The 56,742-nt window shown below is 68.4% G+C and carries 50 protein-coding genes and 4 pseudogenes (1 of these 54 only partly in view); 27 read left to right on the top strand and 27 right to left on the bottom strand.

Features of this window, described 5'->3' with window-relative positions:
• From ACGFX9_RS32740 to ACGFX9_RS32725, 4 genes are all read right to left on the bottom strand, one after another.
• Nucleotides 1-963 carry the 5' end (the start) of a glycoside hydrolase family 48 protein gene (locus ACGFX9_RS32740; protein ID WP_393481920.1) on the bottom strand. Its footprint begins 1,788 nt before the window's first position, so 963 of the gene's 2,751 nt are visible here — the first part of the coding sequence; it begins with the start codon at nt 961-963; its stop codon lies beyond the left edge, outside the window.
• A 201-nt stretch (nt 964-1,164) separates the two neighbouring features.
• On the bottom strand, nt 1,165-2,703 hold the full coding sequence (locus tag ACGFX9_RS32735) for an endo-1,4-beta-xylanase (RefSeq protein ID WP_393481490.1): 1,539 nt from the start codon (nt 2,701-2,703) through the stop codon (nt 1,165-1,167).
• A 473-nt stretch (nt 2,704-3,176) separates the two neighbouring features.
• Nucleotides 3,177-3,500, bottom strand: a complete 324-nt coding sequence (locus tag ACGFX9_RS32730; RefSeq protein ID WP_393481487.1) for a hypothetical protein — start codon at nt 3,498-3,500, stop codon at nt 3,177-3,179.
• Between the two features lie 154 nt (nt 3,501-3,654).
• Nucleotides 3,655-4,899: an alpha/beta fold hydrolase gene (locus ACGFX9_RS32725; protein WP_393481484.1), complete on the bottom strand. Its 1,245-nt coding sequence runs from the start codon at nt 4,897-4,899 to the stop codon at nt 3,655-3,657.
• Nucleotides 4,900-4,970: 71 nt separating this feature from the next.
• On the opposite strand from ACGFX9_RS32725, the gene ACGFX9_RS32720 reads away from it, so the two are divergent.
• The 4 genes from ACGFX9_RS32720 to ACGFX9_RS32705 all read left to right on the top strand — a co-directional run bounded on the left by ACGFX9_RS32720 (nt 4,971) and on the right by ACGFX9_RS32705 (nt 8,632).
• Entirely contained in the window at nt 4,971-5,414 is a 444-nt protein-coding gene (locus ACGFX9_RS32720) for a MarR family winged helix-turn-helix transcriptional regulator (protein WP_393481481.1), read from the top strand.
• Nucleotides 5,415-5,587: 173 nt separating this feature from the next.
• Nucleotides 5,588-5,806: a DUF397 domain-containing protein gene (locus ACGFX9_RS32715; RefSeq protein WP_393481478.1), complete on the top strand. Its 219-nt coding sequence runs from the start codon at nt 5,588-5,590 to the stop codon at nt 5,804-5,806.
• A 314-nt stretch (nt 5,807-6,120) separates the two neighbouring features.
• Nucleotides 6,121-7,104 carry a TauD/TfdA family dioxygenase gene (locus ACGFX9_RS32710; RefSeq protein WP_393481476.1) on the top strand — a complete coding sequence of 328 codons (984 nt, stop codon included), beginning with the start codon at nt 6,121-6,123 and terminating at the stop codon, nt 7,102-7,104.
• A gap of 418 nt (nt 7,105-7,522) precedes the next feature.
• Nucleotides 7,523-8,632, top strand: coding sequence for a serine hydrolase domain-containing protein (locus ACGFX9_RS32705; protein ID WP_393481917.1), 1,110 nt, complete (start codon nt 7,523-7,525; stop codon nt 8,630-8,632).
• Nucleotides 8,633-8,861: 229 nt separating this feature from the next.
• Here ACGFX9_RS32705 and ACGFX9_RS32700 read toward each other — a convergent pair whose 3' ends face one another.
• Nucleotides 8,862-10,328: an integrin-like protein gene (locus ACGFX9_RS32700; protein ID WP_393481473.1), complete on the bottom strand. Its 1,467-nt coding sequence runs from the start codon at nt 10,326-10,328 to the stop codon at nt 8,862-8,864.
• 426 nt (nt 10,329-10,754) lie between these two features.
• Here ACGFX9_RS32700 and ACGFX9_RS32695 point away from each other — a divergent pair, with 426 nt between their 5' ends.
• A complete protein-coding gene (locus tag ACGFX9_RS32695; RefSeq protein WP_393481471.1) occupies nt 10,755-11,459 on the top strand; it encodes a hypothetical protein in 705 nt (234 codons plus the stop codon).
• Nucleotides 11,460-11,578: 119 nt separating this feature from the next.
• Here ACGFX9_RS32695 and ACGFX9_RS32690 read toward each other — a convergent pair whose 3' ends face one another.
• Together ACGFX9_RS32690 and ACGFX9_RS32685 are read right to left on the bottom strand one after the other, a co-directional pair.
• On the bottom strand, nt 11,579-11,749 hold the full coding sequence (locus ACGFX9_RS32690) for a hypothetical protein (RefSeq protein WP_393481468.1): 171 nt from the start codon (nt 11,747-11,749) through the stop codon (nt 11,579-11,581).
• Between the two features lie 747 nt (nt 11,750-12,496).
• Nucleotides 12,497-12,880: a winged helix-turn-helix transcriptional regulator gene (locus tag ACGFX9_RS32685; RefSeq protein ID WP_393481465.1), complete on the bottom strand. Its 384-nt coding sequence runs from the start codon at nt 12,878-12,880 to the stop codon at nt 12,497-12,499.
• A gap of 101 nt (nt 12,881-12,981) precedes the next feature.
• Here ACGFX9_RS32685 and ACGFX9_RS32680 point away from each other — a divergent pair, with 101 nt between their 5' ends.
• The 3 genes and pseudogenes from ACGFX9_RS32680 (at nt 12,982) to ACGFX9_RS32670 (ending at nt 14,386) form a co-directional block, all read left to right on the top strand.
• Nucleotides 12,982-13,383 carry a RidA family protein gene (locus ACGFX9_RS32680; protein ID WP_393481462.1) on the top strand — a complete coding sequence of 134 codons (402 nt, stop codon included), beginning with the start codon at nt 12,982-12,984 and terminating at the stop codon, nt 13,381-13,383.
• A gap of 183 nt (nt 13,384-13,566) precedes the next feature.
• Nucleotides 13,567-13,872: pseudogene (locus tag ACGFX9_RS32675) on the top strand (transposase); the annotation flags it as partial.
• Between the two features lie 61 nt (nt 13,873-13,933).
• A complete protein-coding gene (locus ACGFX9_RS32670) occupies nt 13,934-14,386 on the top strand; it encodes a DUF4259 domain-containing protein (protein ID WP_393481459.1) in 453 nt (150 codons plus the stop codon).
• A 116-nt stretch (nt 14,387-14,502) separates the two neighbouring features.
• On the opposite strand, the gene ACGFX9_RS32665 is transcribed toward ACGFX9_RS32670, so the two are convergent.
• Entirely contained in the window at nt 14,503-15,879 is a 1,377-nt protein-coding gene (locus tag ACGFX9_RS32665; protein WP_393481915.1) for an NF041680 family putative transposase, read from the bottom strand.
• 236 nt (nt 15,880-16,115) lie between these two features.
• Here ACGFX9_RS32665 and ACGFX9_RS32660 point away from each other — a divergent pair, with 236 nt between their 5' ends.
• Complete coding sequence (locus ACGFX9_RS32660) at nt 16,116-16,931, top strand: phosphotransferase enzyme family protein (RefSeq protein ID WP_393481912.1); 816 nt, start codon at nt 16,116-16,118, stop codon at nt 16,929-16,931.
• 881 nt (nt 16,932-17,812) lie between these two features.
• Nucleotides 17,813-18,229, top strand: a complete 417-nt coding sequence (locus ACGFX9_RS32655) for a hypothetical protein (RefSeq protein ID WP_393481456.1) — start codon at nt 17,813-17,815, stop codon at nt 18,227-18,229.
• A gap of 624 nt (nt 18,230-18,853) precedes the next feature.
• On the opposite strand, the gene ACGFX9_RS32650 is transcribed toward ACGFX9_RS32655, so the two are convergent.
• From ACGFX9_RS32650 to ACGFX9_RS32640, 3 genes are read right to left on the bottom strand one after another with little or no spacing between them, the layout of a single operon-like run.
• On the bottom strand, nt 18,854-19,414 hold the full coding sequence (locus ACGFX9_RS32650; RefSeq protein ID WP_393481453.1) for a hypothetical protein: 561 nt from the start codon (nt 19,412-19,414) through the stop codon (nt 18,854-18,856).
• A gap of 2 nt (nt 19,415-19,416) precedes the next feature.
• The gene (locus ACGFX9_RS32645) at nt 19,417-21,216 is read right to left on the bottom strand and encodes a DEAD/DEAH box helicase (RefSeq protein WP_393481450.1); all 1,800 of its coding nucleotides are present in this window, start codon (nt 21,214-21,216) and stop codon (nt 19,417-19,419) included.
• 4 nt (nt 21,217-21,220) lie between these two features.
• The gene (locus ACGFX9_RS32640; protein WP_393481447.1) at nt 21,221-22,798 is read right to left on the bottom strand and encodes an MFS transporter; all 1,578 of its coding nucleotides are present in this window, start codon (nt 22,796-22,798) and stop codon (nt 21,221-21,223) included.
• A 2,255-nt stretch (nt 22,799-25,053) separates the two neighbouring features.
• Here ACGFX9_RS32640 and ACGFX9_RS32635 point away from each other — a divergent pair.
• Nucleotides 25,054-25,263, top strand: a complete 210-nt coding sequence (locus ACGFX9_RS32635; RefSeq protein ID WP_393481444.1) for a DUF6243 family protein — start codon at nt 25,054-25,056, stop codon at nt 25,261-25,263.
• Between the two features lie 187 nt (nt 25,264-25,450).
• Here ACGFX9_RS32635 and ACGFX9_RS32630 read toward each other — a convergent pair whose 3' ends face one another.
• On the bottom strand, nt 25,451-25,894 hold the full coding sequence (locus tag ACGFX9_RS32630) for a winged helix-turn-helix transcriptional regulator (protein WP_393481441.1): 444 nt from the start codon (nt 25,892-25,894) through the stop codon (nt 25,451-25,453).
• A gap of 165 nt (nt 25,895-26,059) precedes the next feature.
• Here ACGFX9_RS32630 and ACGFX9_RS32625 point away from each other — a divergent pair, with 165 nt between their 5' ends.
• A complete protein-coding gene (locus ACGFX9_RS32625) occupies nt 26,060-27,532 on the top strand; it encodes an FG-GAP and VCBS repeat-containing protein (RefSeq protein WP_393481438.1) in 1,473 nt (490 codons plus the stop codon).
• Nucleotides 27,533-27,735: 203 nt separating this feature from the next.
• On the opposite strand, the gene ACGFX9_RS32620 is transcribed toward ACGFX9_RS32625, so the two are convergent.
• The 6 genes from ACGFX9_RS32620 to ACGFX9_RS32595 form a co-directional block, all read right to left on the bottom strand.
• A complete protein-coding gene (locus ACGFX9_RS32620) occupies nt 27,736-28,137 on the bottom strand; it encodes a hypothetical protein (protein ID WP_393481435.1) in 402 nt (133 codons plus the stop codon).
• 200 nt (nt 28,138-28,337) lie between these two features.
• Nucleotides 28,338-29,339, bottom strand: coding sequence for an ArsR/SmtB family transcription factor (locus ACGFX9_RS32615; RefSeq protein ID WP_393481432.1), 1,002 nt, complete (start codon nt 29,337-29,339; stop codon nt 28,338-28,340).
• Between the two features lie 283 nt (nt 29,340-29,622).
• Complete coding sequence (locus ACGFX9_RS32610; RefSeq protein ID WP_393481429.1) at nt 29,623-30,834, bottom strand: serine hydrolase domain-containing protein; 1,212 nt, start codon at nt 30,832-30,834, stop codon at nt 29,623-29,625.
• Nucleotides 30,835-31,065: 231 nt separating this feature from the next.
• The gene (locus ACGFX9_RS32605; RefSeq protein WP_393481426.1) at nt 31,066-32,223 is read right to left on the bottom strand and encodes a M20 family metallopeptidase; all 1,158 of its coding nucleotides are present in this window, start codon (nt 32,221-32,223) and stop codon (nt 31,066-31,068) included.
• Nucleotides 32,223-33,641, bottom strand: a complete 1,419-nt coding sequence (locus ACGFX9_RS32600) for an aldehyde dehydrogenase family protein (protein WP_393481423.1) — start codon at nt 33,639-33,641, stop codon at nt 32,223-32,225. Before ACGFX9_RS32600 ends, ACGFX9_RS32605 begins: the two co-directional genes overlap by 1 nt.
• A 34-nt stretch (nt 33,642-33,675) precedes the next feature.
• Nucleotides 33,676-35,238, bottom strand: a complete 1,563-nt coding sequence (locus ACGFX9_RS32595) for a GMC family oxidoreductase (RefSeq protein WP_393481420.1) — start codon at nt 35,236-35,238, stop codon at nt 33,676-33,678.
• Between the two features lie 208 nt (nt 35,239-35,446).
• On the opposite strand from ACGFX9_RS32595, the gene ACGFX9_RS32590 reads away from it, so the two are divergent.
• The 4 genes from ACGFX9_RS32590 to ACGFX9_RS32575 all read left to right on the top strand — a co-directional run bounded on the left by ACGFX9_RS32590 (nt 35,447) and on the right by ACGFX9_RS32575 (nt 40,276).
• Nucleotides 35,447-35,932, top strand: a complete 486-nt coding sequence (locus ACGFX9_RS32590; RefSeq protein WP_393481417.1) for a GbsR/MarR family transcriptional regulator — start codon at nt 35,447-35,449, stop codon at nt 35,930-35,932.
• Between the two features lie 132 nt (nt 35,933-36,064).
• Nucleotides 36,065-36,724: a class I SAM-dependent methyltransferase gene (locus ACGFX9_RS32585; protein WP_393481414.1), complete on the top strand. Its 660-nt coding sequence runs from the start codon at nt 36,065-36,067 to the stop codon at nt 36,722-36,724.
• Nucleotides 36,725-37,302: 578 nt separating this feature from the next.
• On the top strand, nt 37,303-38,739 hold the full coding sequence (locus ACGFX9_RS32580) for an FG-GAP repeat protein (RefSeq protein ID WP_393481411.1): 1,437 nt from the start codon (nt 37,303-37,305) through the stop codon (nt 38,737-38,739).
• Nucleotides 38,740-38,800: 61 nt separating this feature from the next.
• Complete coding sequence (locus tag ACGFX9_RS32575) at nt 38,801-40,276, top strand: FG-GAP-like repeat-containing protein (protein WP_393481408.1); 1,476 nt, start codon at nt 38,801-38,803, stop codon at nt 40,274-40,276.
• A 359-nt stretch (nt 40,277-40,635) separates the two neighbouring features.
• On the opposite strand, the gene ACGFX9_RS32570 is transcribed toward ACGFX9_RS32575, so the two are convergent.
• Entirely contained in the window at nt 40,636-41,094 is a 459-nt protein-coding gene (locus ACGFX9_RS32570; protein ID WP_393481405.1) for a MarR family winged helix-turn-helix transcriptional regulator, read from the bottom strand.
• Nucleotides 41,095-41,157: 63 nt separating this feature from the next.
• On the opposite strand from ACGFX9_RS32570, the gene ACGFX9_RS32565 reads away from it, so the two are divergent.
• From ACGFX9_RS32565 to ACGFX9_RS32545, 5 genes are all read left to right on the top strand, one after another.
• Nucleotides 41,158-41,526, top strand: a complete 369-nt coding sequence (locus ACGFX9_RS32565; RefSeq protein WP_393481401.1) for a VOC family protein — start codon at nt 41,158-41,160, stop codon at nt 41,524-41,526.
• A 190-nt stretch (nt 41,527-41,716) separates the two neighbouring features.
• Nucleotides 41,717-42,235, top strand: coding sequence for a hypothetical protein (locus ACGFX9_RS32560; protein ID WP_393481398.1), 519 nt, complete (start codon nt 41,717-41,719; stop codon nt 42,233-42,235).
• 52 nt (nt 42,236-42,287) lie between these two features.
• Nucleotides 42,288-44,042 (top strand): chitinase, encoded by a 1,755-nt coding sequence (locus ACGFX9_RS32555; protein WP_393481395.1) that lies wholly within the window; start codon nt 42,288-42,290, stop codon nt 44,040-44,042.
• Nucleotides 44,043-44,900: 858 nt separating this feature from the next.
• Entirely contained in the window at nt 44,901-45,581 is a 681-nt protein-coding gene (snpA, locus tag ACGFX9_RS32550; RefSeq protein ID WP_393481392.1) for a snapalysin, read from the top strand.
• Between the two features lie 268 nt (nt 45,582-45,849).
• A complete protein-coding gene (locus ACGFX9_RS32545) occupies nt 45,850-46,059 on the top strand; it encodes a transposase (protein WP_393481389.1) in 210 nt (69 codons plus the stop codon).
• 970 nt (nt 46,060-47,029) lie between these two features.
• On the opposite strand, the gene ACGFX9_RS32540 is transcribed toward ACGFX9_RS32545, so the two are convergent.
• Nucleotides 47,030-48,040, bottom strand: coding sequence for a ketopantoate reductase family protein (locus ACGFX9_RS32540; RefSeq protein ID WP_393481386.1), 1,011 nt, complete (start codon nt 48,038-48,040; stop codon nt 47,030-47,032).
• A 68-nt stretch (nt 48,041-48,108) separates the two neighbouring features.
• Between ACGFX9_RS32540 and ACGFX9_RS32535 the strand changes: the two genes are divergently transcribed.
• On the top strand, nt 48,109-48,237 hold the full coding sequence (locus ACGFX9_RS32535) for a hypothetical protein (protein ID WP_393481383.1): 129 nt from the start codon (nt 48,109-48,111) through the stop codon (nt 48,235-48,237).
• Nucleotides 48,238-48,245: 8 nt separating this feature from the next.
• Here the strand turns inward: ACGFX9_RS32535 and ACGFX9_RS32530 are convergent, their stop codons facing one another.
• Both ACGFX9_RS32530 and ACGFX9_RS32525 read right to left on the bottom strand, forming a co-directional pair.
• Entirely contained in the window at nt 48,246-49,028 is a 783-nt protein-coding gene (locus ACGFX9_RS32530; RefSeq protein WP_393481380.1) for a phosphotransferase enzyme family protein, read from the bottom strand.
• 112 nt (nt 49,029-49,140) lie between these two features.
• Nucleotides 49,141-49,393: pseudogene (locus ACGFX9_RS32525) on the bottom strand (transposase); the annotation flags it as partial.
• Between the two features lie 427 nt (nt 49,394-49,820).
• Here ACGFX9_RS32525 and ACGFX9_RS32520 point away from each other — a divergent pair.
• Complete coding sequence (locus ACGFX9_RS32520; protein WP_393481377.1) at nt 49,821-50,477, top strand: DUF4232 domain-containing protein; 657 nt, start codon at nt 49,821-49,823, stop codon at nt 50,475-50,477.
• A 213-nt stretch (nt 50,478-50,690) separates the two neighbouring features.
• On the opposite strand, the gene ACGFX9_RS32515 is transcribed toward ACGFX9_RS32520, so the two are convergent.
• Nucleotides 50,691-50,852, bottom strand: a complete 162-nt coding sequence (locus ACGFX9_RS32515) for a hypothetical protein (protein ID WP_393481952.1) — start codon at nt 50,850-50,852, stop codon at nt 50,691-50,693.
• A gap of 265 nt (nt 50,853-51,117) precedes the next feature.
• Nucleotides 51,118-51,249 carry a hypothetical protein gene (locus ACGFX9_RS32510; protein ID WP_393481374.1) on the bottom strand — a complete coding sequence of 44 codons (132 nt, stop codon included), beginning with the start codon at nt 51,247-51,249 and terminating at the stop codon, nt 51,118-51,120.
• A gap of 209 nt (nt 51,250-51,458) precedes the next feature.
• On the opposite strand from ACGFX9_RS32510, the gene ACGFX9_RS32505 reads away from it, so the two are divergent.
• Complete coding sequence (locus tag ACGFX9_RS32505; RefSeq protein WP_393481371.1) at nt 51,459-51,626, top strand: hypothetical protein; 168 nt, start codon at nt 51,459-51,461, stop codon at nt 51,624-51,626.
• Between the two features lie 390 nt (nt 51,627-52,016).
• Here ACGFX9_RS32505 and ACGFX9_RS32500 read toward each other — a convergent pair whose 3' ends face one another.
• Nucleotides 52,017-53,243, bottom strand: coding sequence for a cytochrome P450 (locus tag ACGFX9_RS32500; RefSeq protein ID WP_393481367.1), 1,227 nt, complete (start codon nt 53,241-53,243; stop codon nt 52,017-52,019).
• Nucleotides 53,244-53,276: 33 nt separating this feature from the next.
• Nucleotides 53,277-54,002 (bottom strand): tRNA-dependent cyclodipeptide synthase, encoded by a 726-nt coding sequence (locus ACGFX9_RS32495; RefSeq protein ID WP_393481364.1) that lies wholly within the window; start codon nt 54,000-54,002, stop codon nt 53,277-53,279.
• A gap of 108 nt (nt 54,003-54,110) precedes the next feature.
• Between ACGFX9_RS32495 and ACGFX9_RS32490 the strand changes: the two genes are divergently transcribed.
• Nucleotides 54,111-54,311, top strand: coding sequence for a VOC family protein (locus ACGFX9_RS32490; protein WP_393481361.1), 201 nt, complete (start codon nt 54,111-54,113; stop codon nt 54,309-54,311).
• 74 nt (nt 54,312-54,385) lie between these two features.
• Here ACGFX9_RS32490 and ACGFX9_RS32485 read toward each other — a convergent pair.
• Nucleotides 54,386-54,624 (bottom strand): annotated as a pseudogene (locus ACGFX9_RS32485) (IS5/IS1182 family transposase); the annotation flags it as partial.
• A 389-nt stretch (nt 54,625-55,013) separates the two neighbouring features.
• Between ACGFX9_RS32485 and ACGFX9_RS32480 the strand changes: the two are divergent.
• Together ACGFX9_RS32480 and ACGFX9_RS32475 are read left to right on the top strand one after the other, a co-directional pair.
• On the top strand, nt 55,014-55,646 hold the full coding sequence (locus ACGFX9_RS32480) for an SMI1/KNR4 family protein (RefSeq protein WP_393481358.1): 633 nt from the start codon (nt 55,014-55,016) through the stop codon (nt 55,644-55,646).
• A 146-nt stretch (nt 55,647-55,792) separates the two neighbouring features.
• Nucleotides 55,793-56,636, top strand: a pseudogene (locus ACGFX9_RS32475) (transposase).
• Nucleotides 56,637-56,742: the final 106 nt, after the last annotated feature.

The raw sequence follows: 56,742 nt of genomic DNA, 5'->3' as shown, positions 1-56,742 counted from the left end.
GGAGGCGGCCGGACAGGAGGCCGGGTCGGTGCAGTCGCCGATCCGCTTGAAGTACTTGTCGAACATGGCGTAGCGGAGGAAGTCGCCCATCTTGGCGGCCTTCGCCACCGAGGCCGCGACCTCGCTCGACTTGCCCTGGGCAGAGGCCCAGCGGAAGGCCCAGTAGGCCGCCTGCACAGCGCGGGCGTCGGCGTCCGGCGCGTTGGTGTACTTCCACTGCTTGGCGTAGCTCGCGTCGCCCACGAACAGGTCGAGGTAGCCGTTGGGCCCGCCGTACTTGAAGAGGTCGGTGGTGGGCTGCGGCACGGTCTCCCACACCGACTCCTGCGCGCCGCGCTGGTAGGTGTTGATGTAGGAGGCCCCGGCGCCAGGCCCGGACTCGCCGCCGGTGCCGGGCTTGTTGCCGTAGCCGTAGACGTTGTCGAGGTCCATCAGCCAGTGCATGCCGTAGACGTCCATCGTCCCGTAGGACGCGGCGAGTTCGGTGGCGAGCGGATCCGTGCCGACCCGGACGCTGCCGTCCAGGGCGGAGGGGTAGCCGCTGGGCAGCGGGTGCTCAGGGGCATAGGTCGCGGGAGAGGAGGGATTGTAGGAGCCGGAGGTCGACTGGTCCGCGTGCTGGGGAATGATCGTCTTCTCGGCCACCGCCCAGGCCGCGTTGAAGGGGGCCCAGTCACCGGTCACCCGTCCGTACGCCGCCTCAAGCCACATCCAGAAGCTGACCGCCTCCGACGTGGTCTGGTGACCGTGGTCGGGCGCCTCCACCATCAGGGTCTCGACCGAGTGGTACGGCAGACCGTCCGGGCTGAAGTAGCCGTTGGCGGACGCCTTGATCTTGCGGTACTGAGTGAGGAAGGCCTGCGTGTAAGGGTCGTCGGCCGCGGCCGCGCGGGCGCCGGTGCCGGCCGCCGGGGGATCGGGTTGGGCGACGGCGGTGCCCTGCGCGAGGCCGACGGCGACCAGACTGCCGCCTAAGGCGCTGCTGAACGTTCTTCGTGATATCGACACAAATCCTCCATTGGGGGGTGTCGTCGGGGGAAGGAGGGGTGAGGAACGGGGGAGGGGGGACGGGGGGGGCGAGCGGGAAGGTGCGGCGGGGGAGCGGAAGGCGGTGCGGAAGGATGGGGCGGCCGGTGCGGCCGGTGCGGCCGGTGCGGCCGATGGTCAGGGCTCGATGCCCCAGACCCGCTCGCCACCCACGTAGACGACGATCTTCAGGGCGTCCGCGTACGAGGTGCCGCTGCCGTGGCTGTAGTCGTCGGACTCGTCGAAGTTCGACCAGTCCGTCTTGTTCAGCCGCAGCTGGATCTCGCCTGTTGAGGCGCCCGGGGCCAGGCTGCCGCCGCGGAAGCCGACTTCGAGGTAATGGTCGGCGCCCGCCTTCGGGATACCCGCGGTGGCCACCCGGTGGGTCACGGTGGAGCAGCCGATCGGGGACCAGTCGCACCACGTGCTGTACGAGGAAGCTCCGTTCTCCGAGGTGAACCAGTACCGGACCGTCACGTCCGAGAGGCTGACCGCCGTGCTGCCGGTGTTCACGAGTTGGACGCCGGGCTTGATCTGGTTGTCACGCGTAGCGGAGTCGCTGCTGCGGTACTGCGCCTTGAGCGCCCCCGGTCCGCCGTCCCCGCCGTCGTCCTCGCCGCCCAGAGCCGTGCGCACGGCGGAGTGGGCGGGCTTGGGCAGCAGGTTCTCGTCGTACAGATTGGCCGAGCCCTGACCGGGGAACGTGCTCGGGACCCAGGAGTACTTGTCCGTGTAGTCCCACACCGTGATACCGATGCAACGCTCGACTGCCAGGCAGGTCTCGACCACTTGCCGGTAGTACGAGGACTGCGTTGCGGTCTTGGCCGCATCGGCCGGCAGTTCCATGCGCACGTCGAGTTCCGTGACGGCCACATCGAGACCGAGGTCGGCGAACCGCTGCATGTTGGCCCGCATCTGGTTCGGGAAGCCGTACTGGACGGCCAGATGCGCCTGCATCCCGACTCCGTCGAGCGGCACGCCCTCGTCGAGCAGCTCCTTCACAAGGGTGTACATGGCGTCGCTCTTCGCGCCGAGCCCCTCGATGTTGTAGTCGTTGAGATAGAGCTCGGCGTCCGGGTCTGCGGCGTGGGCGGCGCGCAGGGCGGTGGCGATGTAGTCGCTGCCCATGGCGGTGTAGAAGGGACTTGAGCGGAAGGTCCCGTCCTCGTTGAACGGCTCGTTCACCACGTCCCACGCGGTGACCTCGCCGCGGTAGTGCGCGGCCTCCTCGGTGACGTGGCGGGTCATCGCCGCCTCGACCCGTGCCGACGGCAGAGCGCCGACCCAGCCCGGCAGTTGGCTGTGCCAGACCAGGGTGTGGCCGCGCACGGTCTGGCCGTGCTGCGCGGCGAAGTCGGTGATCACATCGCCCTTGGCGAAGTCGAACTGGCCCTGGACGGGCTCGGTGGTGTCCCACTTCATGGAGTTGCCGGGGGTGATCTGTCCGAACTCGGAGCCCAGGATGGCCGAGTAGGCGGCATCGGGCAGTTCGGGGTTGTCGGTGGCGGAGCCGAAGTACTTGCCCTGGGCGGCGGCGAGTTCATGCAACGTGTCCTGCTGGGCCGCGGTGGCCGGCCCGCCCGTCAGGGTGACGGCCAGGGCGAGCGTGAGGGCGCCGATCAGGAGGGCCGGGAGCCCTCTGGTGCGGCCGTGCCTGGAGCGCTTCGGCGAGCTCATGACAAACGCCTTCCTCTGCCGGACGGCCTGGAGCATGACGGGGAGCGCGTATGCGCCGCGTCACGTCCTTTCGTCATCCGGTGCGGGGGAGTGGAATGTGCGAGTCTTCGTTGTGGGAGCGCTCCCAAGGTGGCGCGGTGGCAGGCACGTGTCAAGGCTTAAATCGCAACTGCCTTACGAGGACGTTAAAGCGGCCATATGTTGAACGGGCGCTCTGGTGGCCGCAGTTGACGGCCGACGAAGGGGGGTGTCGCGCGCGCTGGGGCGGCGTTTCCGGAGGGTGGAGCGATGCCTGCGCGGCCACGGCGTGAGCGCCCCGCGGGGTGTGTGCGGTGTGTGCGGCCATCGGCCTCGCGCCGTTCGCGTATGCGTGTGGGGTGGCCATGCCGGGCCCTGCTCTCGGCATACGGATCGGATACGGCCGGTGACGCCGACAGGCCAGTCGTCCGGGATGCGCGCAGGCGGCGCTTGGATCAGCCGATACTGCCGAACCGGCCGCCGCTCACCGACCGCCGTTGCCTCCGCATGGCGGTGGCGGGATCCTCGGTCGATTCCTGGGACGTCGGCTGCCGCGGGCCCGCCTCCACAGGCACCTCAGCACCCACGTTGCCACGGGCACCGACACACGGAATCACTCGGATCGGTCCGGCCGCGCGTCGGGTCACCGCCGCCCACTCGGGGTCGAACGGGGAGAGGGTCGCGCCGACGACCACCTCGACGGCGCCCACCGCGAGGCCAACCGCCCACGCCCCCGCACCACCGGGGCGTACCCGCAGCGATCGCTCCGTGGTCCTCACGTCCGCCCCTCTCAAGCTCGGCGGCGGCCTTTGCCGTGTGCTGGTCTCCGTGCCTTGCGGGTCGGGCATCCCGTCTGTGGATGCGGCAGCGTCCGAGGACGGGAAATCGTGCTCCGCGAGGGCCGCCCGGTGTGGCGACACGGCCTCTCTGCGCCTATTCCTCGCGCAAGAAGTCGGCGAGGAGTGCCGAGACACGTTCTGGAGACTCCAGGGGGGCGTGGTGGGCGACGTGGTCGAGCACCTCCAGCCGACTGCGGGGAAGGAGATCGGCGATTTCCGCTGACAGTTCCAGAGGGGTCGCCGTGTCGTCCCGGCCCGCCACAACCAGCGCGGGCACATGGATGTCCGGCAGCAGGCGCCGTATGTCGGATCGCCCGAGTACCGCGGAGTCGAGCGCGTGCTGCATTGCCGGCCCGTCCTGTACCTCCATGAGCCTGCGGGCGTCCTGTGCCGCTTCGGGGTGGGCGGCGCGCCAGTCCGGGTGGGTCGCGTAGGCCTGGATCTCCTCGGCGAGTGTGGTGCGACCGGTGCCTTCGGCCTCGTAGCCCTCGCCCCTTTCACCCAGCAGGGCGCGGCGGCGCTGCCACATTTCTCTGCGGTCCGCAGGTTCGGCGCGGGCGCTCGTACCGAGCAGCGCGAGGCGGTCGACCATGCCGGGATGGCGGGCCGTGAGCCGCAGGGCGACCATGCCGCCCTGCGAGTGCCCGACGAGCGCCACCCTTCCCCATCCGCGCTCTTGGACCATGAGAGCGATGTCGTCGGCGATGTCGTCCAGCGTCCACCCGGCAATCGGCCATGTGGACTGTCCGTGCCCCGGCAGGTCCACGGAGACGCAGCGGTGGTCTTGGGCGAGTTCCCGCGCCTGGCTGCGGAAGATGGTCCGATCGAGGAACAGACCGTGCAGAAACAGCACGACCGGGCCTTCTCCGACATCTTCGTACGCGTACACCGTGTCGTTGACGCGCAGCCGCCGGGCGTCCGGATCGGGCGCCGCGACGTCGGTCTGGAAGGCCTGCGCGAGCGCGAGGGAGTCCTCGTAGATCTGGTAGTGGCTGATCCTGCCGTCGCGGACCTCGAACCGGATGGTGAAGTCGCCCTCGACGGTGCGCTGTGTGGCGCGAACTCGGTAGCGGAACCAGCCGGTCGCAAGGGCGGTGCTGCCGCAGTCGGCCATGGCCGAGATGCGGAAGCCGAGCGGCTCGAAGGACTCGGGGAAGCCTTCCATCCATTCCTTGACACGGGCGCGGCCCTGCCGCAGCCCCACGGTAGGCACTTCGGGGGCGCCGTCGACGTGCCAGACGACGTCGTCGGTGAGCAGGGCGAGTGCGGCAGCGACGTCCCCGCTGCCGAAGGCGTCCAGGTAGGCGCGGGCGATGTCAGAGGGGCGGGGGTTGTTCACTTCGGCACTCCTTTCAGGTTCCTTACTCCTAACAGGTTACCTGATAGCCATACGGGAACTAGACTTCCTGCATGGATGCGAACCTCACACCTGCGCGCCGTCTGCTCACGGCCATCAAGACGGCTGAACAAGCCACCCAGAATGCGAAAAACGCGGCCGTGCGCGCGGCGGGCATGACGATGGCGCAGTACAACGTGATGATCCTTCTCGACGAGACGCCCGGCATCACCAGCGCCGAGCTGGCCCGCCGTTGCTTCATCACGCCCCAGGCCATGAGTGAGACCGTGGCCAAATTGGAGAAGAACGGCTGGATCGAGCGCATCCCCCATCCCACCCACCGGCATGTGCGCGAGACACGTATCACCCCAGCCGGCCAAGGACTCCTCCAAAAAGCCGACCGGAAGGTCCTGACCCTCGAGCGAGCTCTGCGGACCCGTCTCTCCGCCACCGAGCAGGACCAACTGCGAGCCCTTCTCGCCGCTGCCACCGAGGTCGCACAGCAGCACCACGGGTGAGGTGCAGGAGGCGCGGCGGGCCCTCCAAGAACGCGCGACGCGAAGGGTCGGCCGCTGCACTTGGCCCGTGCGGGCATGCTAGGTGGCGGCCCCCCGCAGACCTCAGGGTGCTGATCCAAGATGCACAGGCGACTGGTGCGGAGCACGGTGGAAGGTGATGAAAGGAGACCACCATGCGCAAGCAGGATCTGTACGAGCGGGATCTGTCATCGGCCTCCTGGCACAAGAGCACCAGGAGCCAAGCCATAGATGGTTGCGTGGAGGTGGCGGAGCTCGGCGGCGGGGCGGTTGCTGTGCGGGACTCCAAGAACCCTGACCGGGGCGACCTACGCTTCACCGAGCAGGAGTGGGCCGCCTTCCGCGGCGGAGTACGCGACGGCGAATTCGACTGACACGCCCGCAGCGCAAGAGCAGGCCACACTGAGCGCTCTACTTGGCGCCTCATGCCGATAGCGCGCTCAGGCACAGCGAGTGAGACCTAGCGCTCGAGTTCGTCCCTCACCGCTGCACTCGGCCCAAGCGGGCGTTCCAGTTGGCCCGCAGGCTGTCGCCGACCTGGTGCGCCAGGCGAACTCCGCTGGCGGATCGAGCACGACTACCGCGGACTCAAACACGGCCTGGGCCTGGACCACGAAGCCCACGGCACCGCAACCCCCGGCACTTGGCCGGATGCGCGGCGGGTACATCGAGATTCCAAGGAGTGCGCATGCTGGCACATAGCGCCGTTCCCGCTGCGGCCGAGCGGTTGGAGATGGTGGCCCGTGACCTCGCCGAGGACGGCGTCACACCCGATGCGGTCCTGCAGCTGCGGCCGACTCCTCAACGCGCCGCGGTTGTCGCTGATTTGCTTCCCCTGTTGTCGCCCGTCCCCACGGCAGACGGATACCGCGTCGTGCCTGGCCTGTTCGAGCCATTCGCCCTCGACGCCGGCCCGACACCGGCGCATTGGAGCGAGGCCGGATCGGCGCGTACGGCAGCGTTCGACATCGCACTCGTGCTGGCTGCGTCGGCAGTGGGCGGGGTCTTCGGGTGGGTGAATCAGCAGGACGGGCGCCTGGTCCACAACATCGTGCCCAGTAAGGGATATGAGCGCGTACAGGTGGGAGCCAGCAGTACCGCGCCCCTGACCTGTCACACGGAGGACGCCTTTCACCCTCAGCGGGCGGACCTGCTGATGCTGGTCTGCGTACGCAACCCCGAAGCCATTGGCACCGGAGTGGCGAGCATCCGCCGGGCGGCCATTTCCGACGAGGAGGCGGCGCAGTTGGAGAAGCCGCTGGTGCAGATCATGCCGGACGACTCATACGGAGACTGGACAGCGAAGTCCGGCACTGCGCCCGGGGCAAAAACGCTCTGGAACGGGCCAGATGGTCGACAACTACGCTACGACCCGGCCTACAGCAGACTGCTCACCGATGCCCCGGCGTTCCATAATGCGTACGCGGCGCTCGGCGCGCACCTCGCCGCCTGCGAGGAAACAGTACGGCTGCACCCCGGTGACGCGGTCCTCATTGACAACGACGTCGCCGTGCACAGCCGCAGATCTTTCAAACCCCGGTATGACGGCTCGGACCGCTGGCTCAAACGCGTGCTGATCCGGATGGACCGGCCACGCCCGGCAAATGAGAACCACGAGAGCGGACACGGCCAACTACCCGTGGAGCCGCCGAATGTGGGTGCGAATGAATGACCGTTGACGGATCATCGGTGCGCACGCTCGTACTCGATCACCATGGCGGGAGCGACGGCGCGCCGTGCCGACCTCAGGCAGCCTGCAGGGCAGCGAGCGGGCGAGCAGGAGGGCGGGCCTCCGGCGGTGTGTCCGTGTCACTCGTTGAGGTCCAGTACGGCCGCGTCACGTAGGCCTTTGGGTAATGTCCTGTTTCTGTATATCCCGTTATGGGATGAATCGGGAGGGACCCTGGTGAGAAGCACGTTGGTGCTGGAAGACCTGCGGGTCCAGAAGATCGGATGCCCTGACGGCAATTGATCGTTCTGACGTCCCGCCGCGCTCACGTCTCAGGAGTCCTTCCGTGCCGGTTCCCAGCTTTTCGCAGGTCCGCCTGCCCGTCCGCCTGCCCCTTGTCGCTCTGCTGGCCGCTGCCTGTATGGCGGGTTCGGTGCAGGCCCCGGCCCGCGCCGCGGATGTCGCCGCAGACGATGACCGCTCACTGCGAGGGCAGTTGCAGGAACTGACCAACGCACCCGGCGGACCGCCCGGAGCGATCGCCGTCCTCAAGCGCGGGTCCCGCACCAAGGTGTACCGGGCCGGGGTTGCCAAGACCGGAACCGGCCGTCCGATCAAGGCCACCGACCACATGCGCATCGCCAGTACGGCCAAGGCGTACAGCGGTGCGGTCGCCCTCCAGCTCGCCGACTACGGGAAGCTGCGTCTGAACGACACCATCGGCAAGCTGCTTCCCCGGCTGCCCCGCGCATGGCATCGGGTAACGCTGCGGCAGCTCCTGAACCACACCAGCGGACTGCCGGACTTCAGCGCGAACCCGAAGTTCCTGGCCCTGGTGACCGAAAACCCGCGCCGCCACTTCGACTCCCGCCGGCTGCTGGACTTCGCGTCCGATGAACCGTTGGCGTTCCGCCCTGGGACCCGGTACGCCTACTCCAACTCCGACAACATCGCCGTGGCACTGACGGCGGAGACGGTGACAGGCCGCCGCTACGAAGATCTGCTCGCCGACCTCGTGTACCGCCCGTTGGGTCTGCGCGGCACCAGCCTGCCGCAGGGGTACCGGATGCCCAGGCCGTACATGCACGGCTACGACGTCACCCCGCCGAACCCGCCCGAGGACCTCAGCGAGGTACTGAGTGCGTCGGGCGTGTGGGCGTCGGGCGGGATCCTCTCGACGCCGAAGGACATGACAACCTTCATTCGCGCCTACGCCGGCGGAAAGTTGATTTCCGACCGGACACGCCATCAGCAGCTGAACTGGGTGAACGGCGCATCCGAACCCGCGGGTCCCGGCAAGAACAAGGCGGGTCTTGCCATCTTCCGGTACGCCACCCGCTGCGGCGTGGTGTATGGCCACACCGGCAACACCCCCGGCTACACGCAGCTGGTCGCGGCTGCCCCGGACGGCAAGCGGTCGCTGACAGTCTCCCTCACCACCCAGGTCAACAAGACGAACAAGCCCGAACTGCTGCAGCGGCTGCGGACCGTGGAGGAGAACTTCGTCTGCGCGCTGTTGCGCAAGCAGTAGGGCAGGACCCGGGCGGGAACTGCCGGGCCCGGCGCTCGCTGCCGTCTGGGGCCGGCACCCCGCGCTGTCGAACACGCTGTGAAGTACGTGACCGCCGGCCGCCGGGTGACCTCACCGACGAGCTGGGCAGCCCGGACCTGGTCATGCTCGACACGGCTCCGCCGCTACACCACCCGGAGCGAGGCGAACCCCCAGGGAGAGGGGGCGGCTGCAACATCCGCAGGGCGGCTCAGCGGTTGCTCAGCGGTTTGCCGTACTTCTGAGCCGTGGACAGGTACGGGAGGCCGAGCGTGCGGGGCGAGAAGGCCGCCGAGCCGTCGGCTGAGCCGCGGGGGAGGAGCCATACGGCGCCCAGGGAGGCGTTCTCGCCAGGAGATCCGACCGTGACATCCGGTACCCCGTCGGCGTTGAAGTCGCCCGCGGCGACCGCCGCGCCGAAGGTGTCGCCCGCCTCGGCGACGCCCGGGAGGCCGGGCGTGTCCTGGTTCCAGGAGACGGACGTGGCAGCGCCGTTGGCATCCAGCAGCCCGCGAGCGCCGCCGTGGAGCAGCCAGGCGGCGCCCGCCCCCGCTTTGCTTCCGATGGCCTCGCCGGGAGCACCCGCGGTCAGGTCGTCGCGCCCGTCGCGGTTGACGTCGGCGACGGCGAGGGCGGCGCCGAAACGGTCGCCGTCCTCGGCGACACCCGGGACGCCTGCCGTGTCCTGGTTCAGGGTCTGGGCGCGGCTGCCGAACGAGCCCGCGGGACTTCCGTAATGGATGTGGACGGCGCCCCCCTTGGCGAGTCCTTCGGGGCCGCAGGGATCGTCGATGTTCTCGTCGGCGATCTCACGGCATTCGCCGAGCGCCAGGTCGTCGTGGTTGTCGCCGTCGAAGTCACCGGCGGCCAGGGCGGTCACGCCGGCGTTGTCCGTGTTCCAGAAGTTGGCCATCGCGGACCGGTCGGCGTCCCACTTGAACAGGCGCACGTGGGACTGCGTGTTGGGGTCGCCGGCGGTCCAGTACGACACGGCCTGGTCCGCCGTGCCGTCGCTGTCGAAGTCGCCGGTGGCCAGGACGGGGGCGCGGCCGCCCATGGGGGCGGCGACGATGGTGGTGACCATGCTGTCTTCGCCCTGGGCGACACGAGCGACGACCTTGTCCGTGCCGCCGATCACGATCTCCTTGTTGCCGTCGCCGGTCAGATCGGCTGCCGCGACCGATCTTCCGTACGCAGCTGACGGCGACGGCCCGGTGAGGACCGTCGACCCCGGTCCCGGCCCGTTCTTCGAGCCCCCTATGGCGATGACCATGCCCGCGTCAGTACCGCGGTCGATGACAGCCTCGCCGGGGACACCGACGAGCAGCTCCGCGATGCCGTCCCCGTTGAGGTCCGTCAGAGCCACGGATGCGCCGAAGCGGTCGCCCGTCTCCGGGGAACCGGGAACCTCGGGAGTGGCCTGGGTGACACGGATGCTTCCGTAGGCGCCGACGCCCTTCGGGCCGCCCTGGACGACATTCACGTACCCGGCCTTGGTCTTGCCGTCGACGGTCCCGTCCGGGACGCCGACGGCGAGGTCCGCGTAGCCGTCGCCGTTGAAGTCGCTCGTGACGGTACGGGGTGCGGCAGCGGTGGAGTTGGACGGGAGCACGAACCCGGCGGTGGTAGCGGCGGCGGCTGCGATGGCGTACGTCAGGATGCGGCGGCTGTGCGGCACGGTAGCTCCCACTCGGTCGACAGGGTGCGCGATACCAGGTGTGACCGTCGAAGGGCGGAGCTGGTTGTACGGAATCCACTGGTGGTTGGTACAGGGTTCACTGTGAGCGGGCGAGGCCCTCGAAGTTGCGGGCGCGACCAGGATCGACAACCGGCGGCGCGAAATGGTGCCTTACGCGCGGTGCGGCCGGTGCCTCACTCCGGCCAGATCCATGTCATATGTGACCACAACGGACTGCCGTCCGATCAGTTCCCCTTACGGTCCAAGGCCCGCGGTCGCCTGGGCCGCGCTGCCCTGGTTCCCTCCGAACCGGACGTCGGACTGCTGCGTGGCAGCGGTGCAGTTGATTTGGTACGGCTCTCCGGCAACCAGGCACCTCCAGAAACGGGATCGTCATTGCGCACAGGGCAAGGAAAGATGTGTGCCATGGCGGAAGCAGCAGGCTCGAACACGGACAGCCCCGGAGAGTGGGCTGAGCGTCTGGGCTGGACGTACGACTTGATAGCCCCCGACGACATAGAGCGGGGTGTGGCGCTCGCGCGGCTGGATGCGGCCCGAGCAGAAGCCCACGAGGCACTCGTTCAGTACAACCAAGCCTGGGTACAGGCGTCCAGGACGGGTGCAGGGCCTTTGTTCTGCGAGCCAGTGGTCGTGGCGGCGCGCGAAGCCTATGACGCCGCTGGGAGCCGTTGTCTGCCGGAGGCGTTGCACTTCGTGCCGTATACCGATGACATCGGGATGTCCCCGCAGTTGCCTTTTGCGCTGCTCTTTCTGGAATGGGAGGCGCGATATCCACTGGAGTGGCAAAGGCACGCCAAGGCATGGGGCACGAAGCAAGGACTCATCCGGAGGCTGGCGGTGGGCGGCCGTAGCGAGGCCACCACAGAGAAGCTGATCGACCTCGTCGAACTCGTCGTGCGGCGGGCCTACCGCTGTAAGGACCGCGAGTACGTGCGGGTGGCCCGAGCCGTCGACGGCGATGAGTTGCGCACCAGGCTCAACCGCGCACGCCACTCGCACAGCCCATGGGCCCAACTCCACGCAGGCTACGTGCTTTGGCTCCTGGACCATCCGGAGATCCCCAACACAAGGCACGTCTGGCGGACCTGGCTCGCTGACCCCTCCCGCTAAAGAAGGGGGGCGAACTCACAGGTCCGAGCCCCGTGGACCGGGGCAAGCCAGGCTCCAAACTGAGCCCGCCCCGTCCTTCGCGCGGCGGGCCCGTGCGGCGGCGCTGAAGGAGCATGGGTTCAGCCGACGATGGAGAAGAAGATTGTGTCGTGTGCGTACCAGTCGACGTCCCGCATGTCCCGCCCGTTCTCGTCCTCGTAGTCCAGCTTCTCGATAAGCTCGTGGAGGTCGTACCGGAAGTCTGGGTCGATCCGGTCCATGACCGCGCGATACGCGTCCGCTGCGGGCATGGCCTTGGCGAGCGGCCGGCGGCCGATCTCTGGGGACCCGTCGACGGGGCGACGAGCAGGAATACGATCTCACTGCCTGATCACGAATCCGACATTCGCTCAGCGACTACGCGGCCTGAGTCGCATCTCCTCGCCCGTACTTTGCCGCCGCGATCACGCTCATGACCCGCCGCTCACCCGCAAGACCCCGCTGGTTGACAACCCCAGGCCGCCCTGGAAGACCGAAGCACCTCAGCCCAGAGTGCGACTGAGGATCACGCCGCGGGCCATCCGCCTCACCCCGGCCACTGTCTGAATCACCGGCGCAGGACCATCACCGCGGCGACAGCCACCGTTCCTGCCCCCCGTCATCGCGTTACGGCTGACCGGTGGCGGCGTCTCTCCCCACGCCCCAGGGGACGAAAACAGTCTCCATAGCGGCGCTTGATTCGGGGAGCATCAGGCTCCCGATGCCGAGATCGGGGTCATCGGCCATGGCGGGTGTGGTGAGTGGCTTCGTTCACTTCAAACAGCAGCGTTTGTCTGCCGGTTTGGGCAGCAGTTTGTGATCTTGAGGCTCGTGGATGTTCACGCGAAATAGCAGCAAGTCCATGGGACGGTCCGCCGCCTGTGAGATGTCTGTTTCTGAACCTGTGGCACAGGATGGCTCGGTAGCCCGATCAGGCGAAGCGCGGGCCACGTTGGTGGCCACCAACGTGAGATCGATCAAGGAATCGCGGAACGCGCGAGGGTGTCGCCGCGCGCCCGTCAGGCGTCGAAACGGCCGCGTGCACTCTCGATGTGACCGAGGTGCTGGTGGGTCCAGCCGCATATGGCGTCGACTGCGGTGCGCAGGGCCCGGCCCGGCTCGGTGAGGGTGTATTCGACTCGCGGCGGCACGGTGGGGTGCGCCTTCCGGTCGACCAGGCCATTGCGCTCCAGCATGCGCAGGTTCTGGGTGAGCATCTTGTGGCTTACGCCCTCGACCTCGTTCCGCAGCTCGCTGAAGCGCAGGGTGCGCTCGCCGAGCGCCTCGATGATCAGGAGCGCCCACTTGTTGGCGACGTCCGAGAAGATCTCCCGCGCCAGGGAGTCTGCGCGCCGCAGGTCAGCGTCCTCAGGCAGGCCCTTGAGTAGTTGCTTGGTCACCATCAGGTTCCTCAGTCACCGAAAAGTGCGTTCTTCCAGGTCAACCGTCACTCTCCTACAGTTTCCGAGTAACTACAAGAGAGCACACCGGAAGGGCGAGCACCGTGGCCACCACTGAGGTCTTCAACTACAACGTGCCGGCCGAGAGCGACTTCGGCTACTCACAGGCGATCAAGTCCGGCGAGCTGATCCACGTCTCTGGACAGCTCTCGTTCGATGAGGCAGGCGAGTTCCTCTACGCGGGGGACTTCGCCGCCCAGCTCAAGCAGACCTACGCCAACATGGACAAGGTCCTGGACCACTACGGCGCCACCCGGAACCAGGTCGTCTCGCAGACCTTGTACGTGGTGAACCTGCGGCAGAATGCCGCGGTGACGGCGGAGGGCAACCTGAGGTACTTCGGCGACCACCGCCCGGCCAGCACGGTCTTGGGCATCACTGAACTGACTTTGCCCGGCCAGGTCATCGAAATCAGCTTCGTCATTGACACGAAACTGCCCGCTTGAGGTTTCCTCCTCGTACGTCCGCTCGGTGGTCCCGCCGGATCGCTGCGCACAGCTCGACCTTCGACATCTACAGCATGACAAGGGCCTTTCACCGGGAACACCCCGATGCTGTCCTGGCAAGCTCCCACTGCCTTCAAAACTCGTGAACATCACCCGACCGTGGAAACGGGCGCCTCCCAAACCCGTTGCCCCGCACTGAACGTGCTCGCCCAACACGTACGCGCCTGCGCCCACATGCTCACCAAGCTGCAAGGCGACCAACTGCCCGCATGGATCGAAGCAGCAACCACCATCCCCGATCTGCCCAGCCTCCGCTACTTCGCCCACCACCTCGAACGTGACCTCGACGCGGTCATCGCAGGCCTCTCATTTCCCTGGAGCTCCGGTGGTGTTGAGGGACACGTCAACCGGATCAAGATGCTCAAACGCCAGATGTTCGGCCGCGCCGGATTCGACCTGCTCCGCAAGCGAGTTCTCCTCGCTCCGTGACCAATGTCAGTGGCTGCTGGGATGCTGCCGTCGCCAGCGACACCGATACCAGGAGCACAGCATGGGAACGTGGGGAACCGGTCCGTTCGACAGCGACCTGGCCGCAGACTTCGTCGATGAACTTGAGGGGCTGTCTTCCCAACAGATCATCGATGTGCTCGCGCGAGCATTTCTGCGGGTCACGAACGCCAAGACCCATGTGGATGGCGGCGATGGCATCGAGGCCGTCACTGCTGCGGCTCTCGTCGCCAGCGCCCTCCCGGGGGCCCGGATTCATATCGACCCTGATGACGGCCCCGGAGAACCGCTGCCGGAGCTTCCGGTGTCGCTCCGGGCGGCAGCCCGGCTCGCGCTCCAACGGGTACTTCAAGATGGATCAGAGATGGCAACAGGTTGGGTGGACGGCGACGACGCCGACCAGTGGCGCCACGAAGTCCAACAGGTGATTGAGGTCCTGGAAACGCCACCGATCACTTCAAGTGACCGCCTCACAGGAAGTGGACCTGAGCCGTAACTCGTGTAAAAGCCACCAGGCTGCTGAGGGTTTCCCGTTAACCAAACGATCAGCCGTCGAAGAATCGACCCACTCACAGAGGCAGAAGGTTCAGGCACAGGCTCTGAGCTTGTCGTTTAACCTCTGGGGCGGTCGCGCTCGATGATGGTCTCGGGTCGTCTGGTCGTTTTCCCGACGCCGTACCGAGTTGCGGGGCAGCGGTTCTTTGAGCCAAGTGGCTTTCCCGGACCGGGCGTTGAGGGTTTGGGAGCGCGGGCTGGACAGGCAAGGTGCGGGCGCAGGTTCCGAAACCCCCGGCGGACCCGTGCCGGGGTGAGTCGGCTGGGCTCGGCGGGCTTCTCCCAGGGGCGTCGCAAGTCGACGGCGGCCTCGCGGAGGAGACGGAGCTGGGTGTGGGCGGCGATGACGATCCATGTCCAGCGGTCGCCAGCCTCGGGGGTGCGGAGCTTCGGCCGGGTCCAGCCCAGGGTCTGTTTCATCAGCCGGAAGGTGTGCTCCAGATCGAACCTGCTCAGGAACGTCTGCCAGCGCATATCGACGTCCTCGCCGGTCAAGCCGGTGGCGGACGACCACAGCCAGAGGGGCAGCGGGTCGCCTCCGCCGGGCAGGCGGTCGACCTGGAGGCGGATCAGCGTGCCTTCGATGATGGGGAGTTCGCTGGTGTGGTCGATCCATGCGGAGCGGGTGGTCAGGCGGGGGTAGATACGGTCCCAGGCCATCGCGCGGGCGGTGCCGTACCGGTCGGTGACCTGCGTCGTGGCCGTGTCCGGCTTGCCCCAGGTCTCCGGCTTGGCGAAGCGGAACTCCTTGCCGTGCTTCGGCGGTCGCCCGCCCTGGGCGTAGGACAGGGCGTACTCCTTGAGCGTGGGTGTCGGCCGTCGCATGACGCGGTCGGAGCGCATTCGTCCCAGCACTTCGACCGGGAGGCCGTCGAGCAGGTGGGCCATGCGCGGGGCGTCGTAGCCGGCGTCGAAGACGATGAGGATGTCGCGGTCGCTGGCATGCCAGCGGCCCATCTCGATGAGGTCGATGACTACCCGGCGGAGCTGGGCGGCCGTGACCTCGGCGACGTCGTCGGCCGGGCCAAGACGGACGGCGTCCAGGTACTGGCACCAGGATGTCCGGCCTGATTCGAGGGCGGCGACGAACGAGTACGGCCAGCCGGGCACGAACTGGTCCGAGGTCCGTCCGCTGCGGCCGTAGACGTGGCAGAACAGACGGTCCGCGCTGGTCGGGGCGTCGGGACGCAGCCAGTTGCTGACGTAGACCGCGAGGACCAGGCGCCCGTCGGCGGCGCGCGGCATCGGCAGCCTGGCCAGCACCTGCCGGAGTCTGGGCACGTCCACGTTTCCGCTGTTCAGGGCGTCGTACATGGCACCATGCCCGCGTCGGTGCTCGGCCACCAGCGTAAGGTCCACCGGCGAGGTCACCGGACCGTCCGCGCACAACAACGCGTCGACCAGTTCGAACAGTTCGTCCCCGCGCGCGGTCAGGCAGTCGAGTACGTCCTTCCGGAAGCGTGACGCTTTCGCGAACGCTTCCCCAGAACATGGTCAGGCAACAAACTCATCGTCACGGCCTTCGTCGTGGTCACGTGCGTCCTTGATCGGAGCGCATGATCAGACGAAGGCCGCCTCAGCGTCTGGCGAATACCCAGGTGAGCGGCCTAGTTCGAAGCACATTTCGGGACCGTCCCACACCCGGCCGACCTGAAGGTAGCGTGATCGACATGACGGCTGACGGCGAGACGGCAGAGGGCGAACCCCTGGTCGGCGGCATGGTGAACGCGGGCGCGGTCTTCCGCCACGGTGCTCTGGTGGAACGCCCGGCGCCGCGCACCGCGCGCGCCCTCCATGCCCATCTCCTCGCGCTCAAAGAGCAGGGGTTCGACGCGGCTCCGAGGCCGATCCGTCTCACCGCCGATGGCCGCGAGCAGTTGACCTTCATCCCGGGCGACGTCGCTCTGCCGCCGTTTCCGCGCTGGGCGATGACCGAGACCGCGTTGAGATCGGTGGGCAGGCTGCTGCGGAGCCTGCACGACGCCAGCGCGGCCATCCCGGTCGACACAGGTGTCGAGTGGCCCCGGTCCCTGGCCGACCCGGCGGGAGGAACGATGCTGTGCCACAACGACGTGTGCCCGGACAACGTCGTCTTCCGCGACGGCCATGCCGCAGCCCTGATCGATTTCGACCTGGCGGCCCCCGGCCGAGCGGTGTGGGACGTTGCCATGACCGCCCGCTACTGGGTTCCCATGCTCGATCCCACGTCCGCGGCAGTTCTCCATCCCGCGGGGCTGGATGCCCCGGCACGACTGCGGATCCTCGCCGACGGCTACGGCCTCTCCCTGCAGGAGCGCGCTGAACTGCCTGGCGTCATCGAACAGGCCACCGCATCCTGCCGGGCCTTCGTCGCTGACCGAGTGGCTGACGGTGACCCCGCCTACACCCGGGCACTGTCCGAGCGCGGTGGTTGGCAGCGTTGGGCCCGCATCCAGGAGTGGCTGATGGCACACCGCGGGTTGTTCACGGCTGCCCTGTTGAAATGAGGGGCTCAGAGGTTAAAGCACAAGCTGAGCCAGGACGGAACAACCGGGCTGGTGAACAGGCGTCCGTCGGTCGTTCGGCACATGACGTGCAATGGAATGAACTGCACCTCATGCTGCAAGACTTGCGCACCCTGAGGGCGATGAGAGGTGTCCCGACACTCGCGCATGGGCGTGCAATCCGCACCATCTCCAACTTCGCTGACCGCGAGGCCGATGGCTAAGGGGCCCTAGAGGTAAAGGGCAGCGGTGACGACGGCGGAGAAGATCGCCATGCCGCGTATGAACACCGACTCGCTGCCACCGTCAGGTTCGACCATGGCCCACACCGTATCGGTGCAGAGGCGTATGACTCATAGCTTCCCGCAGCGCAAATCTTCCTTCAGAGGAACCGCCCGCCCACTTGGAGGGCCCGGAATGTGGCGGCCTTGTCCAGGGCGAGTGCCGGGTGGAGCCCCGGCTTCCTCTTGCGGAGCTTCCGGTAGGCGCTGCCGTCGCGGGCTCTGTGAGTGTCGGGCGGAGCGGATGGCTCGCGCTCTGGAGCGGACGCGAACCCCTCTTGTCACGGCGGGAGTTGACCAGCTCCGGCAGTGGGATGGCCCGTGAGCGTCCTGTGGAGGTCCGGCGCCCACCGCAGCCCCTCCGTGGCCGGCCCTGGGTAGGATGATCGAATGAGCAATCGGGGGCGCAAGATCAAGGTCACAGCGGTACTGGTGCTATCAGCGCTCGCGCTGACTGGCTTCACGACGGGGCGAGGTCACGGCGGTGGCAGTCGCCACAGCGGCGGGGGCGGCGGAAGCGGCTGCAGCAGTTCGAGCCAGAACCACGACAGTTCGTCGTCGACCAGCTCCGGGTCATCCGGGTCCTCTGGATCTTCTGGATCGATGACATCCGGTTCTGGTTACGACGACGATGACGATACGTACGGCAGCAGCGGTGGCGGGAGCAGCAACTCCAGCGGCGGCACGTACAACCGACGGCCGACCCACCGCTCCACCTCTTCCAGCTCTCCTGATGGTGGGCAATTGGAGAACGCGAAGGCCAAGTTGGTGAGCTGCGCGACCAAGGCGGCCCCGTACGCGACGGTCAAGGTCACGAACGACAATAAGAAGACGGGGCGCTTTTGGGTGTCGGTCACCTTCGTGGACGAGGGCGGCATCACCATCGTCGAGGAGAGCGAGGAGGTCAAGGTGTCCGGGAAGGGCAAGGCGACCACCCGGGTCAAGATCAGTGGCGAGGGCCTGGTCGACTCGGTCGCTCACTGCGAAGTCGACCCGCAGGCCGTTCCCGTGTCCAGCTGAGCCTACGTCTGCTCCGACGGAATCGCAGAGTGCTGGTGCAGCCCCGGCGCACAGTCCGCCGCAGATGTCCCTCCTGCCCCGTCAGTCTGCGCACGCTGACTGGCTGTGCCATCCCGCCTCGCTGCGTCGATCAGACACGTCGTCACATCCGACCGGCGCTCAGAGGGGATCGGCACGGGAAGTTCCTCGCCCCACTCGTCAGGGCGGAGCAGGCGATCGGCAGCGCCGCCACGAAGGGGTGATGCCTTCCGCGCCGGCATCGCGGATTGCCGGCGCGGCCAACCGCTCGGCCGGCGGGTCTGTTGCATGGCTCTGACGGGTCGGTGACTTGACCAGGCAGACGGTGGCAGACCGACGACACATCGAAGCTCCCTTGTGGAACGGCGACTTGGGAAGGTCACCCCCACAACGGAGCTTCGATGCGTTCGGCCGCGCATCCGACCGGCATCGTCACACCGCCGTGCCCCGCACACTCATGAGACCACCACGACTCTGAAATCCCCCCGGGCGAGAGGGGCCGTCGCGGCCAGAGGACGCGGGGGCATCAGCAGGCTCAGCGGGCGGTGAGGGTGCGTGCTGCCCGCCGGGCGTGCACGCACCGCCCCCTCCTCAGGCCGGGCCGGTTCAATCGGCCGCCGTGAAGTAGGCGGCCGGATCAAGGGAGTTGAGCGCGATCCAGCGCTGCGCCGTCGCTTCGGCGGGCGTCTGGCCGCCGCCCGCCGAGGCGCGGAAGAAGCCCTGCACGTCAAGAGCGATGCGGGGATCGTCGTCGATGCGCCGCGCCATGTCGTAGTAGACGGACAGCTCATGGACGCACCGTGGGGTGGCGGTCGGGCAGGAGCAGCCGACGCTGTCGAGGGCCGGCGCGGGCGGATGGCCCGCGTCGGCGATCGCGCGGTACAGGTCGTCGCTGAGCAGGGGCTGGGTGCCACTCAGTTGACGGGAGATCTCGGCCGTCGCCCCCGGGGACATCGGCGCGACCTCGATCGTGACCACCGAGGTGCCGCGACCTCGGTGCACGACGGCACGCACGGTCCGGTCGTCGAACGTGATCTGGACCTTCCCGTCCCGTGCCGCGCGGCGCGCGCTCGGCAGCTGGGGATCAGGACGGGTCTGGCGCAACGACTCGGCGAACCGGACCCAGTCCTTGCCCCACTTCGTGTAACCATAGTCGTGATCGGCCATGGTCAGTTGACTCGCTTCCGGCGGAGGACCTCGATGAGACGGTCGTCGTCCAGACGGGTCAGCTCGGCGACGCTCGACGTGTCGGCGATGTCCGACAGCGCGGACTTGCGGTTGTGCATGGCCGCGATGTGCTCCTCGACAGTGGTACCGGTGGTCAGGGTGGTGACGGTGACCGTGCGGGTCTGACCGATCCGGTGGACCCGGTCGGACGCCTGGGCCTCCACGGCCGGGTTCCACCACCGGTCGAAGTGGATGACGTCGGCCGCGCGCGTGAGCGTGAGCCCGGTGCCCCCTGCTTTCAGACTGAGGACGAGCACCTTCGGCCCGTCGTGGGACTGGAACCGGCGGACGATGTCGGCCCGCTGCTCCTGGTTCAGGCCACCGTGGAAGAACGGCGTACTCACCCCGAACTGTTCGGCGAAGTGCCGGACCAGCAGCTCACCGGTCTGCCGGTACTGGGTGAAGACGAGGGTCGGAGAGTCGTTCTGCAAGTTGTTGGCCACGATGTCGGTACACAGGTCGAGCTTGCCCGACCTGCCCGACAGCTCACTGAGGTCGTCCGTGATCAGGCCCGGATGGTTGCAGACCTGCTTGAGCGACGTCAGGACCGCGAGCACCTTGGTCTGCCGCTGGGCGCCGCTGCCAAAGCCGTCGTCGATGACCTGGTCGAGGAGCCGGTCGTACAGCTGCTCCTGCTCCTCGCTGAGGTCGCAGATGAGATCGGCGTGGATCTTGGGTGGGAGTGACCCTGCGACCTGGGACTTCTTCCGCATCAGTACGACCGGCTCAATGGCTCCGCGCAATCGGGCGGAAGCGGCCGGGGAGCCGTCCGCGATCGGCCGCACGAAGCGACGGCGGAACTGCGTCCGGTTCGCGAACAGGTGCGGTGCGACCAGATTGAGGAGGGCCCACAGCTCGTCGAGGTGATTCTCGACGGGCGTTCCGGTCAGGGCGATCCGCGCGTCGGCCGCGATGGCGCGCGCGGCCTTCGACACCTGCGTACGGGGGTTCTTCAGGACCTGCGCCTCGTCGAAGACCGCGGTGCTCCACTGGATCCCCGCCAGGGCCGGGCTGTGCATGCGCAGCGTGGGGTAGCCGGTGAGCACCACCGTGCCGCTGTCCACCTCGGGCAGCGGCCCGCCGCGCCAGATCGTGGTCCGCAGTCCCGGTGCGAACCGCGCGATCTCGTGCGCCCAGTTCCCCACCAACGACGTGGGGCAGACCACCAGTTGCGGCGCATTCTCGGCGCGTCCGGCGACACAACCGATGGTCTGCAAGGTCTTGCCGAGTCCCATCTCGTCGGCCAGCACCGCGCCGCCGTGCGTCTCGATGGTCTCGCGCAGCCAGCTCACCCCGCGCACCTGATAAGGCCGCAGCTTGGCGGTGAGCGCCGTGCGCATCTCGGCCCCCACCGAGGTGGCGCGGCGGAAGACGCCGCCCGCGTACTCCGCCGTCGTCACGGCGACACCTGTGGCGTCGGGGACCGCGTACGCGGCGATCGGCAGAGCCGGCTCGGCGCCCGCGATCCATGACCGCCAGACCTTCACCGACCGGCCGGGCGAGTCGAGGGGCACGGCCACGAGCCGGTCCGGCTCGATCAGCACGCAGTCGATGTCGGACACCTTGAGCCTGCCGAGGTCCGGCGTCGGCACGACCAGCGGAACGGCCTCGACGTCGCCGACCGGCGGGGCCGCCCCCACGGCTCCGTCGGCCCAGGTCCACAGGGCGAACATGTGCCGGTCGGGCAGGTAAGTGGCCTGACTGTCCGGCCGTACTTCGGGGAGTTTCTGTCTGGTTCCCATGGCGTCAGCGGCTGCCCACGTCGTCGCTCTCGCGGACGGGCCGGGCATCGGCCCCGGCCCGGGGGGCCGCCTCGTCCGTGGTCGGGCGGTCTTCCTGCGCGGGCTCCGGCTCGCGCCCGGCAGCCGCGGGCTCGCGGACCGTGCGCAGGGCGAGCAGTAGTACAGCCGCGCCGAAGAGCGTGATGAGCGTGATCCAGATCGCGCCGACGTGCATGGCGTGGACGAACGCGTCATCGGCGGCGTGCCCGAGCGCGGGCAGGTGGGAGGTGGTGGCGGCGTGCCGGGCCTGTTCGGCGGAGACTCGCGCCTGGTCCCGCGCCGGTCCGGGGACATCGTGCAGCGAGGGTTCGATCGCGCGCCGGTACACGATCGACATGATCGTGCCGCCGACGGCGATTCCGAGCACGCTGCCGGTCTGGCGCACGGTGTTGGTGACGGCCGATCCGGCGCCGGCGCGTTCCAACGGCAGGGCGCTGATCAGCGCCGCGGTCACCGGCCCGAGCACCATGCCGATGGACAGGCCCTGGACCAGCAGCAGGACCTCGATCCAGATGAGGGGAGTGCTCAGCCCGAAGAGGCCGTACGCGCCCATGGTCAGCGCCGCGACAGTGAAGGCCGGCACGGCGACGAGCCGCAGCGACCAGCGATGCACCAGGCGCGCGCCCACGGGTGCCCCCAGGATCGCGCCGAGCGCGGTCGGGAGGCCGGCCAGGCCCGCGGCGACCGGCGAGTAGCCGCGGGCGCCTTGCAGGTAGAACGCGTTGTAGAAGGTGACGGCGGAGATGGCGAACAGAAGCAGCCCGAGGGCTACGTTGCCGCCACCGAACGCGCGCTGGGCGAGAAGCCGGGGGTCGAAGCTCGGCATCTTGCTGCGCAGTTCGACGCGGACGAACACGGCCAGCAGGATCAGTCCGACGACGATCGGCGCCCAGACGTCCGTACGGCCCCAGGCCGCTACCTGCCCCGTGCGGATCAGTCCGTAGGCGAGCGCCGCGAGGCCGCTGATCGACAGCAGCATTCCGGCCGGGTCCAGCGGTCGCACGACGGGGCTGCGGAAGTTCGGGACCAGCAGGAAGACGCCGACCAGCGCGAGGACCACGACCGGGACGTTGACCAGGAAGACCGAGCCCCACCAGAAGTGGTCGAGCAGCACGCCTGCGAGCACCGGGCCCACGGCCATGCCGACTCCGGCGGAGGTCGAGGAGATGGCGATCGCGGTCGACCGCGCCGGGCCGGTGAATGTCCACATGAGGATGGCCAGGTTGCCGGGCATGATCAGCGCGCTGCCGACGCCCATCGCGGCCCGGGCGGCAATCAACTGCCCCGCGTCTCCCGCGAACGCCGCCCACACCGAGGACGCGGCGAAGACCACCAGGCCTGTTGCGAGCACGGTCCGGTGACCCAAGCGGTCGCCCAGCGCGCCCGCGGTGAACATCAAGGTGGCGAAGGCCAGCGTGTACGAGCCGGTGGCCCACTGCAGCTCCGCCGGGCTGGCGTTCAGCCCACGGACCGGGTCCGCGAGGGTCTCCAAGGTGGTACTCAGGACGGTGTTGTCCAACCAGATCAGCAATGAACACACCATGAGAACGGCAAGAATCAGATGCTGCTTTGACTTCGGCAACGTGGATGCAGTCATGAATACCTTTGCATGCGGTCCGGAAAACCTGACGAGCGGACTTTAAGCAGCCTTCAGGCGGGTGTCAATTCCCTGGAGACCGATAACAGTCGGCGATTTTTCGGCGTACCGAGGGCATGCCGCCCAGCGTCCTGTCAATTCTTGAAGATGTGACCGGGCCGACGATTTAGTAAGCCCCTGGGGCATGTCGCCAAGTGCTCTGTCAATTGCTTAACCTGATATTTGACCTCGCGGGAATTCCGTGCCGCGTCTCGCGCTCTGCCTCTGTCCCGGGCGGGCGTCCCCGCCGGTGCGTCTGCTCCCGGAGCCGGCCCTGGTGAGTGCGCTGGGGCCATCGGGAGCGGCAGAGCACCCAGACGGCTACTCCCGTGCGGGCGGCCCTTTCGGGTTTGCCGATTCAGCGGGCCGAACATCCTTCCCCGCATATCTTCCGAATGGGAGGATCGGAATTCACCCGGGCGGGCGGATCGGAAGTCCACGGGGTTTTCATGGAGGTGGAGAATTACCCTGCAGGGCCAATGGTGGAGCGAAAGCGACAGTTATGCCTCGGACATTCTCTCGGTGCGCTCATTGAATTCGGACCGTCGGTTATTCGCTGGCGTGGTCAGGTGATATCAGGTGCCCGTCCTCGAGATATTCCATGCGCTGCGTTACAACGGCGTACAGAAATGGGGTGTCGTACCCGTTGATGTGCCGTCGATCTGCCACCGTCCGCCTGGTCAAGTCGCCCACCCGTCAGCACCGTGCAACAGGCCCGGCGGCCGACTCCCCCGCAGGACGTTCTGGCCCGCCCCGGTGCCCGCACCGCAACCGCTCTGGCCGTACCTTCCCCTCGATTCTCAAGGGGCGGCGCAGCGAGCTCCAGGGAGATGTCCGGGACGACTGGCGGCAGGCCGACGCAAGTTTGGAACCGGACGGTCCTTGTCGTGTCCGGGATTCTCTACGCCGTCGGCGTGGTCGGCTGAGTACATCGCCAGTAGGCCCCAGGGTGGTTCGCTCACCGAGTCGGGGGAATCCGGCCAGGTATGACGATTCGTGATGAGCATGGTGGCTCGCGTGAGATGGGCGAGATGGAACGAGGTACTCCGCACCGCCTCGCCGCGCGCAACAGAATGTGGACGCTGGCCTGGACAGCGCTGTGTGTACTTCTCTCCGTCTGGTCGCTGGTTTGGGCCGTCGGCTGGGCCAGGGGCAGTGTCAATGCGTGGGCATACTGCTTCGCCGGTCTGGTGTTACTTGCCTGCGCGCTGTGGGCCCGCCGCTCGGCAATCCGCAACAATCCGCCACTCCACCTATGACGTAGGCGCCACGGCGGGGCGGCCCGCCCTCCCCTTTCGTACGCGGCAGATCTCTGCTTGCCGGACAGTGCGGTCGCCGAGACTGCTCGGCCTGCGGCGAGCCAGTGTGCGGGCCGTCGAGCTGCTCGACGTAGGCGGCGAAGGGGGCGGTGAGTGCCTGGGGCAGCGCACGGCGACGGTCCGGTAGGCGTACGGCGACACGGCGCGGTCGGCCTTGTTCGTGGCGGATGTGTTCGCGTCGGTGCCGCGCAAGAACGGTGTGTCCTGTCCGTCCAGCGCCCCGAGGCTTCGGATAAACGGGCTGGCCCCGGAACGAGATCACATCCCGGCGCCCGATGCCGAAGAACATGTCAGTGTCCTCGGTCCTGATCAGGTCGCGGGGCAGCGTGGCGAGGAAGGCATCGATCTCGGCGTTGACGCCTTCGGGGTTCTCGCGGGCAGTGAGGTGGGCGGTGCGCTGGGGGCACGCGGAAGGTGCTGCCCTCGATGGAGTCGGCCGTTCATGCTGGTGTTCAGCTGGCGGTGCCCGTCCTGACGGCCGCTGAGAATGATGAACGCGGCCTTGGAAGCCAGCGGCGGCATCTTCGCCGCTGGCCGCTCCGGGCGGTAGCCAGGGAACACCCTGGCGAGCTCGTCGCCCAGAGTGGTGGGGATCAGGCGGTGCTGCGATTCTTGGAAGGAAACGGCTGCCCCGGGGCGCTCGCCGTAGGCCCGGCCGACGCCGGGACGGCGAAAAACTTGGTGTGCGGGGCCGACGGAACCGGGTAACCTCTTGGTCATGTTCTTCCAGGCACTGATTTACGAGTGAGAGCGTGATGGGCCCCTGCTGATGTCCTTCGACGTCGCCGCGCCCGTCCCCACCGATGAATCCGTAGATCACTTCACATCATTCCGGGAGAACCCATGAGCAAGAACATCAACAACCCCGTAGGCATGGGCGGCGGCCAGCGCAAGAAGCTGTCACGTGCCGAACGGCAGAACAACGGCCCGCACCGCAACCTCGACCGCCAGGGCGCCGCCGACCAGAAGGCGGAGCTGGTGCGCAAGATGCGCGAGAAGACAGGCGCAGCCGAGGGCGCCGGGCAGACGGACGACGACACCGCACAGAGCTGACGCACCGCCGCCGCAGGGCGGCACCGCACGGGGCAGGGCCCGGACCGCGACGCGCGGTCCGGGCCCTGCTGCCGTACCGGAGCCCGCCGGTACGTCGGAGAGCACGATCCACAGCAGCACCGGGAGCCGGAAGCCCTGGCCCGGCCCGGCCAGAAGCAGACCAGGGACCCGGTCCACGAACCCAGGTTCAACCAGTCGCGCCGGACCGCCGGCACCAGCAGCGCGAGGCCCGTCCCCTCAACGGGCGCCGGCCGGGGTTCGAGGCCTCAACCGGCTGATGGCAACTGCTGCACGCGAGACACGGCTTGGTCGGGTTGCCGCACACCGTATGCACCACGGGATGGTGCGTGATGTCGCTGTCAGTCGCGTAAGTCTCTGCCCAGCGCGTGATGGCCGCGATGGCGGGAACGACGAGTTCGCGGGCGCTGTCGGAGAGTTGGTACTCATACCACGGTTTGTCCGAACGATAGGCCCGCTTGGTGAGCAGACCCAGCTCGGTCAGGTTGTTGAGTCGCGCGGTGAGGATGTTCGCCCAGATGCCCAGGGCTCGCTTGAGCGCACCGAACCGGCCGACGCCGAAGAGTCTGCAGGTCGGAGCTCGGTGATGAGACTGAGACCGATCAGGTGTCACGCCGGATCGGAGTGGTTTGACGGGTGAGGCGGCGCCTCACCCGTCGCCCTGCGCCCGCGCAAGTGCCGTTCTCCGCACAACCATCAGCGGTTCCCGCGTGTCTCGCAGGTGAATCACATCTGCGCGCACGCGTCTGCGACATCGCTCGCGCCTTAAGGAGGAACCGTGGGTATCTGCCGACCCGCCATATCGACCGCCGTAGCCGCTGCCTTGATCGGGTCGTTCGGCGTGCCGATCGTCGCGGGCACCGCGTCTGCGAAGGACGGCGCCGCCACCGTGCGCGAGGACTTCGACGGGGATGGCTATCAGGATGTCGCCGTCGCCGCGCCCGGCGCGAAGGTCGGCGGCCATGCTTCGGCCGGCTACCTCACGGTCAGCTACGGCTCGGCGCACGGCCTCGATCCCGCGCGCACCGCCGTCATTACCCAGGACACCCCTGGTGTGCCCGGCGTCTCAGGCGACAACCAGGTCTTCGGCTACGCGATGGTCTCCCGCGATCTGGATGGCGACGGCCTGACCGACCTGGCGGTGGTCGCCCGCGATTACCGAGCGGAGAACAACGTCAACGGATCGGTGATCGTCCTGTGGGGCCGAAAGACCGGCATCTCGGGCCAGGATGCCGTCCGCATCGACGCGCCGGCGAACGCCCAGGTCGGCGACGACATCACCGCGGGCGACTTCGACGGCGACGGGCACACGGACCTGTTCATGGGCAACGGCGAGGACTACGACTACCACGACGTGCTTCATGGCCCCTTCAGCCGCAACGGCGTCCCCGCCCGCGAGCAGCAGGTGAAGGTCTACAGCACCGACAACACCATCAACTCGACAGCCGCGGGCGACTTCAACGGCGACGGCATCGAGGATCTCGCGACCTTCTATGTCTACGAGAACCATGCCGAGGGCGGCAAGCTGTGGCTCGGTACCGAGGCCGGCCTGTCCACCGTCCCGCAGGGCCTCAACTCCGCGTCCAGCACTGCCGTCGCCGACTTCGACCACGACGGTTACGCCGACCTCGCCACCCGGATCTTCCCAGGCGGAGACACCGAGAACGAGGAGGACCCCGGGACCGTCAAGATCTACTACGGTTCGCCGTCCGGCCCCAGTCAGACCCGCACACAGACGATCACGCAGAACACGGCGGGCGTGCCCGGGGCGAACGAGAAGAGCGACCAGTTCGGCGGACGGCTGAGCGCAGGCGACGTGAACGGTGACGGATTCCCCGACCTGGCCGTCGGAGTCCCCGGCGAGGCGATCGGCTCGAAGGCGAAAGCGGGCGCTGTCGTGCTGCTCAAGGGCGGCAGGGCCGGGCTCACCGGCAAGGGCGCGCAAGCGTTCCACCAGGACACGGCGGGCGTGCCGGGAGTCGCGGAGTCCGGCGACCTGTTCGGAGGGTCGCTACGACTGCTCGACGTGACGGGTGACGCCAAGGCGGATCTGGTCGCGGGTGGGCCGGGCGAGAACCTGGGTGCCGTCGTGAACGGTGGAGCGGTGTGGCTGCTGCGCGGCGCCGCCTCCGGAGTGACGGCCTCGGAGTCGGTTGCGCAGAACCCGATGGACGTCGGGGCACCGGCGGCGCAGGCGTTGTTCGGCGCCAACCTCAGCGGCGACAACGGCCCCGGAATGGTGATCCGCTAGAGCTCGTAACACGATCACGATCATGATCGCGAGCGGGACGTGAGGGGGCTCCGTACCGCCTGCCCCGGCCAGCCGGTACGGGTTCGGGGCCCGGCGCCTTTTGTGGCCGGGGCGCTGGTGGCCGTGAGCGGGGGCGAACTCACCTGTGCCGCCTTCGCCCTGCTCCCGCTCACGGCCGCCTTCCACCCGCAGCAGCTGCGGCCTCAGGGCCGGTTGAACTTCACGCACTTGAGTGGGCTCGCGTTCGCATCGTCTATACAGACGATGAGAGACGCGGCCCCACCGGGCACATCCGCAGGGATTCCGACATTGAACGGATACGTCACGTCGCACTTGGTGCTGGTGCTCGCGGTGCCGAGCGGGGTGCCGGAGGCACTGTACGTGCCGAACCACGCCCTGCGGCAGCCAACGGCCCGGAGCGTTCCACTGAAGGCGACCGACCGGTTGTACCAGGTCACGGTGCCGCGGAGATAGCTGGCCCCGTACGGAATGTCGACAGCGGTGGTCGGGTAGGCGGCGGTCTGCGCGCTGACGGCGGGAGCGCCCAGCAAGGTGCCCGCGGTCAGCACGACGGTACCGACGGCGGCAGCGAGATGAGTCTTCATGCGACCTCCAGAATGGGATGAGCCGGTTGTGGCTTCCCATCCTGGGCGGGTCGGCCACCCGCGGCCTACCTCTTAAGTCACGGCTTAAAGGGGGCGGGACGGCAGACGCGGCGCCTGGCGCACCCCGGCACGATTGTCCGGTGACACCCGAGCAGGACGACGCCGCGCCCACTGGTCTGACGCCGCGGTGCTCTCGGGCCTCACGGTTCCGTCAGGGCGCCGGTCCGCAGCAGGGCCAGCCCGAGGGGGGTGATGAGGTGCAGCACGGATCCGCCTCGGCGGCTGGTGGTGATGAGGCCCGTGTTCCGCAGCACGGTCGCGTGCTGACTGGCCGCCGCGGCCGTGACGTTGAGGCGGCGGCCCAGTTCGCTCGTCGTGCAGCCTTCCGCTGTCACATGCAGGGCGGCAGCTCGCGTGCGGCCGAGCAGAGACTCCAGGTCCCGCATGGCGGAGCCGTCCGCCTCCGCCGGTCCGGTACCGGTCAGCGGCCGGCGGAGGGCCGGCACGGTCAGCCGGGGTGGCTGGGTGATATCGAGCGGGTCCCACAGAAAGCACACCGGACGCTTCGAGAAGACCGTGGGCGCGATGATCAGGCCCCTTCCCTGAAGACGCACCTCGACTCGGCGCGGGTAGGGAGCTTCGAGCACCGGCGGACGCCAGCGGACCAGTGGTGCGCAGATCGAACGCAGCAGCAGATCGATGCCTCCCTCCAACACCAGGTTCGCGCAGCGGGTGGACAGCGCGACCAGTTCTGACCGCCCTCGGTGCCAGTAGGGTTCCACGGTCAGCCGATGGCAGGCGCGCACGGCCTCGGCAAGCTCCCGCCGCGCGTCGCGGTCACCCTCGGACACCCGCCTGGCCCACGGCAGATGTCCGGGATGGAAACCGAGACCCTCGAACTCGCGTCGCAGCAGGGACACCGGGGCGTGCAGCAGGTTGTCCACGGCGTGGTCCAGAGAGGACACATCACCCATCAGGGCCAGCAGGTCGAGCCCGGGACCGCGCACCGGAACCAGGGACGTCAGGGGGCGCGTGTCCGCTCCCATCCGGCCCGCGACCGCTGACCGCCACGAGCGGAAGTGAGGCAGCTCCCGCTTCTCCCTCAGCAGCTCCAGGCTGTAGTAGACCTCCGCTGCGACGCCGATCGTTGCGGCCACCCGTGTCCGGGCGAGGTCTTCCGTCGTGAAGTGAATGCGTAACACCGACCCCCCTGCCACCGAAGTGGAGCGCGTGAGCGCACCCTCAGCATGCCCCAACTCGCCGTGCCCGACCCGGCATTCAGGCGTAGACCGCGCCCGCTTCCTGACCGCGCACGCGCGCCCGAAGACCGCGTGGACGCCTAGGTTCGGTGTCAAACGCCTCGGTCGGATGACAGGGCGGCTGGCTTCCCTGTCCATGGACAACCGGCGTGACGGGGTAATCGGCGGTGTTTTCCGTTGGCCGGTAACCCCGTTGCGGGGCTACGAAAACGGTAATGGGGGGCTTCTAGCGCGGGGGGACCGGGCGGTCGTAGACGTTGTTGGGGGTAACGATCTCGGTGATCGCTCGGGCGACCAGCGAGGACGGCTCCTGGCCGTCATGTGTGATGTCGGTATTGAGCAGCAGCACCAAGGTCGCCTTTTGCGAGGGAAGGTAGACCGTCACGCTCTCGTAGCCCGGGATGGAGCCGTTGTGCCCGATCCAGCCGCCACTCTTGAAGATGCCTAGGCCGTAGCTCGTACCGGGGTAGCCGGTCGGCAGCGTACGGAGTCGCTGCTTCTGGGTCTCCGGGCGGAGCAGCGTCCCGGTGGCGACGGTCTTGGCCCAGCGGCGCAAATCGTGCAGGTTCGAGATCATCGCCCCGGCCGATCCGGCCCAACTGGGGTTCCAGTCGGTGGAGTCCTCGACCTCGCCGCTCAGCGTCTGGTTGGTGTACCCGCGTGCGTGCGGCTCGGGGAATTCGGGGCCGCTGGGGAACAGCGTGTGGTCCAGGTGGGCCGGGCGGAGCACCCGCTTGTGGATGAAGTCGGCGACGCGATGGCCGCTGACCTTCTCGATCACCAGACCGAGGAGGACCAGGTTGCTGTTGGAATACTGGAACTGCTTGCCCGGCGCGAAGGTATTTTTGTGCTTGAAGCCGTACGCGAGCACCTCCCGCGGGGTGAACGAGCGGCCCGGGTCGCTCAGCAGATCGTGCTCGAAGTCCGCGTCGTCGGTGTACGGGAACAGGCCGCTACGCATCTCGGCGAGGTGGCGAAGCGTGATCCGGCGACCGTTCGGCACGCCGTGGACGTAGTGGGAGATCGGGTCGTCGAGCCGGATCCGCCGGTCGTCGACGAGCTTGAGCAGCGCGGTGACCGTGAAGGTCTTGGTCTCGCTGCCGATTCGCGTGTACAGGCCTGTGGTCATCGGCTGACCGGTGGAGGTGTCCGCGACCCCGCTCGCGCGTACGTAGCGTCCCTTGCCCGGCATCCACAGCCCGACGGCGACGCCGGGAATGCCGGCCTCTTGGCGGACTTTCTCGACGGCCTTGTCCAGCCGAGCGGTCATGTCGCGGCCGAGGCCGCCCGGCTGGCGCTCGTCCTGCTGGTCGTGCCGATCGACGCCCACGTGGCGGGCCGGAGTGCCGGCAGCAGCGGGGACCGCAGCCATCGGGGCCAGTACGGACACCACCAACATCGCAGCTGCGAACAGGCGTGGGGAGGGAGTACGTCGCATGCCGGGGCCTTCTTCCGGATCGGGGCTGACCGTGCAACGGCACCATCCGGAGTCTGGTGGGAGGCCCTTCTGCGGTAGACGTCCCTGAGAGTCCACTCGATCGGACCGACGTCCGCCCACGACAGGTGGTCGATCTAGGATCCCGAAGCGATCCAGCCGGGGTGCGACGGAGCGAAGTTCTGCTCCAGCGTCAGTCGCCTACGCCCGCAAGCTGATGCAACAGCATTGGACCTAGCGGGTCCCCGGGGCCAGGTCCGCGGCGGTCCAGGCCAGGGCGGTCGCCCCGTCGAGAACTGCCCGGTCGGCGGCGGGGGTGATGCAGGCGGCGGTGAACTCGGGCTGGTGGTTGACGGCGTCGGTGCAGCCGAGGCCGAGCATGGGGTGGATGCTCGGCACGACATGGGACACGTTGCCCATGTCGGTCGCGGCGCCGACAGCACCACCCGGCGGGAGCGGCGGGAAACTGCGGCCGAGCGCCTCGGCGTTGGCCCGGTACAGCGAGAGCAGCGCGGGATCGGGGCGCAGGTCCGCGTAGTCGGGGCCGCCGGACCGGACGGTCAGGTCGCATCCCGTGGCCAGCGCCCCCGCTTCGAAGCAGCGGCGGACGCGCGGGGTCAGCCGCTCCAGGGCCTCCCGGGTCGAGGAGCGCACGATCCACCGGCCGCCGGCGCTGTCGGGGATGACGTTGGGGGCCGTTCCGCCGTCGGTCACGATGCCGTGGATACGGTCGTCGCCGCGCGTCTGCTGGCGCAGCAGTCCGATGCCGACCTGGGCGAGCGTCATCGCGTCGAGGGCGTTGACCCCCTCCTCGGGCCAGGCCCCGGCATGGGCGGGGCGGCCGCGATAGGACACGTCGAACTGGGAGACGGCAAGGCCGGGCATGGCCGCCATCTCGGTGGCCGCAGGGTGGACCATCATCGCGGCGTCCAGGCCGTCGAAGGCTCCACGCTCCAGCATGAGGACCTTGCCGCCGCCGCCCTCCTCGGCGGGCGTGCCGAACACGGAGACGGTCAGTCCGAGGTCGTCGGCCACGCCGGCAAGGCCCACCGCGGCGCCGACGGCCGCGGCGGCGATGATGTTGTGCCCGCAGGCGTGGCCGATCCCGGGCAGGGCGTCGTACTCCGCGAAAATCCCCACGTGGACCGGGCCGCTGCCGATCGTCGCGTGCACGGCGGTGGGCAGGTCGTAGCAGCCGTGCCGGACCTCGTAACCCGCACCGTCGAGGGCCTCGGCGACCCACCGGCTGGCCAGGGTCTCCTCGAACGCGAGCTCGGGGTGGGCGTGGATGCGGTGGGACAGAGCCACCAACTCCTCGCCGCCGCGCAGGATTTCGGAGGCCACACGGTCCTTGTCCGCCGTACGGGAGACGGCCGTACGGGAGACGGCCATCAGCCGGCCTTCGCGATGTGTACGGAGACGGGACGGGTGGCGGCGTCGTAGGCGGCATGGGCCCCGGTGGCGCCCATGCCGCTGACGCCGGCCGGTTCGTACAGCCGCTCAGGTCCGCCGCCCTGCCACTGGTTCACCCACACCACACCCGCGGGCAGCCGTTCGGCTGCCGTGATGTGGTCGGCGTCCTCGGTGTAGACCGTGGCGGCGAGGCCGAATTGGGACCGGGCGGCGCGGTCGAGCCCTTCCTCGAACGAGTCGACCACGACGACCGGGGCGAGCGGGCCGAAGGTCTCCTCGCGCAGTACGGCCATCGATTCGTCCACGCCGGTCAGTACGGTGGCCGGGTAGAAGAAGCCAGGGCCTTCGGGCACGGCGCCGCCCGTGCGGACCGTGGCGCCGCGTGCCACGGCATCGACGACGTGTCCGTGCACGAGGTCACGCTGGCGCCGGTCGACCAGCGGGCCCAGCGTGGTCCGCTCGTCGCGGCCGTCGCCGAGCACCTGGCCGGCGGCCTGCGCCACGAGCGCCTCGATGAAGGGTTCCGCGAGGGCGCGGTGGACGTAGATGCGCTCCATGGACGTACAGATCTGGCCGGAGTTGACGAATGCGCCGAACGCGACCGCCGCCGCCGTCCGCACCGGGTCGACCCCGGCGTCGACCACGACCGGGTCCTTGCCGCCGAGTTCGAGCACGCTGCGGTGCAGCCGAGCACCGGCGGCGGCCCCGACGGAGCGTCCGGCCGCGACGGAGCCGGTGAAGTGCACGAGGCGTACGTCCTCGTGCTCGGCCAGCGGGATCCCGGCCCGGGCGTCGCCAAGCACCAGATTCAGCACGCCCGGTGGCGGGTCGAGCAGCTCGCACAGTCGCACCACGGACAGCGGGGCGCGCTCGGACGGCTTGACCACCACCGTGTTGCCCGCGGCCAGCAGCGGGCCGACCGCACCAAGCACCATCGGCACAGGGAAGTTCCACGGGGTGATCACGGCGGTGGCGCCGAGCGGCCGCCGCACGATCCGGGTGGTGCTCCCGCCGGGTCCCGGGACGCTCTGCTCGAACGCGTACGACCGGGCCTGGTCGGCGGCGGCGCGCAGTCCGAGGGCCGCGCCTTCGATGAACGTCCGGCCGAGACCGACCGGCTTGCCCATCTCCCGGCACTCCAACTCGGCCAGTTCCGAGGCGTGTTCGGTGATCGTGTCGGACCAGCGGTGCAGCAGCTCGATCCGTTCGGTCAGTGTCCGCGCGGCCCACTCGGGCTGCGCGTCGACGGCGGCACGCACGGCGGCGTCAACGTCCTCGTCCGATCCACCGGGCCAGTGGGCAACGAGCTCTTCGGTGGCGGGATCGACGAGGTCGTGGAGGGTCTTGCCGGCCGACTCCCGCCACGTTCCGGCTATCAGGTTCTGCAAGGTCTGCATGGAACTGGTGCTCCTTCGTGGACCGTTCGGGACGTCAGGTGAGTCGATCCGCCATGAGTTCCCCGACCATGATCGCGGCCAGGTTCGTGTTGGCCCGGGGGACGGAGGGGAAGACGGAGGCGTCGATCACCCGCAGCCCTTCGAGGCCAAGGACGCGGCAGGCCGGATCGACCACTGAAGTCGCGTCCGCCTCAGATCCCATGCGGCAGGTGCTCGTGCCGTGTTGTGCGTCGACCACGTGGGTGAGCAGATGGTCGTCCAGGCGCCCGTCGTCGTCGAGCGCGGCGAACAGGTCGGCGTTGTGCTCCGGAACGGGGCTCCGGACGGCCGCCGCCACTTCCGTGCCCGCGGCGAGCGCCGCCAACTCCCTTACGCCCTCGCGTAGTCGGGCCCGGTCGCGGACGTCGGACAGCATGCGCTCGTGGATCAGGGGCTGCGCGGTGGGATCCGCGGAGACGAGCCTGAGGTGGCCGCGGGAGAACGTCTGGTTGAGCCACACCCCGACCCCGCCCGCGGGCAGGTCTGTGTCGGCCGCCGCCATGGACAGCACGTTCTGGTTGAGCGAGACGAGCATCATGTCGTTCACGTGCGTGCCGGACCCACTCGTGTAGCGGACGCAGACGTTGGTGTGCCGGTCGTCGGGCGTCTTGATGGCAGCTTCCCGGGTAAGCGGAAGTTCCAGGACGATCATGGGGTGGTCCTGCAGACCGCTGCCGACGGGCAGGTCCGCCCGTACGCCGATGTCCAGCGCACGCAGCTGGGCGGACGGGCCGATGCCGGAGCGCAACAGCACGGCGGGGGAGTGGATCACTCCGGCGCTCAGCACGATCTCGTCGCCGTATTCGGTCACCGGTGCCCCGTCGGCCAGTACGCGGACACCGACCGCGCGGCTGCCCGAGAACACGACGCGGTCCACCAGGGCCCCGCCGCGGACCGTCAGGGTCGCCAGGTCCCGGGCGGGCTCCAGATAGGCGTCATTGACCGAGACTCGGCGCCCGGCCCGGGAGTTGATCGGGTAGGGCGAGACCCCCGTCGCGCCGGGGGCGTTCACATCCGGAGCCCAGGCGTGCCCCGCGGCGCGTGCCGCCTCGTGAAGCGCGCGGTCCGCGCCGCCCCAACTGGCCTGCGGAGTACGGAAGATGGGGGTGGGGCCGTCGTGTCCGTGGTACGGCTCGGTGCCGAACTCCGCGTCGTTCTCCAGCTTCGCGAAGTACGGCAGTACGTCCTCGCGGGACCAGCCGGTGCAGCCGGCGGCGACCCAGTCGTCGAAGTCCTCCATCGGCGGCCGAATCGCGATCTGCCCGTTGACCGATGAACTCCCGCCGACGCCACGGCCGCGCCAGTACGGGATCTGCGGCTGTCGATCGGTCCTGGTGGCGTTCAGGCCGGGCCACACCAGGTCCTGCGCGGCGGTCGGGTCCAGCAGGGCCCGGACCGGATTCGGGGAGCGCCAGACCTCCGGCATTTCGGCGGAGCGGTAGTCGGGCCCGGCCTCGAGCAGCAGCACGCGCCGCCCGGCGGCGGCCGACCGGGCGGCCAGCGCGGCCCCCGCCGACCCGGCACCCACGACGATCAGATCCCAGCCTGTTTCAGGCATGCGGCACCTCCGGCAGTCAGATGAGAAGAGATTCGCGGCAGACTCGGATCGCCGTGAAAGGTAGACTGCAACCAGCTCACAGTTCAGTCAATAGTGAACGTTCAATTCTTATTGACCGATTGCATTGACCGGCCACACGGAGCAACCACACAGATCAACCACACAGACCGATCGCACAGACCGATCGCATCGATCACAGGAGGCGCGGGTGTCGGCAGCGGGGGAGGCGGGATCCGGTGACGCGGCCGCGCTCATCGAGGACTTCGGCCTGCATATCGGCCAGGCGATGGGCTGGCCCCGGATGGCCGGGCGCGCCGCGGGAGTCCTGATGACGAGCGAGAGCCCTCTGACGCTCGCGCAGCTCATGGACGTGCTCGGCGCCAGCAAGGGCTCGATGTCGGAGACGACGCGCCTGCTGATCACCAACGGCACGGTGGAGCGGTACAAGCCCGCAGGCTCGCGCCAGTTCGTCTTCCGCTGGCGCGACGACGCGTGGGTGGGCTGCCTGCAGCACCAGCTCGAACAGACCGCGCAACTGCACGCCCTGGCCGAACGGGCCCAAGGGCGGGCCGCGGGGCTCCCGCCCGAGCAGCAGCAGCGCGTGCGGCGGATGGTCGAGTACTACGCCTTCATGACCCAGCGGCTCGAAGTACTCCTTGCGGATTTCACCGCGAGCCGGGCGACGTGGGCGTGAGGCGGCGCAAGTCCCGTACCTCCAGACCACTGTGAACTCACTGCACCCTTTCCGGCCTGTCCATATATGTGGGGAGGCGCGGTGGCCCCGGATGCTTGATGCGGCGACCGGCTACTGGGCTAGCCTGCGGGTGTGAGCACCGGACGAGAAGGCCCAGAAGCCGAAGGGTGGTTGGCGGACACCCGGGCGTCCTACGATGCCGACGCCATCAGCTACGCGGACGAGGTGCGAGACCTCCTGGCCGAACTGCCGCCCGAGCGGGACGTCATGGCGCTCTTCGCCGAGCGGGTGCGGGCGAACGGCGGCGGTCCCGTCGCGGACGTGGGATGCGGGCCGGGGAGGATCACCGCCCACCTGAGGAATCTAGGCGTGGACGCCTTCGGTATCGATCTGTCGCCCCGGATGATCGAGGTGGCACGGCGTGAGCATCCCGGTCTGCGGTTCGAGGTGGGGTCGATGACGCAACTCACCCTAACGGACAGCTCGTTGGCCGCTCTGATCGCCTGGTACTCGATCATCCACGTCCCCGATGACGCGATCGGCGCGGTCCTTGCCGACTTCCGTCGGGTGCTGCGGCCCGGCGGTCTGCTGCTGCTGGGTTTTCACGTCGGCGACGCCTCACCGCCCGAGCCGCAGGAGAACGGCGAGAACTGGCCGGAGTCCTACGTCCGTCGTCGTCGGCCGAGCCAAGTCGCCGCCTGGCTCGACGAGGCCGGCTTCACCGTCGAGGACCACCCCACGCTCACATCGGCCGCGCGCAAGCTCGGCGGAGTCCTGCTGGCGCGCCGCTAGGTGATGGTGGCCCCGGGTGCTTGAAGTGGCGAAGCCCCTGGTGGACGAGTTGCGACCAAGGCCGCTCGTCTCACCAGGAGTTGAGCCGTGCTTGCCTACCCGTCCGCGATCGACCTGTCCAGCTCGCGCTTGCGCCTCCGCCCCGACTGCTCGCGGATCATCGCCACCAGGTCGACACCCCCTGACGACGGCTGCCCGGCTGCCCGGCTGCCCGCGCACCGCCAAGCCCTGCTCGTTCGTCCCGGCCCACCTCATCCGTTGGTATGACAGTGCCGGACGAGATCAGTGTCCATTACGGGCTGTTCGAGCATTGGGATCGCGACTGCTGGCCTTCACGTACGGAGGAGAACGCAGTATCCAGCGCTTGCGTCGGTAGCGACGGCGCGTTGACCGCGTACGCGTCTTCCTCGGCATCGCCGTATGCCTGATTACCCACCGCCGCGTCCAACGCCTTTGTCAGAGCCTTCAAGTCGTGTTCACGGCGCGGCTGCCTTCACACAACCCTTCGTACGGCTCGTGAGTCACATCTCCGGAAGCCTTGCCCTCTCATTTCCCCCTTTGACTACGGGAGTTCTACCGTGCGTGTACGTACCCTGGCCGCCACCGCCGTCGTAGCGGCACTCACCGCCGCCGGTCTGACCCTGCCGCTCGCCGGGAGCGCCGCGGCTGCGACGACTGGGCGGTTCGACTTCAACGGTGACGGGTACGCGGACATCGCCGTCGGCATGCCCAACGCCACGGTGGACGGCAAGGCCAAGGCCGGCTACGTGAGCGTGATCTACGGCGGCCCGCAGAGCCCGAGCCAGTCCACCGGCGTCATCAGCCAGGCCGAGGCCGGTATACCCGGCACTCCCGAGGCGGGCGACCGCTTCGGCTCCTCCGTGGCACCCGTGGACGTGAATGGCGACGGTGTCTTCGAGCTCGTCGTCGGCGCGAGCGGCGAGTCGCTCACCTCCGAGCAGCTCAGGGACGAGGGCACCATCACCGTCCTGGACGGTTCGGAGTGGAACGTCAAGGGCACCACCGTGGCCAGGGGCGCGGACGAGTTCAGCAGCATCGGTGACTCCATCGCCACGGGCGACTACGACGGCGACGGTGACACCGACCTCGCGTACGGCGAGAACGGCGAGGAGCACGGCGCGCTCCGGTTCCGCCCGGGCCCGCTCACCGCCGACCCGGTGACCATCACCACCCTGCGCGGTTACAGCATGGGAGGCCGCACCCACGACCTGGCCACCGGTGACTTCGACGGTGACGGCAGGGACGACCTCGCCACCACCTGGAAGGCCATGGAGGACTCCGGCACCTTCATCACGCGCTGGGACGACCAGGCCAAGCCCGCCCAGTGGTACGCCGACGCCGACCGCGGCAGCGCGCTCGCCGCCGCCGACTTCGACCGGGACGGCACCGACGACCTGGCGGTCGGCCTCGTACAGCCCAACCCCGAGACGGAGACCACGCATTGTGAGGACCGCCTCGGCGGTGCGGTGCTCCTGCTCAAGGGATCGAAGACCACGGACTTCGGCACCGAGAGCGAGTGCATCACCCAGTCGAACCCTGAGGTCGGCGGCGCCGCCGAGGAGGGCGACGACTTCGGCGCCGCGCTTGCCGCCGGTGACCTGAACGGCGACAGTCGCCCGGAACTGGTGGTCGGCGTGCCCGCCGAGGACGTCGGCACCGTGAAGGACGCGGGCGGCTACGTCACCATGAACGGCACGGAGCACGGCCTCTACGGTGGTCTGGCCCGCAGTCAGAGCACCCCGAACATGCCCGGCACGGCCGAGGCCGGCGACCGCTTCGGCGCCCAGGTGGCTGTCGGCGACTACAACCGTGACGGACTGGGGGACACCGCGGTCAGCGCGCCCGGGGAGAACGCCGGTGAGCCCAGGTCGGGTGGCGTCTGGTTCGCGCCGAGCAGCACCGAGGAGACGTACCCGGTGGGCAAGTCGCTGACCCCGTTCGGCTTCGCGCTGCCCAACGGGGCCATCAAGTACGGCGAAGTGCTGGGGCTCTGAGCACCCGCTTGCCCCCCGCAGTACGTGAACTCATTCTCCAGCTTCGCGATTTGGAGCGCCTGTGCGCAGTAAGAGACTCTCGGCCGCTCTGCTCGGCGCCGCCACCGTCCTCGTATCGGCGGGGCTCGCCCCAACGGCGGGCGCGGCGCCGACGGCGGCCGTCCAGGGGCCCGACTTCAACGGTGACGGGTACGCGGACGCCGTGGTCGGCGTGTATCGAGGTGACGTCGACGGCAAGAAGTCCGCGGGCTATCTGCACGTGCTCTACGGCGGATCGAGCGGGGCCGGCACTTTCACCACCTCTGTCAGCCAGGACAGCCCGGGCGTCCCCGGAACCAGCGAGAAGAACGACCTGTTCGGCAGTTCCGTCGCGACGGCCGACGTGGACGGAGACGGCTTCACCGACGTCGTCGTCGGGGCGCCGGGCGAGGATGTCGGCAGTGATCCGGCCGCCATGGGACACGGCTCGGTGGTCGTCCTGTACGGCTCGTCCAGCGGCGACTTCGAGCGCGGCAGGACGATCGCGCAGGGCCCGGCGGGCGGCGGCGCCGGGGCATCGCTCGCCGTGGGCGACTTCACCCAGGACGGCGCCGTGGACGTGGCGGTGGGCCTGCCCCACGGGGAGTTCGGCGAGGTCACCCTGCGGCCCGGCCCGCTCACCGAGGAAAAGCCGCTGACGCACCTGCTCGACACCGGCTTCGGTGGCACCTCGGGCAGGTTGGCGGCTGGGGACTTCGACGGGAACGGCAAGAGCGACCTGGCGATCTCCGCGTACTCCAACGACTATTCGCGCACCACCCTGTGGCGCTGGAACGGCTCGGCGCTGCAGGAGTACTGGAAGTCCCCGGCCACCGGCTACGACATAGCGGCGGGCGACTTCGACGGCGACAGCGTGGACGACCTGGCGCTCGGGCACTGCCTGATCACCGCCGAGGCCGACCGGCCCACCGGAGCCTGCGGCCCCGACGAGCTGGCCAAGGGCGGCAAGGTGCGGGTGTTCTACGGAGGCGGGGGCGCCGAGGGCTTCGGCACCCGCAACCACACTTTCAGCCAGGACACTCCGGGCGTCGCGGGCACGGCCGAGGAAGCGGACAACTTCGGCATCAAGCTGGCCGCGGGCGATCTCAACGGGGACGGCCGGGACGACCTGGTGGCAGGCACACCCGCCGAGGCCATCGGGACGTCGTACCGTGCCGGTTCGGCGACCGTGCTGACCGCGGGCCCGGACGGTCTGCTCGACGCCTCGGGCACCGCCAAGTCGACGGCCTGGCACCAGGACTCCACTGGGGTCCCGGGGGCGCCGGAGGTCAACGACGAATTCGGCTCGGCGCTGGCCCTTGGGGACTACGACGGTGACGGGGACGGCGATGTCACGGTCGGCGTCTACAACGAGAACAGCACGGAGTACGACCAGAACCTCAGCACGGGCGGCGTCTGGACCCTGCCGAACGGCGCCGGGGCGGGCTCCAAGGCGCTGACGCCACAGCTGTTCGGGCTGCGGGGAGCGCTGTACTACGGGCAGGTACTCGGGCGCTGAGACTCCGGTGACGCGGGCGGCGCGCAGCTGATTCAGGCGGCGCGTCGCCGCAACGCGGACATGCCCCCGCCGTCTCCCGCAGGCAACTTGGACGGTGTTTCGCGGTGCCCGACCGGCCCGGAGTGCGTCTACGGACGCTGGAGGGCCACTTTTGCCTAGGTCGAGGCCGAAGGGGCCGAGCTTCGGCCTCGGCTGCGCCACGACCCCGGTGAGGCGACCGCGGGCGGGCCGCCAGCCAAAGGGGCTCTTCGCGAAAGAGGGCGTAGTCGGGGTCTGGCGGTTTTCGAGGCCGCCGGCACGGATTTCAGGCTCGGCCGCACTCCTATCCGGGCGCGACGAGACGTGCGCCGGGGAACGAGCTATGCACCGCCGGTGCCATCGCGCAGGGAATGGATCATGCTCTGCAGGATCCGGAAGGCACCTGACTGCTCGGTCTCGGTCATGCCGCCCAGCATTCTGACCTCGACGGACCGGACCGCTGCGGTCGCCTTCTCGAGGCTCCGTCGGCCGCGAGGCGTGAGCCGAGCGGGAAGAACCTTCCCGACGGGTGCCTCCGCGGGCCTGGTCACGTAGCCCTCTCGCTCCAGGGTCTGGAGCAGTACGTTCATCGTCTGCCGTGTCACGAACGCGCCCCGCGCGAGCTCGGAGTTCGACAAGCCCGGTCGTTGAGCCAGCAGCTCGAGGCAGGAGTAGTGCGTCACGCTCATCCCGAGCGGCCGCAGCACCTCCTCCATGGCTGTGCGGAGGGCGCTCGACGCCTCTTTGAGCAGGTAGCCCAGTGACGTCTCCAGGTCGATGCCGACACCGTCTTGATGCATGTCAGCATTCTGACATAGATTGACCTGTGTCAGAAAGCTGACACGTAAAGAAGGAGCATCATCATGCCCGTCACCGGCCCCGACTTCATCTCGCTCCAAGTGCGCGACCGCGACGCTTCGCAGGCGTTCTACGAGCAGTACCTAGGCCTCATCCGCTCGCAGGCCGGGCCTCCGCACGCCGTCGTCTTCGAGACGAAGCCGATCGCGTTCGCACTCCGGGACGTCGTTCCCGGCACCGATCTCGCATCCGTTGCTCAGCCCGGCATCGGTGCTGCGATCTGGCTCCACGCCACGGACGTCCAGGCCATTCACGATGCTCTCGTCGGCGACGGTCACACCATCGTCTCCGCACCGATCGACGGCCCCTTCGGTCGGACATTCACCTTCGCCGACCCCGACGGCTACCAGGTCACTCTCCACGACCGCGCCTGATCGGCCGAACGCCACCGGACGATCAGCAATCCCCGAAGACCGCGGTCGCGCCCTGGGCTCGCGCGCGACCCTGCCCTTCTGCCCTTCTGCCCTGCTGACCTAACGCCGCTCTGTCGGCTGGATGAGCTCGGCTTGGAAGTGGTCGGCGGGGCAGCAGCTGTAGCCCGACCACGCCGTGGTGCTCCATCGGGTGGTCGACCCTGATGGCTGGTGCCATGCCTGCGGCCGCCTGGGGACGCCGCGCGACAGCGTGCTGCGCCGACTGGCGACGCAGGCGGCGATGCGGGCGTTGAAGAGTGTCGCCGTCGACCGGATGTCGATAGCCCGGATCGCCGCCGGGCCCAGGGTGTCCTGGCACACCGTCAATGACGTCGCCCTGGCGACCGGCCACCAGCCGCTGATCGCCGACCCGACCCGCTTCGGCGGCGTCCAAGTCTCGGGCGTGGATGAGCAGGCGTGCCGCCACACCCGCAGTGGGGAAGAGTTCGTCACGTCAAAGGCCAATCCAAGCAGGGTGTTCAAGACCTGGCTCAAGGCCCAGACATCAGCGTTCCGCCACGGGATCGAGATCGTGGCCATAAGCGGCTTCACCGGCATCACGAGGTCGTCCTGGTCGAACTCCGTGGCGCCTTCATGGCTCCGAGGTCAGATCGCTTGTTCCAGAGGTCTTGACAACTTGATTGGTCTGGACCAGCTTTGCGCACAGTAGCGGTGGCCACCGGCTCTCACCTTCGTCCTTAGCTTCTCCCTGGAGGCATTCCGTGGACCGTGTACGTAAGGGCAGATCCGGCGTTCGCCGGAGAATCGGCGCGGCGATCGCCGTCGGTGCGGCCGCCGCGCTCGCCGTCACCGCGCTCGCGGCGCCCGCGCAGTCGGCGGACGTCAAGGCGACGGGCGTCAATGCGGCGGACGGCACGGCGGCGGACGTCAACGTTGCCAAGAACGCCGGGTTCGAGTCGGACCTGAGCAACTGGACATGCACCGCGAACAGCGGTGTCGTCGTCACCTCTCCCGTGCACGGCGGCACGAAGGCGCTCAGGGCGACCCCGGCGGGCCAGAGCAACGCCGAGTGTTCCCAGATCGTCTCGGTCAAGCCCAACTCCACGTACAAGCTGAGCAGTTGGGTGCAGGGCAGCTATGTCTATCTGGGTGCCCGCGGTACAGGTACCACCGACGTGTCGACCTGGACGCCGGGCAACTCGTCCTGGCAGCAGCTCTCCACCAGCTTCACCACCGGCGCGAACACCACGTCGGTCACCGTGTACACGCACGGCTGGTACGGGCAGAGTGCGTATTACGCGGACGATGTGAGCGTCCTTGGACCCGACGGGGGCGGCGGCACCGACCCGGTGGAGATACCGGCTGTGCCGGCCGGCCTCAAGGCGGGCACGACGACGTCCACTTCGGTGGACCTGTCCTGGACCCCGGTGTCCACGGCCACCGGATACACCGTCTACCGCGACGGCACAAAGGTCGCCTCGGCCGGCGGCGCCTCGACGACCGTCACCGGTCTCACGCCGGAGACCACCTACAGCTTCCAGGTGAGTGCCTCGAACGCGGCGGGGGAGTCCGCGAAGTCGACGTCTGTGTCCGTACGGACCGCCAAGGGCAGCGGCGGCGGAGACGGTGGCACTGTGCCCAAGCACGCGCTGACCGGCTACTGGCAGAACTTCGACAACGGCGCGACCGTGCAGAAGCTGCGGGACGTGTCCTCGCAGTACGACATCATCGCCGTCTCCTTCGCCGACGCCACCAGCACGCCGGGCCAGATCACCTTCAATCTCGACCCGGCCGTCGGCTACTCCTCCTCCGCCGACTTCAAGGCGGACATCGCCGCGAAACACGCCACGGGCAAGTCCGTGATCCTCTCGGTCGGCGGCGAGAAGGGCGCCATCTCGGTCAACAGCGACGCCTCCGCGACGGCATTCGCCAACAGCGCCTACGCGCTGATGCAGGAGTACGGATTCGACGGCGTCGACATCGACCTGGAGAACGGCCTCAACCCCACCTACATGACGAAGGCGCTACGCCAGCTCTCCGCGAAGGCAGGCTCGAAACTGGTGCTCACGATGGCGCCGCAGACCATCGACATGCAGTCCACATCGGGCGGGTACTTCCAGACGGCGCTGAACGTGAAGGACATCCTCACGGTCGTCAACATGCAGTACTACAACAGCGGTTCGATGCTGGGCTGTGACGGCAAGGTCTACAGCCAGGGCAGCGTGGACTTCCTGACCGCGCTCGCCTGCATCCAGTTGGAGGGCGGTCTCGATCCCTCGCAGGTCGGCATCGGCGTCCCGGCATCGACGCGCGGCGCGGGCAGCGGCTACGTGGCCCCGTCGGTCGTGAACAACGCCCTCGACTGCCTGGCCCGCGGCACCGGCTGCGGCTCCTTCAAGCCGTCGAAGACGTACCCGGGGCTGCGCGGAGCCATGACATGGTCCACGAACTGGGACGCGACGGCGGGCAACGCGTGGTCGAACTCTGTCGGTCCGAAGGTGCACAGCCTTCCGTAGCGAACGGCCTGGCGGGGCGGACAGACCAACCCAGATCCGCCCCGCCCTCACCGGCCCCGCCGTCTCCCCCCCATGACGGGCAGCTCACCGATCGGCCTTCGGAGGTGCTGCGTGCGGGGTGGCGGCGCAGCCGGTGCACGGTCCGGGAAATATCGGGCAACACACGGGAGCTCCGCAACAGCTTGCCCTGTCGGCTGCTGACGTAAATGCATCTGTGGTCACGGCCAGCACGACGCCGCAGACCCCGCCGAGACCGTCGGCCACCACCGCCGACAGCAGTGTCGATTTCATGCAGCCAGCCGTCAGCCGGCTCGGAGACGTACGCGTGTGCCGCGTCTGCCTGCTACGCGGACGCTGTATCCCCTCAGTCGTGCGAGTGGGGGAGTGAGGGCTGAAGGGCCGCTGAGCGATGCCGCGTGTGGCTCGGCCAGGGTGCGGCCGTTCTCCGAGCTCAGCAGGCGCTGCACGGTCAGCAGTGGAGCATCGGCGAACTCTGTATCTCGTCGTCGCGCTCGTCTCGTCCGCCATCCCCGCACGAACAGCGCTCCTGGCCTGTACGAAGATCATCGTCGCCGCCCCCGAACGTCTGCGTGCGCGGCATTCACCGGATCGGGCGTCTCCAATCGGCGTAGAACCGGGCATGTCATGCGGCAAGTCCTTTACTGCGCATACCAGTTGATGCTCTGCCGCTATCACCGAATGGCATCGGGATGAACGGCCCGGCCTTCCCGATACTCGTCCCGACCGGAGGCCCGCACGCAGGCCCCCGGCCCCGGGATCCCGGGCATCTCCGTGCCCCAAAGCTCCCGGCCGCCCCGGCCATCCAGGCCACCGGACATCCGGAAGGGACATACCCCCATGAACAGATCCCGCACCAGCCTCCGCGCCATCCTCGGCGCCGCCGCTCTCGTCGGCTCGCTTGCCGTCGCCCCCTCAGCGTTCGCGGCGCCCTCGTCCGTCACGGTCGAGCCTGCCTCCACGAACGCCATGTCGGCGTACGCGGGCTCCGCCGAGGACGAGGCCGCCAACCGGCAGTTCTTCGACGCCGTCATGAAGTCGGCGCTGAAGAAGCAGGCGGCGCAGCCGGGCATCCAGATCGTCACCGTCCGGTACCGCACGACCCGGGCACCGAGCTTCCGCAGCCAGATAGGGCAGAGCACGCAGATCTGGAACTCCTCCGTCAGCAACGTGAAGCTCCAGGAGACCAGCTCGAGCGCTGACTTCGAGTACCGCGAGGGCAACGACTCGCGCGGCTCGTACGCCTCCACCGACGGACACGGCCACGGCTACATCTTCCTGGACTACCGGCAAAACCAGCAGTACAACTCCACGCGGGTGACGGCCCACGAGACGGGGCACGTGCTCGGTCTCCCTGACCACTACTCGGGCCCGTGCAGCGAGCTGATGTCCGGCGGCGGCCCCGGCACGTCCTGCACCAACGCCTACCCGAACGCGCAGGAGCGCCAGCGGGTCAACAGCCTCTGGGCCATGGGGATCGCGGCCCTCCAGGACAAGGGCGAGCTGACGAAGGTCCGCTGACCCCGCCAGCCACCGCGGGCGGACTGCCACGTACCGCAAACAGCCCCCGTGCCGGCCCGGCCGCGTGCGGCGCGCTCTCCTCCGACATGGGCACCCACACTCAAGGGAGGGAGTCGCGCCGCCGCGGTCGGCGAAGGCTCGTGGACAATCCGTGCGTCGGCCTCGGCGGTGACCGGCGCTGGCTCCCCTCGTGACGCTAGGCCGTTTCGTTCCAATCACCTGATCATTGGACTGGGTGTGCCGTTGACTGACGCGCAGTGGGCGCGGATTGGGCCCGCTGCTGCCGGACCAGACGCCGAAGCGGGGTGACCGGTGGCGGGACCATCGTGAGGTGATCGATGCGATCGCCTTCAAGTTCCGGACCGGGACGCAGTGGATCCACCTGCCGCAGAAGTACGGCACCGGAGAGGCGTGTTCAATCGGCTGCGGATGTGGGCCGTCGACGGCACCTGGGAGCGGGTGTTCACCACGCGGGTAGCTCAGTCGGACACCGATGAGGACCTGAACTGGTCCGTCTCGCTCGGTGGACTCCACGATCGTGCGTGCGCATCAGCAGGCCCCCGGGGCCAGCAAAAAGGGGGCTCGGCAGACGAGCCGAATGACCATGCCATCGGCCGGTCCCGCGGCGGTCTGACTACCAAGATTCACCTCGCAGCCGACGCGCACTGCCGGCCCCTTCGCACCAGGCGCTACCTTGCCGGACTGCACGTCGCGGGCATCTTCCTCTGGTCCGCCCGTTGACCAACGAATCTGCCTAACCGAACCTCACGGTCTTTGGCCGGAAGACTCCCCAGGACCTTCCGGCGCTCTTCAAGCCCGTATCACCCCCCGATGATCTGAACGAAATGGCCTAGCTCCTCGGCCCGGCCGGACTGTTCGTCACCGCTGTCGCCGTGCTCTTCGTCTGCGTGGACATCCCCGACGAGCACGCCGAGGCCCGCCGCGAGTCCAACGTCTACTGTCACCGACCCATAGCGCGACGACCCTCGATCGCCACAGCCCATCGTTGCTCCGACGCCCCGCTCACCGGGGCGCCCAGGCGGTCGATGGGTGTGCACTGCACTGCACTGCGCGTCGCCGTGCGCCGGGCCCGTTGGAAGGCCAGGCCCGGACACCGGGGCAGGTGGGGGAGCGGGTCAGTCTTGCGGTACGTGCCTTGGCGAACGCCTCGTCCAGGTGGGCATCCACGAGGTCCGGTGAGCTGGAGACGTTATGAGGGCCTTTCATTCTTGACCGTTGTCCACGTCACCCTCGCCGAACACGAAGCCGCCCGCTACGCGGCTGAACCCCCTGGACAACTACAGAAAGCCAGCCAACTCTGACGGGGCCCCGACACATACACCGTCATGCCACTGCCGCTGGGGATGAACCGGTTCGATCTCGGCGGCGTACAGGTCGCCTTCCAGGCGTAGTTTTTGCGCTCACCACTGGGTTACCTGCTGCGGCGTCTACTGGGCGATTACCTCGTCCACCAGCGCCGCCAGTTCGCTCACCGGCATTGATCCGGCTTGCCTGCGCTCCCTCGCGAACGCGTTGGCGACGCGTTGGAGGGTGTCGTTCACGGGTGTCGGTACGCCGTGGAGGCGGCCCAGGAGTGCGATTTCGCCGTTCAGGTAGTCGGCCTCGATGGTCCCGGTGCCGCGGGCGAGGCTCTGCCAGGAGGAGCCGCCGCGCCGCTCGGAGCCCTCGATGGGCTCGAAGCGGATCCGGTCACCGCGGGCCTCCTTCTGTTCCTGCTCGCCGGCCGCCTCGATACCGGCGGCCTTGAGCGCAGCCTCGCCCTCGGCTTGGGCCCGCTTGAGGAGTGCGACGCCGGCGTTGCTGGTGACGGGTCCGGAGGTGGCCTCGATGGTGTTGATCAGGTTGGCGAGGAGTTTGCCGTACTTCCAGCGCATGACGTCCGGTACGACGGGCGCGAGCAGCTTGGTCTTCTCCAGGTCGCCCGCGATGTTGCGGGCCGTCTCGTCGATGCCTGTTGGGTAGCGGCCGATGTGCAGGATGCCTGTGTAAGGGGCGCCCGCCGCGGAGACGGCGCCCGGTTCCACATACGTCGAAGGCAGCCAGACGCACATTCCGTAGACGTGGCGGAAGCGGCGCAGGGCCATGCGTTCGCTCTCGACGCCGTTCTGCGCGCAGATCAGCGGGAGTCGCTCGCCCGCCGTGCCGCCGCCCGCCACCGGGCGCGGGCTCCAGGCATCGAGCGCCGCCTCGCCGTCCTGCGTCTTCACGGCCAGGAACAGTACGTCGTCCGACCGCAACTCGCCCAGTTCGTCGGGGCGTTGGATGACGGGGAGTCGGTGGGTGCGGGTGCCGTCAGGTGTCGACACGCGCAGGCCGCGCTCGCGCAGCGCCTCGTAGTGCGCGCCACGCGCGACGAGCACCACGTCGTGGCCCACTTCTGCGAGCCGCCCGCCCACGGTGCCGCCGATTGCCCCTGCTCCGATGATGATGTAGCGCATGAGATCAAACCTTCCACGTGCGGCCGCGCGAAGCGACAACGGTCGAGACAACGGCGCCCAGGGACAGGATGGACGCGAAGCCGATCATCGCGGTCCCGATGCCGATGTGCCGGATGGCGATGCTGAAGACGATGGCCCGGCACGCCTATCCCGATGTAGACGATGACGAAGTACACGGCGAGCACCCCGGCGCGTGAACCGGGGCTCAGCTGGCGAGCAGGGCCTGCATCCACTGGTCTTCGCGTTGTTCGATGTATTCGGCGTCGTTTCGCCAGGCGTCGCCGTGGCCTTCAGCCCACAGCCTTGCCCAGGGCGGGGCTCCTTGGGCTGCCTGGTCGCGCAGGAAGTCGTGCATGGAACGCGTACGGCGCCCCAGTAGAGGGACCAACCGACGGCGTTCGGCCTCAGCGAGACCGTAGGCGTCGGCGAAGACTCGCAGTCGGTCCGCCGCGTCCGGGCTCTGCCAGTCCGGATGCCCGGACAGCGGGACGAACCCGTGAATGGCGTATGCGACATCCCACAGGCGCGAGCCGGGACCTGCAGCGTCCCAGTCGATGAAGGCCCACCGAGCCTCGTCTGCGACCACGAGGTTCCAGGGGGCCAGGTCGTTATGGGCGATGATGGCACTGCCCTCAGCGGGGATCAGCGTCTGCCACCGCGCATCGGACGGCGGCGTGAAGTCCTGCACGGCGTCGTGGAAGTCCCGGATCAGCCGTGCCACGCGAGCCAGTTGTCGAGCGGGTTCCATCAGCGAGAACCGGTCGGGCCAGACCACATCTCCCGGCATGAAGGTCAGGACCTCACGCCCCTGATCGTCAACGCCGAGTGGACGAGGCGCCGCGCTGAATCCCACCTCGTGCAGGTGGGCAAGCAGGGCATGCACGGCGGGAGTCCATGGTCCGGCCGGACGGCGAACGGTGTCCCCGACGCGAACGACACCATCACTGACGTTGCCGCCGGACAAAGGCTGTTCATCATCGTGCTGCATCGAACCAGTGTGTCGGATCAGCTCGTCGTGATCACCTCATTAAGGGGGGAGCGTCAAAGTAGGGAGGTCTGAGCCGTCTGAACGCGTGCGACAAGGCCAATCCAGCCTCTGATCTGCCCGGGCCGGGTCGGTTGGGTTTTGGCGCAGAGGTCGGGCAGGGCGGGTTCGGGCGGGTTCCTGCCCCCCCGGCGGACCCGGGCAGGGGTGAGGCAGCTGGGCTCGGCCGGCTTCTCCCACGGACGACGAAGGTCGGAGACCAAGGGCCGGGCTCGGCGGAGTTGGGTGTGGGCGGCGATGATCAGCCAGGTCCACCGGTCCGCCGCCGCGGACGTGCGGAGCTTCGGGCGGGTCCAGCCCAGCGTCTGCCCCGGCGGGGCGAGCGTAAAGCTGTCAACGAAGTCACTGTCACCGCGGCGCACAGCCAGCTGTAGCGGTTCCTCGTGTGACGGCCAGGTGGAGAGGCCGGGGTTCGTTCCGCTCCACAGACGGAAGCTGAACACCGGCTGCATGGGGTCGTGGAAGGCGTAGGCGAGGGTTTTGCAGTACATCCGTTGGTGCCTTCGACCGGGACGGAGGGGGACCGATAGCCCTCCAGGTCGGGGACCGGCCAGGTGGGCGCGGAGTTTTCCGTGGTCGCGCGTTGGGGTGGTGACCGTGCGGTGTCGCCGTGGCGGGCCGTGAGGTCCGTTCGCCTGTGACAGAACGAAGACGTCGCGGAGGACTGCCTGTAACTCGGTGCGGGATACAAATACTTCTGACCGCACGCACCGCCTTACTCATATGGGGATCACCGTGAAGCACTCCCGCATCACCGCTCTTGCTGCCGTCAGCGTCGCCGCCACCCTCTCGCTCACCGCCTGTGGCGGCAACGACTCTGCGAAGGACTCGTCCTCCAAGGACTCCTCGTCCTCGTCTTCTTCGTCCTCGGACGGTGGCTCGAAGTCACAGAGCGCTTCGGAGGCCGACAGCGCGAAGTCGGGTTCCGGTGAGGACACCGAGGTCCGCGCCGGCGCCGCGAACAGCGCGACGAAGACCGGCGGCAAGGTCACGTTCTGCAAAACGGAGGACCTGGCCATCGACGCCAGGGACGCCGCACCCGACGAGAACACCGGCAGGATCGACATCACCATGATCAACCGAGGGTCGGCCGCCTGCTCGGCAACGGGCTTCGCGGGCGTCGACATCAAGGACGCCGACAACACCTCGAACCCCATCGAGCGCGGCCACGCCCAGCCGCGTATCACCACCCTGAAGCCCGGCGACGCCGCCATCTTCAACCTCGCCTACGACATCGACAACACCGGCGACACCCTCTCTTCCCCGACCACCATCCAGGTGACGCCCCCCAACGAGACCCACACCGTGAACCTGCCGTGGCCCGCGGACGCGGGAGACATCAAGGGCGCCTACACCGATGTTCAGGTCTACCCCACGCACACCACCAATTAGGGACGAAGGCCGCCCCTGCCTCCCGCGGCCTCCCGCGAGTACCCAGGTGAGCGGCCCGGTTCGAAGCCCATTTCGGCCGGATTCCGCTCCACGTGATCAAACTAGGTTCCCATGTCGAGCTTCGACGCGGCTCGAACAACCAGCGGCCCGCCACCCGCTACGACGTGGGCAAAACCGTCAGACGGCCCGAGACCATCGCCAAACTCGCCCGGGTCAGACCGCAAAGAATCCGGCTCGGTTCTTCGCGATGTTTCGTATCTTCTTGCGGTTGGCTGACTCGGCGAGCCCGTCGAGTACCGCCGGTGACGTCGACTTCTCGGCGAGGTGGCGCTGCATCCAGTCCGTGACCTCCGCCAACTCGGCCGGTGTCGGCACGTGGCCGTCCTAGATGGACAGGTAGAACAGCCAGTCGTGGATGCGGCGGCGGATGAACTCGCGGTTCCTTCCGGCTTGAGCTGGTCGATCTCCGGCAGTAGTTCAGCCGACCATTGCCGGAGCTCGGCAGGGCCGGTCACCGTCCTCGCGATCCCGTTCACGAGGGCGACCCCCGCCGTCTTGGACCCCATCTCGTTGGGGTCGCGCAGGATCGTGGCCACGATCGCCCGGTCCCGGTCCCGGTCGCGGCTCCGCGAGGAAGCGGTCACCATGACGACGCGTTGGTACGCGGACGATTGGACCATCGGGCGTCCTCGTCCGCGACGCCATCGTCGACGTCCACGGCGAGGATGCCGACCCCCGCGAACATCTCGGCCACATCGGAATGCAATGTCATCGCTTCACCCCTTGTCGCAGGGTTGCTTCTTGGCAACCTCGCGTCGCTCCCGTCCAGCCTGCTCGTCTGCGGCAACTACGGCTACGCCCGCCTTCGCCATCGTGACCTGTGCGGTCATCTCGCTCCTCCTGCACGTCAGGTTCAGCCGTAATTAAGGGCGTTGAGCACCGGTACTGATACTCCGGACGAGCAGGCCCGGGGTGTGCCGCATGGGATTCCACGCGTTCGACGTTCAGGCCGGCCAGTTGGGCGTAACGGTGGACGTCCTCGCGCAGGCAGCGAGCGGGCCGGTACGTCAGGTCGAGGAAGTGCACCTCTTCGGTGCCGTGGGATTCCGGTACTGCCACGAGTACGGAACCGCCGGGCACGGCGAGTGAGGTTATGCGTTGAAGACCCTCCACGAAGCGCGGTTCGGGCTGGTTGACGAGGCAGAACATGCACACGACGGCGTCGTACACGCCGAGGCCGGTGATGTTGCTGAATAAGCCAGCCAGGATGAAGCGGGCTTGCGGCGCCTGGCGGCGGGCGTGGGCCAGCATGACCTCGGAGACGTCGACGCTGTGACGTCCAGGCCCTTCGCGCACAGCTGTTGCGTGGTGGGGCGGTCCGTCCCGCACCCAGGTCCAGGATGCGGGAGCCAGGGGTGAGGCGGCGCGACAGCTCCTCGACGGCGTCGATCTGGGCCTGTTTCCGGTCGGCGAAGGCGTGCTCGTACTCCATGCCGACCGTGTCGAAGAGGCGTGCCATCCGGGCGCCTTCCGGTGAGTTCACCACTGGACCGGCAGCCTCTCGGGGACGCGCTTGATGTTGCCCGTACGCCAGACGAGCTGGTCGACGGGCAGCGCGAGCCGCAGCTGCGGAAGGCGTTCGAGGAGGACGGTGAGAGCTTGCGCGGCATGGACGCGGGAGATCGCGGAGGCGGGGCAGAAGTGTCGTCCCGCGCCGAAGGAGAGGTGTCCGTTGGGCGAGCGGTCAAGGTCCAGGCGCTCGGGGTCCGGGAACTCTTCGGGGTCGAAGTTGGCGCCCTCCACGCAGACCAGGACCAGTTCTCCGGCTCGCACCAAGATGTCACCGAGCTGTACGTCGGCCCGGGCGATCCGGGGCAGTCCGTCGCCGATCGACAGTGTGCAGCGCATCAGCTCCTCTACAGCGCTCGGCATCGCCTCAGGCTGCTCGCGCAGTCGCTCCATGGCTTCCGGGTGCCTCATCAGGGTCAGCACGGCGTGCAGGAGGAACACATAGGTGCTCATGGCGCCGGCGCCGAAGAGTGACGTGACCGTGGCCGTGAGCATTTCGTCGGTCAGATCGCCACCGTCACGCTCCGGATCGTCGCGCAGCTCGCACAGCCGCCGGATCAGGCCGTGCTGGTCGGCACGGTCGGCGCGTACGTACCGGAGGACGAAGGCGTAGTCCTTGTCCCAGTTGGCGGTACAGCCGTCGTACGCGACGGGGCTGGTGACGAAGCCGAGGTCCAGGCCGGACATGAGCCGCAGCCCGTCCTCGTACGGCAGACCGAGCACCTCGCAGACCAGGGCCGCGGAGTACGGCTCGGCGAACCGCTGCCGCAGGTCGATGGGCGGACCCTCCTCCACCATCGCGTCCACCAGTTCGTGGGCGCGCGCGGACATCCACTGCGCGGACACCGGCCCGGAGCGGGGCCCGAAGGCACGCAGCACCTCTTGGTGGAGCCCAGCACTGTTGACGTTGCCCATGGTGTTGACGACCTCAGGGGGGATCGTCAGGGCGTACTGGCGAGGTACATCCGGAGCCGCCGTGTCGCGCAGGCTGAAGCGTTCGTCCTCCAGAACCTGCTGAGCCAGCGCGTAACTGGTCACCAGCCAGGCATCGTCGCCTGTGAGTGTCCGGATTCGTGCGACGGGGCTCTCCTCGCGCAGCCGCGCGAGCTCGGGGGGAACGATGTCACCGCGCCGGCACAGCGGCCACTCGACATCGGCGTAAGGGCCTGCGGAGACTTCGGTGGACGTGGATGCCATGACGCTCTGCTTTCTTCTGCGGCTTTGCGGGACTCACTGCTCGGTTCGGTCGTCGCATGCGACGACGGCGTACCCCTGGTTGTCGGCTGGGCGCAGCCCCGTCCGGCGCTCGCCGAACAGCAGTCGGCCCAGCGGGAGGACGGTGTGATAGCAGTGGACGGACGATGGGACGTCCACGATCCGTAGTGTGTCGACGAAGAACGGCAACTCTGCGTCGACGTAGGCCAGCGCCGCCTCCACCTTTGCAGGCGTGGGAAGCGTGCCGGGCGGCAGCCGCTGGGTGAGGAACTGGTACGCCATGGCATCCCGGACTGAACGTAGCTCCACGTCGGTTCGCAGAGCCATCCGTGTCCGCGTCTGCACCTCCCGGTAACCGGGCTGGTCCAGGAAATGGGACAGCGGGCGCGCTTGCACACGCGCCGCAGCCGCCCCAATGTCCTCCAGCGCGCCGGCGATACGCCGCCGAACGCCGCGCAGTTGCTTCGCAACGCTCCTGCGCGCGGCGGCAGGCTCATAGCCGAAGGCTTCGAGTATCGGCTGCAGGGCGACATCCGCATACACCACGTCCACGGCGGCGAAGTGCTCCACCGCCCACGCCATCGCCTTGGCCAGGCGCCGGCGGCTGAAGTAGCTGTTGCCCGTGCTCACCCCGAGCAGAGCGTGCTCCCCACGCTGAAGGATTCCCCCGCTGTTCGCCCCGACTGGCGAAACCCGCACGCGAAGATCAGTGAGGGCCTCTTGCGGCTCGCTCTGGACCATCGTCACTCCTTGCATGTGGCACGCGGACTTGCTTGGCTCATGCCCGCGGCAAGTGACGAGGATGCCGCAAACCCCTCAAACGTGTGACGCTAAGTAGCGATCTGTGCCGTGCCCCACGCCTCGGGCAACAACGCCGCGGTCTTCCTCGACGGCGAAGACGCCAAACCCTGCGGCTACTTCGAGAGGCTGTCCGCCGGCGGCACCGTGACGCTGCCCCTGGAGAGGCAGTCATGGGGTGACGATGCCAGCTCGCTCGTCGACCAGTTCGGGATCACCTGGATGGTCAACGTCACCCAGCAGCCCAGATAGATCACGGGCAGCATCAACGTCCGATTCCGGGGCTATAGAGGCAAGCTGAGATGCCGACAGCTGTAGCCGATGCAGCGCGTCACGCCGCGTTCGACCTGTGCCCGTGCCGCGGCCATGGCCCGGTTGACGGTCTTCTCGGTGGGGTGAGTTCCCGCAGGGGACTGGGGTTGGTGCCCGCGGTCGGCCAGGGGCACCCGACCTGGTAGGCGAGTTCGGCCAGGACAGGAACGCCGTGGCGCTTGCAGATACGGATGATCCGGTGGGTGCGGGCGGCGGTCAGGTCGTGAGACCGGCCCGGCAGCGCGGGTGAGAGCTACAGCAACTGGCCGTCAATCCCGCGTCTGATGACCCGTGGGCATCCCAAGAACCACCGTTCTGATGCTTCAACTCTGCAACCCTCGGGGCATGGCCATGACCGTGGATAGCGGTGCGCTGATGGGGATGATCGGGGCAATCGGTGGGGCCCTGGTCGGTGCGGCGGCGGAAGTGTATGACCCTCTGTTGTTCAAGAGGAGGAGAGGCGTGACCTAGTGGGGTTCGCGCTGCTGCGCAGATCGCCGTAGAGGTAGATCGCGTGCGTGAGCGCGCCTACGAAGGGCTCCTGGTCCTGACGGTTGCGCGCTAAGCTTGATCTTTATCTACCGCGTCGTCGTGGTGCCGAGCGGTCGACGGTCTGGTGTCCGGATGGTCCCGCGGACGACGATGGATGCCATGACGATTGAGGACTCGTGGTTGCGGATCGAGAACTGGTTGTGTGAGTTCGCCCCGGCCGCGTACGCCTCGTTGCCCCCAGCCGCGGGCTCTGATGCGGTACGCGTGGCAGAACGCCAGTGCGGGCTCGTGTTTCCCGAGGACCTGGTGGCATCCCTGCGCCGTCATGACGGCGCAGGGGAGTGCCTGTTGCCCGGCAACTACCGCCTGTTCGCCGCAGCCGAGATCGCGAAAGACTACGTGTGGTGGATCGGGTCGCAGCAGCGGGATGTTCCCGATGAACTGCGCTATTGGCGTTCATCGTGGTTGCCTCTGGCCGGAGATGGCGCCGGGGATTCCCTCTTCGTCGAGATGGCAACGGGTGACCAGCACGGTCGCATCGGTGCGCATGCCCACGGCGACGGTGGACGGTTCGACGACCGGCCCCAGTACACCTCGCTGCAAGCCCTGCTCAGCTGGGCCGCGCAGGCCCTGTCCGTCGGCTCAGCCACGGATGTCCTGGACTACGTGCTTGCCACGGACGAACAGGGGCTTCCGTACTGGGAGGACGCGGACGCGCAACAGGACGGCGTGTTGGTGGTCTGGGACATGGCAGCCCTGGAGAATCGCCACGGAGGGCTCTGATTCCTCGCGAGCTGTGATCACGGGAAGCATCTCGAGCAGGTCTCGAACTTCGGGTGGGTTCTGGCATTTCACCGGCCATGCGGCGGCCATCACACGATCGTGTGCCGTGTCGAGTAGGGCATTTGATCAGTACGAAGGCCGTTGCCATGGGTCTGCCCATACCCCGGTCCCGGCGGGAGGCGTTCGCGAAGGCGTCACGCTTCCGGGGTGAGTTCTATGCATGTCTGACCGTTCGCCGCGATGAGTTGTCCGAGTTGTGTGACGCGGTGCTGTGCGCGGACGGCCCGGTGAAGTCGCTGGTGAGTCTGACGTTACTGCCCGAACACCGGTGTGGGCACGGCGCGTTGTACGGCGGGCTCAACCATGGCCGCAGGGCCGAGGCGCGGGCGTGGGACCGGGCCCATCCGATGCTGACCCACCGCTCGGCCTGGCTCGACCACGACGGCGAGCTCCCCATGGTTGAAGGCACCCTGGTCCGGCTGAAAGTCGAGCACCTGTCGAAGGACCGCGAGGCGCCGCCGGCGTGGCTGTGGTCCTCAAAGACCGGCGCCACCCCGGCCGATGTCGACCGCTGGTGGCAGGAGTTCCTGAGAAGATTCGATCTTGAGCACACCTTCCGCTTCGCGAAACAGACCCTCGGCTGGACCACCCCGAAGCTCCGTACGCCCGAAGCCGCCGACAGGTGGACCTGGATCCTGATCGCCGCGCACACCCAGCTCCGGCTCGCCGGCCCCTGGCCACCGACCTCCGCCGTCCCTGGGAGAAGCCCGCGAGGCCGGAGCAGCTGACCCCGGCCCGGTCCGCCAGGGGTTCAGCAAAATCCGCGCTCACCTGCTCTGCCCGGCTCGTGATCCCCAACCCCGCGGCACCGGGCCCGGACACGGACACCCGCCCGGCTCCCGAAATCGCCGCCCAGCACCCCGCTACGACGTCGGCAAGACCGTCAAACGCGCCGAGACCTTCGCCGAACTCCACGCGAACCGAAGATAAAGAACAAGCTAACTGAGCGTTTGGTCCGTTGGTTCGTGTTTGGTCCCGGGTTAGGTTCCGCGCCAGTTCGGGGTGGCTTCGCCGGTGAGTCTGCGGGCCATGAGGT

It is taken from the genome of Streptomyces sp. NPDC048436 (assembly GCF_043200355.1).
Lineage (GTDB): Bacteria > Actinomycetota > Actinomycetes > Streptomycetales > Streptomycetaceae > Streptomyces.
The sequence above is the reverse complement of the archived record's forward strand: the minus strand, read 5'-3'. Positions and strand labels throughout refer to the sequence as shown.

Excerpts from the sequence above, each read along its gene's own strand:
- ACGFX9_RS32595 (WP_393481420.1), bottom strand. The coding sequence starts at position 35,238 with ATGCCTGAAACAGGCTGGGATCTGATCGTCGTGGGTGCCGGGTCGGCG.
- ACGFX9_RS32620 (WP_393481435.1), bottom strand. The coding sequence starts at position 28,137 with ATGAAGACTCATCTCGCTGCCGCCGTCGGTACCGTCGTGCTGACCGCG.
- ACGFX9_RS32530 (WP_393481380.1), bottom strand. The coding sequence starts at position 49,028 with ATGCAGCACGATGATGAACAGCCTTTGTCCGGCGGCAACGTCAGTGAT.
- ACGFX9_RS32655 (WP_393481456.1), top strand. The coding sequence starts at position 17,813 with ATGACATCCGGTTCTGGTTACGACGACGATGACGATACGTACGGCAGC.
- ACGFX9_RS32670 (WP_393481459.1), top strand. The coding sequence starts at position 13,934 with ATGGGAACGTGGGGAACCGGTCCGTTCGACAGCGACCTGGCCGCAGAC.
- ACGFX9_RS32715 (WP_393481478.1), top strand. The coding sequence starts at position 5,588 with ATGCGCAAGCAGGATCTGTACGAGCGGGATCTGTCATCGGCCTCCTGG.
- ACGFX9_RS32495 (WP_393481364.1), bottom strand. The coding sequence starts at position 54,002 with ATGGTCCAGAGCGAGCCGCAAGAGGCCCTCACTGATCTTCGCGTGCGG.
- ACGFX9_RS32705 (WP_393481917.1), top strand. The coding sequence starts at position 7,523 with ATGGCGGGTTCGGTGCAGGCCCCGGCCCGCGCCGCGGATGTCGCCGCA.
- ACGFX9_RS32610 (WP_393481429.1), bottom strand. The coding sequence starts at position 30,834 with ATGCGACGTACTCCCTCCCCACGCCTGTTCGCAGCTGCGATGTTGGTG.
- ACGFX9_RS32660 (WP_393481912.1), top strand. The coding sequence starts at position 16,116 with ATGACGGCTGACGGCGAGACGGCAGAGGGCGAACCCCTGGTCGGCGGC.
- ACGFX9_RS32510 (WP_393481374.1), bottom strand. The coding sequence starts at position 51,249 with ATGACATTGCATTCCGATGTGGCCGAGATGTTCGCGGGGGTCGGCATC.
- ACGFX9_RS32505 (WP_393481371.1), top strand. The coding sequence starts at position 51,459 with ATGGGATTCCACGCGTTCGACGTTCAGGCCGGCCAGTTGGGCGTAACG.
- ACGFX9_RS32570 (WP_393481405.1), bottom strand. The coding sequence starts at position 41,094 with ATGCATCAAGACGGTGTCGGCATCGACCTGGAGACGTCACTGGGCTAC.
- ACGFX9_RS32535 (WP_393481383.1), top strand. The coding sequence starts at position 48,109 with ATGGACGCGAAGCCGATCATCGCGGTCCCGATGCCGATGTGCCGGATG.
- ACGFX9_RS32650 (WP_393481453.1), bottom strand. The coding sequence starts at position 19,414 with ATGGCCGATCACGACTATGGTTACACGAAGTGGGGCAAGGACTGGGTC.
- ACGFX9_RS32565 (WP_393481401.1), top strand. The coding sequence starts at position 41,158 with ATGCCCGTCACCGGCCCCGACTTCATCTCGCTCCAAGTGCGCGACCGC.
- snpA (WP_393481392.1), top strand. The coding sequence starts at position 44,901 with ATGAACAGATCCCGCACCAGCCTCCGCGCCATCCTCGGCGCCGCCGCT.
- ACGFX9_RS32710 (WP_393481476.1), top strand. The coding sequence starts at position 6,121 with ATGCTGGCACATAGCGCCGTTCCCGCTGCGGCCGAGCGGTTGGAGATG.
- ACGFX9_RS32635 (WP_393481444.1), top strand. The coding sequence starts at position 25,054 with ATGAGCAAGAACATCAACAACCCCGTAGGCATGGGCGGCGGCCAGCGC.
- ACGFX9_RS32540 (WP_393481386.1), bottom strand. The coding sequence starts at position 48,040 with ATGCGCTACATCATCATCGGAGCAGGGGCAATCGGCGGCACCGTGGGC.
- ACGFX9_RS32480 (WP_393481358.1), top strand. The coding sequence starts at position 55,014 with ATGGATGCCATGACGATTGAGGACTCGTGGTTGCGGATCGAGAACTGG.
- ACGFX9_RS32690 (WP_393481468.1), bottom strand. The coding sequence starts at position 11,749 with ATGCCCGCAGCGGACGCGTATCGCGCGGTCATGGACCGGATCGACCCA.
- ACGFX9_RS32685 (WP_393481465.1), bottom strand. The coding sequence starts at position 12,880 with ATGGTGACCAAGCAACTACTCAAGGGCCTGCCTGAGGACGCTGACCTG.
- ACGFX9_RS32640 (WP_393481447.1), bottom strand. The coding sequence starts at position 22,798 with ATGGTGTGTTCATTGCTGATCTGGTTGGACAACACCGTCCTGAGTACC.
- ACGFX9_RS32695 (WP_393481471.1), top strand. The coding sequence starts at position 10,755 with ATGGCGGAAGCAGCAGGCTCGAACACGGACAGCCCCGGAGAGTGGGCT.
- ACGFX9_RS32600 (WP_393481423.1), bottom strand. The coding sequence starts at position 33,641 with ATGCAGACCTTGCAGAACCTGATAGCCGGAACGTGGCGGGAGTCGGCC.
- ACGFX9_RS32735 (WP_393481490.1), bottom strand. The coding sequence starts at position 2,703 with ATGAGCTCGCCGAAGCGCTCCAGGCACGGCCGCACCAGAGGGCTCCCG.
- ACGFX9_RS32645 (WP_393481450.1), bottom strand. The coding sequence starts at position 21,216 with ATGGGAACCAGACAGAAACTCCCCGAAGTACGGCCGGACAGTCAGGCC.
- ACGFX9_RS32720 (WP_393481481.1), top strand. The coding sequence starts at position 4,971 with ATGGATGCGAACCTCACACCTGCGCGCCGTCTGCTCACGGCCATCAAG.
- ACGFX9_RS32500 (WP_393481367.1), bottom strand. The coding sequence starts at position 53,243 with ATGGCATCCACGTCCACCGAAGTCTCCGCAGGCCCTTACGCCGATGTC.
- ACGFX9_RS32605 (WP_393481426.1), bottom strand. The coding sequence starts at position 32,223 with ATGGCCGTCTCCCGTACGGCCGTCTCCCGTACGGCGGACAAGGACCGT.